The sequence below is a fragment of the Mucilaginibacter sp. P2_A5 genome (assembly GCF_056404995.1).
The window spans coordinates 1-57671 of record NZ_JBFUCY010000037.1 but is presented as its reverse complement, the minus strand read 5'-3'; the positions used below and the strand labels follow the sequence as shown (position 1 = coordinate 57671).

40 protein-coding genes (1 of these 40 running past the window's edge) are annotated in these 57671 nt (G+C 43.8%); 33 read left to right on the top strand and 7 right to left on the bottom strand.

Features of this window, described 5'->3' with window-relative positions; translation table 11 throughout:
* From AC1DXF_RS25195 to AC1DXF_RS25180, 4 genes are all read left to right on the top strand, one after another.
* Window positions 1-2080, top strand: the 3' portion of a protein-coding gene (locus tag AC1DXF_RS25195; RefSeq protein ID WP_477451464.1) for a sigma 54-interacting transcriptional regulator. 548 nt of this gene lie to the left of the window's left edge; the window shows 2080 of its 2628 coding nt (coding positions 549-2628); its start codon lies beyond the left edge, outside the window; it ends in the stop codon at window positions 2078-2080.
* Between the two features lie 502 nt (window positions 2081-2582).
* Entirely contained in the window at window positions 2583-3338 is a 756-nt protein-coding gene (locus AC1DXF_RS25190) for an SDR family oxidoreductase (RefSeq protein WP_477451463.1), read from the top strand.
* A 278-nt stretch (window positions 3339-3616) separates the two neighbouring features.
* Complete coding sequence (locus AC1DXF_RS25185) at window positions 3617-3814, top strand: hypothetical protein (RefSeq protein ID WP_477451462.1); 198 nt, start codon at window positions 3617-3619, stop codon at window positions 3812-3814.
* A gap of 49 nt (window positions 3815-3863) precedes the next feature.
* Window positions 3864-4862, top strand: a complete 999-nt coding sequence (locus tag AC1DXF_RS25180; RefSeq protein WP_477451461.1) for a hypothetical protein — start codon at window positions 3864-3866, stop codon at window positions 4860-4862.
* 127 nt (window positions 4863-4989) lie between these two features.
* Here AC1DXF_RS25180 and AC1DXF_RS25175 read toward each other — a convergent pair whose 3' ends face one another.
* Entirely contained in the window at window positions 4990-5550 is a 561-nt protein-coding gene (locus AC1DXF_RS25175) for a hypothetical protein (protein ID WP_477451460.1), read from the bottom strand.
* Between the two features lie 217 nt (window positions 5551-5767).
* Window positions 5768-8443, bottom strand: a complete 2676-nt coding sequence (locus AC1DXF_RS25170) for a DUF7133 domain-containing protein (RefSeq protein ID WP_477451459.1) — start codon at window positions 8441-8443, stop codon at window positions 5768-5770.
* A 222-nt stretch (window positions 8444-8665) separates the two neighbouring features.
* On the opposite strand from AC1DXF_RS25170, the gene AC1DXF_RS25165 reads away from it, so the two are divergent.
* Window positions 8666-8998: an RNA recognition motif domain-containing protein gene (locus AC1DXF_RS25165; RefSeq protein WP_477451458.1), complete on the top strand. Its 333-nt coding sequence runs from the start codon at window positions 8666-8668 to the stop codon at window positions 8996-8998.
* A 211-nt stretch (window positions 8999-9209) separates the two neighbouring features.
* Window positions 9210-10019 (top strand): patatin-like phospholipase family protein, encoded by an 810-nt coding sequence (locus AC1DXF_RS25160; protein WP_477451457.1) that lies wholly within the window; start codon window positions 9210-9212, stop codon window positions 10017-10019.
* An 816-nt stretch (window positions 10020-10835) separates the two neighbouring features.
* On the opposite strand, the gene AC1DXF_RS25155 is transcribed toward AC1DXF_RS25160, so the two are convergent.
* Both AC1DXF_RS25155 and AC1DXF_RS25150 read right to left on the bottom strand, forming a co-directional pair.
* Window positions 10836-12155, bottom strand: a complete 1320-nt coding sequence (locus tag AC1DXF_RS25155) for an SGNH/GDSL hydrolase family protein (RefSeq protein WP_477451456.1) — start codon at window positions 12153-12155, stop codon at window positions 10836-10838.
* Between the two features lie 19 nt (window positions 12156-12174).
* The gene (locus AC1DXF_RS25150) at window positions 12175-13398 is read right to left on the bottom strand and encodes an OmpP1/FadL family transporter (RefSeq protein WP_477451455.1); all 1224 of its coding nucleotides are present in this window, start codon (window positions 13396-13398) and stop codon (window positions 12175-12177) included.
* A 233-nt stretch (window positions 13399-13631) separates the two neighbouring features.
* Here AC1DXF_RS25150 and AC1DXF_RS25145 point away from each other — a divergent pair, with 233 nt between their 5' ends.
* The 15 genes from AC1DXF_RS25145 (at window position 13632) to AC1DXF_RS25075 (ending at window position 32812) form a co-directional block, all read left to right on the top strand.
* Window positions 13632-14519 carry a helix-turn-helix domain-containing protein gene (locus AC1DXF_RS25145; RefSeq protein WP_477451454.1) on the top strand — a complete coding sequence of 296 codons (888 nt, stop codon included), beginning with the start codon at window positions 13632-13634 and terminating at the stop codon, window positions 14517-14519.
* Between the two features lie 399 nt (window positions 14520-14918).
* Window positions 14919-16715 carry an acyl-CoA dehydrogenase family protein gene (locus AC1DXF_RS25140; protein ID WP_477451453.1) on the top strand — a complete coding sequence of 599 codons (1797 nt, stop codon included), beginning with the start codon at window positions 14919-14921 and terminating at the stop codon, window positions 16713-16715.
* 366 nt (window positions 16716-17081) lie between these two features.
* A complete protein-coding gene (locus tag AC1DXF_RS25135; RefSeq protein ID WP_477451452.1) occupies window positions 17082-17825 on the top strand; it encodes an electron transfer flavoprotein subunit beta/FixA family protein in 744 nt (247 codons plus the stop codon).
* Between the two features lie 63 nt (window positions 17826-17888).
* Window positions 17889-18866: an electron transfer flavoprotein subunit alpha/FixB family protein gene (locus AC1DXF_RS25130; protein ID WP_477451451.1), complete on the top strand. Its 978-nt coding sequence runs from the start codon at window positions 17889-17891 to the stop codon at window positions 18864-18866.
* Window positions 18867-18878: 12 nt separating this feature from the next.
* Window positions 18879-19331: an acyl-CoA thioesterase gene (locus AC1DXF_RS25125; RefSeq protein WP_477451450.1), complete on the top strand. Its 453-nt coding sequence runs from the start codon at window positions 18879-18881 to the stop codon at window positions 19329-19331.
* Window positions 19332-19338: 7 nt separating this feature from the next.
* Window positions 19339-19602: an acyl-CoA-binding protein gene (locus AC1DXF_RS25120; RefSeq protein ID WP_477451449.1), complete on the top strand. Its 264-nt coding sequence runs from the start codon at window positions 19339-19341 to the stop codon at window positions 19600-19602.
* Between the two features lie 909 nt (window positions 19603-20511).
* Window positions 20512-20964, top strand: coding sequence for a DUF2147 domain-containing protein (locus AC1DXF_RS25115; RefSeq protein WP_477364013.1), 453 nt, complete (start codon window positions 20512-20514; stop codon window positions 20962-20964).
* Between the two features lie 29 nt (window positions 20965-20993).
* Window positions 20994-23375, top strand: coding sequence for a 3-hydroxyacyl-CoA dehydrogenase/enoyl-CoA hydratase family protein (locus AC1DXF_RS25110; RefSeq protein ID WP_477451448.1), 2382 nt, complete (start codon window positions 20994-20996; stop codon window positions 23373-23375).
* A gap of 28 nt (window positions 23376-23403) precedes the next feature.
* Window positions 23404-24579, top strand: a complete 1176-nt coding sequence (locus AC1DXF_RS25105) for an acetyl-CoA C-acyltransferase (protein WP_477451447.1) — start codon at window positions 23404-23406, stop codon at window positions 24577-24579.
* 32 nt (window positions 24580-24611) lie between these two features.
* Complete coding sequence (locus tag AC1DXF_RS25100; protein WP_477451446.1) at window positions 24612-26426, top strand: AMP-dependent synthetase/ligase; 1815 nt, start codon at window positions 24612-24614, stop codon at window positions 26424-26426.
* 8 nt (window positions 26427-26434) lie between these two features.
* On the top strand, window positions 26435-27211 hold the full coding sequence (locus AC1DXF_RS25095; RefSeq protein WP_477451445.1) for an enoyl-CoA hydratase/isomerase family protein: 777 nt from the start codon (window positions 26435-26437) through the stop codon (window positions 27209-27211).
* A gap of 6 nt (window positions 27212-27217) precedes the next feature.
* Window positions 27218-28129: an SDR family oxidoreductase gene (locus tag AC1DXF_RS25090; RefSeq protein WP_477451482.1), complete on the top strand. Its 912-nt coding sequence runs from the start codon at window positions 27218-27220 to the stop codon at window positions 28127-28129.
* Window positions 28130-28559: 430 nt separating this feature from the next.
* A complete protein-coding gene (locus AC1DXF_RS25085; RefSeq protein ID WP_477451444.1) occupies window positions 28560-29765 on the top strand; it encodes an alginate lyase family protein in 1206 nt (401 codons plus the stop codon).
* A gap of 35 nt (window positions 29766-29800) precedes the next feature.
* Complete coding sequence (locus AC1DXF_RS25080; protein WP_477451443.1) at window positions 29801-32233, top strand: glycoside hydrolase family 2 TIM barrel-domain containing protein; 2433 nt, start codon at window positions 29801-29803, stop codon at window positions 32231-32233.
* A 216-nt stretch (window positions 32234-32449) separates the two neighbouring features.
* Entirely contained in the window at window positions 32450-32812 is a 363-nt protein-coding gene (locus AC1DXF_RS25075; protein WP_477451442.1) for a cupin domain-containing protein, read from the top strand.
* A gap of 72 nt (window positions 32813-32884) precedes the next feature.
* Here AC1DXF_RS25075 and fbp read toward each other — a convergent pair whose 3' ends face one another.
* A complete protein-coding gene (gene fbp / locus AC1DXF_RS25070) occupies window positions 32885-33931 on the bottom strand; it encodes a class 1 fructose-bisphosphatase (protein ID WP_477451441.1) in 1047 nt (348 codons plus the stop codon).
* A gap of 30 nt (window positions 33932-33961) precedes the next feature.
* The gene (ppsA, locus tag AC1DXF_RS25065) at window positions 33962-36454 is read right to left on the bottom strand and encodes a phosphoenolpyruvate synthase (protein WP_477451440.1); all 2493 of its coding nucleotides are present in this window, start codon (window positions 36452-36454) and stop codon (window positions 33962-33964) included.
* Window positions 36455-36578: 124 nt separating this feature from the next.
* Here ppsA and AC1DXF_RS25060 point away from each other — a divergent pair, with 124 nt between their 5' ends.
* From AC1DXF_RS25060 to AC1DXF_RS25005, 12 genes are all read left to right on the top strand, one after another.
* Window positions 36579-37496 (top strand): AraC family transcriptional regulator, encoded by a 918-nt coding sequence (locus AC1DXF_RS25060; RefSeq protein WP_477451439.1) that lies wholly within the window; start codon window positions 36579-36581, stop codon window positions 37494-37496.
* 443 nt (window positions 37497-37939) lie between these two features.
* Complete coding sequence (locus tag AC1DXF_RS25055) at window positions 37940-39835, top strand: alpha-L-fucosidase (protein WP_477451438.1); 1896 nt, start codon at window positions 37940-37942, stop codon at window positions 39833-39835.
* Complete coding sequence (locus AC1DXF_RS25050) at window positions 39835-41031, top strand: glycoside hydrolase family 88 protein (protein ID WP_477451481.1); 1197 nt, start codon at window positions 39835-39837, stop codon at window positions 41029-41031. Before AC1DXF_RS25055 ends, AC1DXF_RS25050 begins: the two co-directional genes overlap by 1 nt.
* A 129-nt stretch (window positions 41032-41160) precedes the next feature.
* Complete coding sequence (locus AC1DXF_RS25045) at window positions 41161-41772, top strand: RNA polymerase sigma-70 factor (protein ID WP_477451437.1); 612 nt, start codon at window positions 41161-41163, stop codon at window positions 41770-41772.
* 78 nt (window positions 41773-41850) lie between these two features.
* Complete coding sequence (locus AC1DXF_RS25040; protein ID WP_477451436.1) at window positions 41851-42876, top strand: FecR family protein; 1026 nt, start codon at window positions 41851-41853, stop codon at window positions 42874-42876.
* Between the two features lie 264 nt (window positions 42877-43140).
* Entirely contained in the window at window positions 43141-46551 is a 3411-nt protein-coding gene (locus tag AC1DXF_RS25035) for a TonB-dependent receptor (RefSeq protein ID WP_477451435.1), read from the top strand.
* A 21-nt stretch (window positions 46552-46572) separates the two neighbouring features.
* Window positions 46573-48336 (top strand): RagB/SusD family nutrient uptake outer membrane protein, encoded by a 1764-nt coding sequence (locus tag AC1DXF_RS25030; protein WP_477451434.1) that lies wholly within the window; start codon window positions 46573-46575, stop codon window positions 48334-48336.
* A gap of 43 nt (window positions 48337-48379) precedes the next feature.
* A complete protein-coding gene (locus AC1DXF_RS25025; protein WP_477451433.1) occupies window positions 48380-49348 on the top strand; it encodes a BT_3987 domain-containing protein in 969 nt (322 codons plus the stop codon).
* A 133-nt stretch (window positions 49349-49481) separates the two neighbouring features.
* Complete coding sequence (locus AC1DXF_RS25020) at window positions 49482-51101, top strand: GxGYxYP domain-containing protein (protein ID WP_477451432.1); 1620 nt, start codon at window positions 49482-49484, stop codon at window positions 51099-51101.
* A gap of 134 nt (window positions 51102-51235) precedes the next feature.
* Window positions 51236-54421, top strand: coding sequence for a beta-galactosidase, LacZ type (gene lacZ / locus AC1DXF_RS25015; protein ID WP_477451431.1), 3186 nt, complete (start codon window positions 51236-51238; stop codon window positions 54419-54421).
* Between the two features lie 41 nt (window positions 54422-54462).
* The gene (locus AC1DXF_RS25010; protein WP_477451430.1) at window positions 54463-55935 is read left to right on the top strand and encodes an alpha-L-fucosidase; all 1473 of its coding nucleotides are present in this window, start codon (window positions 54463-54465) and stop codon (window positions 55933-55935) included.
* A 296-nt stretch (window positions 55936-56231) separates the two neighbouring features.
* The gene (locus AC1DXF_RS25005) at window positions 56232-56897 is read left to right on the top strand and encodes a porin family protein (protein ID WP_477451429.1); all 666 of its coding nucleotides are present in this window, start codon (window positions 56232-56234) and stop codon (window positions 56895-56897) included.
* A 507-nt stretch (window positions 56898-57404) separates the two neighbouring features.
* Here AC1DXF_RS25005 and AC1DXF_RS25000 read toward each other — a convergent pair.
* A partial coding sequence (locus tag AC1DXF_RS25000; protein ID WP_477451428.1) for a hypothetical protein occupies window positions 57405-57671 on the bottom strand: 267 nt, incomplete at its 5' end.

Below are 57671 nucleotides of genomic sequence, written 5' to 3'. Positions count from 1 at the left end.
GAGCGCTGTATCCAATATTATCAAAAATGAAGAGCTGCTTGGTAAGGAAAAAGAAAAATCATTTCTTCTTGATTTTAGCAGCGATATCGTAACCGTAAGAACGAAAGAAGAGCTTGCCCGCGCCGTCCGTACCGCATTAGGCAAGTTAAATCCACCGGGAGGCTTTGTCATTCGCCGGATCAATGAAGATCAGACGACAATGAGCCCTTACGTGTACGATCTTCAAAAGGCACAAGATCCCAAAATAGTGAGTGCGCTTGAGAAAGCCAGGTACCCCATTAATGACGGACTTCAAAATCGTGTATTAAACAGCCCAATTCCTTTATTATTTAACATAGACAGGGAAATACAACGCGGAATCACCTCAGCTTATTTACAATATTGGAAGGAGATGGGGTTTAAAGACATTGTAGGTATCCGGTTACGTAACGGGGAAACGAACCTTGGAATGTTGTTCCTCGACATCGGGGAGATCAATGTTCAACTGTTGCAAGGTATTTGCGCGCAAATATCCATCGCTATGGCTAATATTCTGGCACATGAGCAAATCAACAAAAAACAGGAAGAGCAGGCTTTTCTGCTGAATTTCAGTAACGATATTACACAGTCGAGAACGAAGCTGGATCTGCAGAATGCTATTTTCAGGGTGTTGGATAAAACAATGCATACAAAGCTTGCTATGCTGCGGGTGATAGATGATGACGGCTTTCACCTAAGCCCATTTATGTTCGACGATACGTTGTTTGATAAAGCCCAAACCTATTACGGCAAAAGCCTGGCCAATCGGGTCACCATTGAAGAAACATACACGGCGCAGGTGCTTGCAAGTAAGGATGGATTGGTGTTTAATGTGGAAGAAGAATTAAAAACCGGTAATACATACGCAAAACTGTGGCAAACAACCGGCCTGAGAAATATGTACGCCCTGCCATTACGCGTGGGCGACAAAAACATAGGCACCATATGGCTGCTGGCAAACCGGCTAAGCCCGCTGCTGCTGAAAGGGATATGTGCCCAAATAGCTGTTGCTGTCGCTAATATACAAGCTAATGAAAAATTGCTGGCCTACAAAAAGCAACTGGAAGTAGAAAATGATTATCTGAAAGAACAGATTAAAACCATTTACAACTTCTCGGAAATAATTGGCAGTGGCGACCAGATGCAAAAAGTATATCGCTTGATGTCATTGGTGGCCGATTCCAATACTACTGTGATGGTATCTGGCGAAACAGGAACGGGAAAGGAATTGATTGGAAGAGCCATTCACAACGCATCGCCACGCCGCGACAAGCTGATGGTAAAGGTCAATTGCGCCGCGTTGCCGGCAAATCTTATTGAGAGCGAATTGTTTGGTCATGAAAAGGGCGCCTTTACCGGGGCCATTGACCGGCGCATAGGTAAATTTGAGTTAGCCAATAACAGCACATTATTCCTTGATGAAATTGGCGAACTGCCGCTTGAAGCACAGGCTAAATTGCTGCGTGTAATACAAGAGCGTGAACTGGAACGAATTGGAGGTAAACAAACCATAAAGATAGATGTAAGGCTGATTGCCGCAACCAACCGCAACCTGGAAGAAGAGGTAAAGGCTGGCCGTTTTCGCTCAGATTTGTATTTTCGGCTAAATGTATTTCCCATCAACCTGCCCCCACTCCGTGACAGGCCGGAGGATATAGAAGCCCTTACTCATTTTTTTGTACAAAAGCACAGCAGAAATACCGGCCGCAAGATCAGGAAAATTGCACCAAAAGTAATACAGCAGTTACGCAGCTACACCTGGCCGGGAAATGTGCGGGAGTTGGAGCATTTACTGGAACGCAGTATATTATTAACGACTGATGGCATATTGCAAGATGTATATATCCCTAGGAATATGAATATAGAAAAGCAAGACGAGGTGCATCTCTTAAACAGGTCACTGGAGGAAGTTGAACGTAGTTATATTATTGAAGCCTTGAAACGATGTGACGGCAAAATTTCAGGTGCAGGCGGCGCCGCTGAAATTTTGAAAATCCCCGGCAATACTTTACACTCCAAAATGAAAAAGTTAGGTATCAGCAAGAGCGATTATTTTGCCTGATAAATTCATAGGAGCTGTTTAAAAATAAAAAACAGGCCGTCATTGCGAGTACCCATCAGCATGATCCTGAAAAAAATGAGATGAGGGGTTGGCTTTAGAGCATCACAACAGCCATGTCATTGCGAGCGCAGCGCGGCAATCGCGAACTGTGCTAGTCCGCCCTGTATAGTTCGCGATTGCTTCGTTCCTCGCAATGACATAGATTGAATTTTAAAAAAATATTGATAGTCAATAGCTTACAAACACGTCATTATAAGGTACGAAGCAATGACGCGTGGATATGTGCTTCATTGGAGGTATAAAAACATTCGTAAATCAAATTTAGACACCTTCTTAAAATCCCCGGATTCCTTCCCTTTATATAGTGAAACATATCGTAATTTCACTGAATATAGTGAAAAATACGATACTTATTGTTATTTATATTGTTGATTATCAATGATTTGCATTATCTGGCATCGGCTTTGCCTTTTGCATAACAAATCATTAAAAAATCAACATTATGAAAATCGTAGTCATTGGAGGCACTGGCCTCATCGGATCCAAAGTAGTAACAAAACTTCGCCAACAGGGGCACCAGGTTATCGCTGCCTCTCCTGACACAGGTATCAACACCATCACAGGAGCAGGACTGGCTGAGGCCATGAACAATACCGACGTGGTTGTAGACCTGGCAAATTCTCCGTCTTTTGAAGACAAGGCTGTCCTGGAATTCTTTCAGACTGCCGGCCGCAATTTACTGGCCGCAGAAATCAATGCCGGTGTAAAACATCATGTGGCGCTTTCCATTGTTGGGGTCGACATCATGCAAAACATTGGTTACATGCGGGCCAAAAAAGCTCAGGAAGACCTTATCAAGCAATCGGGAGTGCCTTACACTATTATCCGGAGCACCCAGTTTTTAGAGTTCCTGGCAGGTATCGCCAACCAGGCTACTAATGGAAACGAAGTACATCTTTCCGATGTTCTGTTCCAACCTATCGCTGCAGAAGATGTAGCCTCCTTTGTAGCTAAATACGCCCTGGCAGCCCCCATTAATGGCGAAACGGAAATAGCCGGTCCCGAACGCTTTGCCTTGTATGAAATAGTGGCCCGGTATCTGCAGTATACAAAAGATCCGCGCCAGGTGTTATCTGACGGCGAACCATCGTATTTTGGCGGGGAAATCAGCCATACAGCATTGGTGCCGGCCGGGCAGGCAGAGCTGGGAGCCATTAACTTTGAAAAATGGTGGAGCTACCAGTTGCAAAAGGCTTGATGGTAGCGATCTGCCACCTGTTGAAACGAAGATGACGGGTGGCAGCTTGCCGGGGCGGTTGTAACGGGAATGCACTTTCCACCAGTTCGTGCACCAGGATATCCCTACGCCGGCGTATTATCCTTACGAAAACCGGTCAACAACACGGCAAGTCAGCAGGTAGCAGATCCAACTTCCACCGATTTTTTTTGACAATAAATTGTCATACAGTTGGTCCGGGTGAACGGACCAGCTGTTACTGAAAGAAAAATAAATTATTCATTAATAATGTAAACATCATGAATCCCTTCTTTTTATATCTAGTTGGTGAAAATCTGAAAGATCGATCAGATGAACACACCATTGCTATTAACGAGCCTCCGTACAGTATGAACGAAGGCGGTGAGTTTTTAGACGACGCTATCCGTATGAAAGATATGCCATTATTCTATAGCGAAAAAAGCGTTGCTGCCAGAAGCACCTGGAACTTATTGTAACAACCCAGGCAAATATTCAACCCCATTATTATCCATAAAAAATTGAGCCATGCAAGTTTATAATATCGAAATCAAAAATGTGCTTCCCATATTAACGGATCTGGTCGAATCTATCAGGAACTTTAATGATTGTCAAAATATTTACCTGAGCCGCACATATGATAGCAGCACACCCGAGCCGGGAATCCTTAAAAAGGCATTTGGAATTAAAGAAGCCAAACTGCCCGAATTTTTAACCAATTTAGGTGTCCGTAGTCTAACTTTAAGTTCTCCGTACGCTGAAGATGCACTTTCCAGGTGCGCCTTTGATGTAGGGGACGGCGGCAACAAAAGCAACAGATGGTCTGAAATAAAAAGCGAAAAACTAATTGCTGATCTTTCAGACCTGTTTCAGGCTTGTCGCACTATCGCGTTTGACGACTGGGCAAATGTGGCAAACTCTTCGGATTTATGGGATGGTCTGCTCTCTGATGTTATTCGGCCTTTACAGAAAACAGATTTAGAGTTTATTTTTTATCTTGGAGATCCTGCTAAAAAGTTATTTTTCCAGGTGGATGAGATCCTCGACATCATAAGTGCATTTTCAAAACATGGCCGGGTGACATTTTGCCTGGACGAAAGTGAGGCTGTTAAATTATGGATGGTTCTGAATGGCGAACGCCCAGACTATACATTAAACGCTTTTGCACTAAGCGATTTAAAAAGGAAATACTTTTCCATATTTAAGACGATGACGGTGGACCAGTTATTAATTTATTCTGCAAATGATGCCCTGGTATATTCCGAAGATCAGCAATTCGTATTAACGCGAAAGGTAGTAGATTATAACATTGAGATTGCCAAGGATGCAAGAGACAATTTCATTGCCGGCTTTACTATAGGTTTAATATTGCAGCTTGACATCAGGTATTGTATCGCTTTGGGATTAATTGTTTTTGGCTCACGTGGAGAAAACAATTCGAGTCCTGATAAAGATGACCTGCTTGCTTACCTTGAAAAGTGGATTATTGATCTTAATAAGGATGATGTTATAAGTCTTTATCAATAATAATGAACACAGATAATAGCCTGGTGTCGTGTCAACGATAAATTGACAAATATTCTTCAGTCGAAAGTCTTAAGTTCTAAGTCAAAAGAGAAAAAAATAACTTTGGACTTACGACTTAGTACATTGCCTACGCTTTTAACTGGGCTTCAATATTCATCAGCAACTTATAAAAGGCATGGTATATTTTTCGTAATTCGGCAGGCTTATTTATGGCTTCATCAATGTTCAGTTCCAGGTAAGCATGTTCTTTGTCCTTCTCATTGGTATGGATATGAATCCCGCAATCAAAGCTTTCAAGCGTCGAAAAAACTTTTCGTATATCGGCATCCTCAAAAACATGCCGCACCTTTTCCTTGTCATCGGTTTTAATAATGAGGTGTTTATCCAGGCTGGGATAGCCAATCTCTACATCCTGCATGCCAAAAAATTTGCCAACCTGGTCAATAAAACTTTGATCATGTATGGCGAATTTGAAGGTATTTTTATGCGACAGAACCGAACACAACTGCGTTAACGCCGAGCCGCTTTCAAAGCCTCCGCCAAGGTCGATGCCAATATATAGTTCGATCTGCTTTTTTCCCTGTTTCAATAACAGGTTATAATCTAATCTGTCTTCCTGGAGCAGGGCTTCTACACCGGCCCACAACTGCTCTTCAGTATTGCCCGAAACAATCTTTATGTCTTCCATAAATTTTATAACGGATTAAGCCTGCTTATGTTTAACTAATTGACCAGCATACGCTTAAACTATATACAAAAGTCATTACATTTTGCCCCGGACATTAGTGATTCCGGAAATTATACAAAAAAGCCCTTCATAAAAATGAAAGGCTTTTTCGCGTTAAAACGGTGCTGTATACCACCATCACACCACACTATTAATACGACACAACCGCCAACAGGACTTAGTTTTTTTGTTGTGACAGAAAAGTGACCAGGGAGGCAAACTCCTCATAAGATAAAGCATTGGCCAAACCGGTTGGCATCATGGATGTTTTCAATTCTTTTCGGCTCAATATGTCGGCGGTGTTAATTGTAAAAACCTCACCGATAATATTCCTCATCACTATTTTCCGGGCCGATTCTTCGGTTATGAAGCCCATATAGCTTTTGTTTCCTTTTGCAGATATCATGACAGTAGCAAAGCCCTGTGATATGGATGCATTTGGTTTAAGAACAGATTCTGCAATTTGTTGCCGTGTCATGATGGAGCCTATCTGTCCCATAAACGGGCCTTTCGGTTTTTCGGCCCTGGTTAAACTGTGGCATGCTATACAGCCCTGGCGGGCAAAAAGAACCTTTCCCTTAAAAGGGTCGCCTTTTATTTTCGCAAGCATCAGCATGATGTCCTCGATAGAGGATTTTCCGATCTGACCTTTCTTGCTAGCGATTTTCGCAAGATCTACCTTTACTTCTTTCGTGGCTACACTTTTTTCTTCGCCGCCAAACGCCGCAATCCCCATTTGATGACGGGCATTTAAATCCGCAAAAAACTGTTTTCCTTTCGGGGTCGATTTTGTCCATTCGGCTTTTAAAAACCGCTCAATCCGGGCAGAACCATCCCAGGTAACGCCTTTATAAATGGGCCCATGCGAATCCGGTCTTGTGCCCCACCACCAGGAAGCGTCATAATCAGCTTCTTTTTTGTACAACCGGGACAGGGTTACCAGTATTTGTTTTTTTATTTTTTCGTTTTTAATTGTCGAATAAGAAGCTATTAAACCGTCAACTGCTTTGATATCATACATGTATCTTAAAGCCCAGAGCGCAAGGGTAGAATGCTCGGTTCCGATGTCCCTTACGCAATCGTCAACCGCGTTTAAGCTAACAAGGGCCTTTACCGCCAAATGGGCCGGAATAATTGCAGAATTAGGTTTGGCATGTGGGCCTTCTTCATTTTTGCCCGGTGCCGCAAAGCTGGCGGGTACAGGCGTTACTAATAAAGGCTGTGCGGCGGCAGGGTTGCCCATGCGGCCCAGTCCAACAATAGCCGCTGCCTCAACGCGTTCAGACGGATCTTTCAGGCCTGCTAAAAAAGGCGCCAAAAGTACTTGTTTTATGCCTTGCTTCCTGTCGGCCATGGCCCTCAATGCAAATTCTCTTAAATCGGCATCGCCCGATAATTGTACCAAAGTCGTTATCCCTTTTTCGCGGGTTGCCTGCGCGTAAGTGAACAAACCCGCTACACGGGCATATAATGGAAGGGTTTTATCGGTAGCAATGGCCAGCGATAGTTTCCCGGCTTCATCAACGGGCCGGGTGATTAATTCCTGCGAGGCATTTAACCGCGTTACGGCGCTTGCCGATTTCAGGTAAGCAGCTAAATCGCTTGTTGAGGCTGCTTTAAGGTCGGGAAAAGCCTTGTAGCTCCAATTACTGGGTACCGCCCTTATTACATAGCCTTTGGCCGGATCGCCGGAATAACCCGCACCATCCCATGCCGAGAGATAAAGCCGTCCCGAACCATCTACATCAAGGTCGGTAATTTGCGGCAATGCTATAAATTCTTCTTCTTTTTGCTGAAAACTCGCGCCATCGGCTGTTACACGGTTGATATACAATTCGCTCCGTCCCCAGTCGGCAGTCATGGGTACATGGTTGTATTTTTCGGGCCAGGTTGGCTCGTCCATAAATAAAGAACCGGTGCCCGATCCGCCACCCAAATCAACCAGGGCAGGCAATATCTCATCGGTAAAATGCTGGAACAATACCGGGTAGCCATATTCGGCCGATTGAATGTGGTGAGAAAAACGGATATTCCATCCGCCGCCATCGTTGGTGTTATCCCTTGTAAAAATGTTCATGTAAGGGTCAATGGCCACATCATAAATGTTGCGGGTGCCGTGGGTGTATATTTCCATCTCCGTGCCATCTGGCCGCACCCGTACGATGCCCCCGCCCAGCATGGTCAGTTTTTTGCCGCTTCGGTCAATGGCGTCATGAAAGCCAAAATCGCCAACGGCAATATAAATCCATCCGTCAATGCCCATCCGTATACCATTAGTGGCGTGGTCTGTGCCACGTTCGGCCAGCATATGTGCATTGCTTATATGCTCTATAAGCGGTTTAGGCGGCCCGTCGGCAATGCCATCTCTGTCCTTATCTTCAAAAACTTCCAGGTTCATGCCGGCTGCTTTGCGTGTTTCTTTACTAAAAACGGTGTGCATCACAAAAACCTGGTCGCCCATTACCAGTATCCCCCGCGGATCGTCCACGTAGGCAAAATCGGTATGCTTATCCGGCTTACCGTCGTTGTCGGTATCAACCAATCGCAGAATTTTTCCTTTGCCGGGTGATTTGCCTAATGAACCCATCATGTCAATGCCGACAAATACCTCGCCGGTAGGCGCTGCGGCAATACAGGCCGGGCTTGGCGTAAGATCGGGCCCGGTAAAGGTATTTACCGTTAAACCCACTGGCCAATGCAATGAATCAGGGTGTTGGCCACTATGGGCTGGTTTTTGATAGGCTGACGCATGCTGCGGTTGCCCCGAGTCTTTTTGTGATATGGTGCCCGTTAAAAAGCCGAACAAACTTAAAAAGGCGACAAGAAATAACAGGCTGAAAGATACTTTTAACATAGGTATACAAATGGTTTGAGATAAGCAGGGTATTCAAAGGATAAAGCTATGTTTTTAGTTGAAAAATAGCTGTAATTATTTTTAATTTGTTTGAGTAGTTGGCTTAATCATATTAAGCGGAAAACTGCCGGGGCAATATAACAACCTGGGCCAACGATAAGGCTTTAAATAAATTTACGAAAGAAGCCCTACTTTTATTTTTTATCAATTACCTTTAACCGTATGGCTAAATTATTTGTGGTCGGCTTTTCACGCGAAATGGACGAAATCAGTTTATTGGAACTCTTTGCAACTCACTGTACAGTAGGAACGCTTACGATTGTCCGCGACCAGGATACCAATGAAAGTAAATGTTTTGGATTTGTTACGGTGCTTGATCCCGCCGGCGCCAAAAGGGCAATTGACGCGCTGGACGGTATCAATATAGATGGCCGGACGATAAGTGTGCGGTTTACCGGGAACGAAACGCCACAAAAACAGGAACCCGTAAGGCCGTTTTCCAGGAAACCAGACCAAGGCTTAAAAACTCAACGGGCAAAAAGGCCCAGGCGTTAGCCAATAACAATTCCTAAAACTACATCACCCGAAACTTCTCAAAATCTTGTTTTTGTGGATTTGCTTATAGCGTCAGGTATCCTGTTGTTGAGTTTAAAACATATTAAAATATGATTTGACGAAATTTTTAGCCTTATTTTGGATAAAGTAAGATGTGTATCCCTGCCTCAAATAACTTTGGCACTGATGATGGCACGCAAAAAAATATACAATGAATTCAGGTAACGATCAAAGTAGGGCTAAAAAGATAGGACTGGCACTTTCAGGTGGCGGTGTAAGAGGCGTGTCTCATTTAGGCGTAATGCAGGCGCTAACAGATTATGGTATTAAATTTTCGCATATATCGGGCACAAGTGCAGGGGCAATAGCGGCAGCTTTTTTTGCAGAAGGGTATGCCCCGAAAGAAGTATTGCAGATGATTAAAGATAATAGCCTGCTTAAGCTGTTGCGCCCGTCTTTTGGCGGCGATGGTTTGATCTCGATATTAAAAGCCAGGTTTTTAATATCAAAGTATATCCCGCATAATTCTTTCGAAAATCTCAAAACGCGTATCACTGTTTCTGCCGTCGACCTGGGAGAAGCAAAGCTGGTTTACTTTACCGATGGGGAGCTGGACATGGCGGTTTTAGCTTCCTGCTGCTTACCAGGAATTTTTAAGCCTATTACAATTAACAACCGGATGTATATAGATGGCGGAATTTTGAATAATTTTCCTGTTGAACCATTAGTGGGCAATTGCGACCTGATCATTGGTTCATCATGTAATCATTTACCGGTGGTTACCTCCATCAAATCATTTGGTAACCTGGTCGACAGGGCCGCTATGATAGCCATCAACTCCGGGATTAATACCCATAAAATGTTGTGCGATATAGTTATTGAGCCGCACGATTTGGGCGGCTACGGTATTTTTGATACCGATGCGGTAGACGAAATTTTCATGATAGGCTACGAAGAAGGTTTAAAAACCATCAACGGCAACGAAAAGATGAAAGAACTTATCCAGGTACAAAAAAAGTAAAAATAGGCTACCTCAAAACATGATAAGCTACCAATCGCGTTTGACCTTTTTTGCGTCAATATGATAGCTTTTTAAGGCTGAGAAAGGTAGCCCCTACGGGGCATAAAAGAAATTTATACAAATATTGCTACAAACAGGTAGCCTCTACGAGGCAAAACTCCCACTCACAAAGGTGATAGTCTGCCTCGTAGAGGCTACCTGTTTGTAGCAAAAAAAACAAAAAAATATTTTGCCTCGTAGAGGCTACCCATCTTCCGATATGTAAACCTTTAAAGGCKATTTTCCATGATAAGCAATTGGGATTAATCAAAACACCTTTCAGATCTTCCGRAGAAATTTAAACAAAATATTGCTACAAACAGGTGGCCACTACGAGGCAAAACTCCCACTCACTAAGGTGATAGGCTGCCTCGTAGAGGCTACCTGTTTGTAGCAAAAAAAACAAAAAAATATTTTGCCTCGTAGAGGCTACCCATCGTCTGATATGCAAACTCTTAAAGGCTATTTTCCATGATAAGCAATTGGGATTAATCAAAACACCTTTCAGATCTTCCGRAGAAATTTAAACAAAATATTGCTACAAACAGGTGGCCWCTACGAGGCAAAACTCCCACTCACTAAGATGATAGTCTGCCTCGTAGAGGCTACCTGTTTGTAGCAAAAAAACAAAAACATATTTTGCCTCGTAGGGGCTACCCATCTTCCGATATGTAAACCTTTAAAGACGATTTTCCATGATAAGCAATTGGGATTAATCAAAACACCTTTCGGATGTTCTGCCATTTGCAAACTGAAAACCGCCAAATGCAAACCGCATCAAGGGAACTTAACCCCGTTATAATCTGATATGTTTACCCGCGGGATAGACGAATTGTATTTATCATTGATGGCTTTAATAAATTCATCGGCCACTATAGCATAACCGCGCGGTGTAAGGTGCACCCCATCCAACGAGAACAGGCCACCGCTGATATAATTGGAACTAACACTTACGCCATCTACAACCAGGCCGTTCAGTTTTATATTCCGCAGAAAAGTGTATGCATCAAAAATAGCCAGTCCTTTTGCTGCCGCTATCGTTTTTATGGTATTGTTGTATGATGTTACATAATCTTCGGTAAGGGCAATCTCTTTTTCATCAAGCACATATTGGTTGTCTATGGGGGTATAAGGGGTTAAACCATAAGGCAGGTTACCATAAGGTGTTGTAACCAGCTGGCCAATTTTGCTTGTAGGGAAGGTAAGCACAATAAGGTCATTGGTTGTTGCTGCGCGCGGCGCATAGCTACTGCCCGAAACCAGCGCTTTGATATACAGGGCCTGGACTGCCGGATTCGCTTTTTGAACGCTGGCCAGTATTGCCGATACGGTGATGGTATTAAAATAAGGGATCGAAGTTACATCGGGTATGGTGGCCACTACGCCTTTTTGGCCCTTGGAGGTAAGGGTGTTTATCAATACATTATACAAATAGGCAAAAGTGTTTTTATCTGTCAGTACATCGCCGGCACCGCCTGATGTGGCATAACTTAAAGCATCATTGTTCCCCAGCCAGTTTGAGAAAAAGGTGAATGGTTTTGCCATCACAAAATCGAGATAAGTGGTGGAGTTTGTTGGCGAATTTCCGGGCAGCAGGCGTTCAAAATATCCGTTGAGGTTACCATAAGGTGCATAAGTAATATGCATCAGCTTAATACCCGGTACACCATAGTTATTAATATCGCCCGAATATTTGGTATACAAGGTAACATTTCCGAAACCGGGAATAGCTACCTGACCCCGGATGCCCAGGTTTGTGGTAACCGCAGTAGTTATTGGGTTACCATTGGCATTAAACCCGGTTAACGATAAATAGCCCGATCCGTTGGCCTGCGCGGTGCTGAATAATGGTTGGGTAAACGTTCCACCACCCACTGCCTGCATTTGTTTACCGATAATGCTGGGGTAGGATACCTGTTGCCCGGCCAGGTATAAGCCGCCATCGGCATAGCCTGCTGTAAGCGAATTGCCCACCGATATGTACCTCGAGAAATCGGCCGAGCCCGCAACCGGTTTTGGTGTATGAATCTCGGGCTTGCAGGCACCTAATAAAAGTAACCCTGCAATAATATAAATATGCTGTCTAAGTGTTTTCATGTATTAATTTCTTTAAGGATTACCAGTGATAAGCCAATGAGATACCAGGGATATAAACCTCGGTTTTAAATGTTCCCGATAGTTGCGATTCGATATTAGTCTGCGTGCGCTGCATCAGGTGTTCATATTCAAAGGAAATGTCGATATCAAAGTGTTTGGCCAATGTATAGCCTAAACCTAAAGTGCCGTAAACCCGGTTAGCGTCCGGCGCTTCGGGAGTTACATAGCCATCTGCAACGGCGGTGCTGGCATAGCCGCCGCCAAAACGCAGGGCAAGCTTATCGGTAGCTTTGTATTGAGCGCCCCCGCGTAAACTAACCGCCTGCTGGTAATTCCTGGCCGAATGTGTGTCCTGTAAAGCCGAAGTATTGGACTTATAATCAAATGATAATGTTTTATAGGAATCCCAGTTAACCAGGTTAACATCCAGCGCCAGGATCCATTTGCTGCAAGGGTAAAAACCGAAGCCGATAGAGTTAGTAGCCGGCAATGGGATGGTAGAAGTAAACGTATTTGGCTGCGGAAAACTGCTTTGTATTGATGTCGGTACTTTAAAAATGGCATTACCATTAGAAATAGTAGTATTTACCTGCGAACGGTGGGTTATCCCTACGGTGATACCCGATTCTGTTTTGATGTAGATACCGGCGTTCCATCCGTAGCCTTTGCCGTTGCCTTTCAATTCGGCCTGGCCCGGCTGGCCCGAGCTGTTTGCCAGGGGGATAGCCCGTTTCAGATCGACGCTGGCGTGGTTATAAACAAAGCCGCCGCCGATACTCAGGAAGTCGGCAAGCTTAATGCTTAGCGTAGGCTGAAAATAAATAGCCTTTAAATCAAGGCTTTCCAGTACATATTTGCCTTGCCAGGTATTGCCCCAATCGGTTAAACCGCCGAAGGGCGTGTAAACCCCTAGCCCTAATTTCCAAAATGATGATTTAGGGCCCCATACAGCGTAAAATTCGAACGGTGTGGCGGCCTTATTGGCAGTCCGGTTTTGCACCGATGTTCCCGTTGGGTTAAAAGCCGATTTAAAAAATAATGGGCTTATGCCGCCCTGTATGTAGTTTTCGGGTAGCATGGCTACCGCGCCGGGATTAAAAAATACGGAAGCACCATCCTGCAGGGTACCCACCCCGGTATGGCCCATACCTATTTGCTTTTGTCCCTCCAGGTTTACCTGGAAACCCTGGGAAAAAGCCATTAGCGGTGCTATAAAAAGCATCAAGAGTAAAACTTTTCTCATAAAATATAATTGGTTTAACAACAGGCAATTGCATGTGGATTGCAATTTGCAACTATCGGGAATAAAATTAGTTTGGATTGAAAAGAAAAAAAGGGCTATAATGCGGAGATATTAGTCAAAAAGTCGGATAACGCCTATATTTAAGTTAGGGGGCAAAAAATACGTTAAAACTTTCGCCGTTTTGAGGCCTTTTTTAAAAAATAGAAGAATTTAATAATTATAATTAAACATACATGAGTAATAAGGTTGGACAATTAAGCTTATCAAAATTTGCCGATCTATATGCCGACAAGCTGGCCGGCGCTGATTTTTTTGTTGTAGATGAAAAACAGTTATTGAGTTTAAGCGAATACCCTTACCGTTCGGATGGATATATTATAGGCATCTGTACAAGGGGCACAGCCAAGGTAGAAGTAAACTTACAGATATATGATGCCCGGCCCGATGCCATGCTTTTGGCAACCCCATTTCATGTTTTAAGGATTTATAACAGTAGCGATGATTTTTTGTGCCGATTTGTTGTTTTTAGTAAAGCTTTTTTAACAGAAAATAGCGTCAATAGCCATTTCCTGGAATCATTCAGTTATTTTAACAGTGCATCTATCCCGGTAATTTACCCGGATAATGCAGATGCCAGGATGATACTGGAAATTTATTTATTAATACAAAAAAAGTTAGACCGGGAAGACCATCCCTACAATGTAGAAATTTCCCGGAGTACTTTGATGACACTGCTTTACGAAATACAAGCTATTTATGAAAAGCAGCACACTATTATTAAAGGTAAGCAAACCCGGAAACAGGAGCTGAACGTACATTTCCAGGACCTGGTTTTTCATCACTATAAAGAACATCGTAACGTGCAGTATTATGCCGATGCGCTCTACGTTTCCCCCAAACATTTAACAGAAACTGTTAAAGAAGTTACCGGCAGAACGGCCGGCGAATGGATAGACGACGCGGTGATACTGGAAGCCAAAGTATTACTAAGAAACCACGATGTAAGCATAGCCCGGGTAGCCGAGGATATCCATTTTCCCGATCAATCCTCCTTCGGTAAATATTTCAAAAAACATGCAGGCATGTCGCCGTCCGATTATAGGGCGGTATCGGCTCATTGAGTTGGTGATTGGTTGATTAAGTTGATTAAGTTGGATTCAGTTGATTGGGTTGGGTGCAAATCAAAATCCAAATAATCTGATAAATCTGTTTAATCCGAGTTCAGACATGAAACTGTTGCGCAACACTCACAATCAACCCAATCCAACTTAATCAACTCAATCCAACCCCATCAACCACTCACCCCCACCCCAATCCGACTTTTTGACTAATATCTCCGCATTGCAGCCCTTTCTTTAGTTTATCATCGCTGCTAATTTTACTCCTGATTATAAAACCAATTGCTGCCCTTTAAACCGGGGCGCTTGTTACATGCTGATATTTACTTATACAATATAGGTGATTAACATAATCGGTTAAATTTTAAAAGGCGACAAAACACAACCATTAAATACTTATTTATGAATGCCACTGAACCAATGAAAGCCATAAAAGGAGGGGAGTTTCTGATCAGGGAAACTGCTGCCGACAGCATTTTTATTCCCGAAGAATGGAATGAAGAGCAGTTAATGATTGCCGAAACATGTACCAATTTTCTTGCCCAGCAGGTAACGCCCAACCTGCAGCGTATTGACGAGCAGGAGGAAGGCCTGATGCGTCATTTAATGGACGAGGCCGGCGCACTTGGGTTATTAGGCATATCGGTACCCGAAGAATACGGCGGCTTTGGTAAAGATTTTAAAACATCTATGCTGGTTACCGAAAAACTGGGGGCCGGGCATTCGTTTTCCGTAGCGTTTTCGGCACATACAGGTATAGGTACTATGCCTATATTGTATTATGGCACCGAAGCGCAAAAACAAAAGTATGTTCCCAAACTGGCAAGCGGAGAGTGGAAAGGCGCTTATTGCCTAACCGAACCTGCCGCAGGTTCTGATGCCAATTCGGGTAAAACAAGGGCAAGACTGTCTGCCGATGGTAAACATTACCTCATCACAGGTCAAAAAATGTGGATCACCAATGCGGGCTTCGCCGATGTATTTACTGTTTTTGCCAAAATAGATGATGATGAAAACCTGAGCGCCTTTATTGTCGAAAAAGATTTTGAAGGTCTTTCGCTGAATACCGAAGAGCACAAAATGGGTATCAAAGGGAGCTCGACCCGCCAGGTGTTTTTTAACGATTGCAAGGTACCGGTAGAAAACCTGCTTTCCGAACGCCAGAATGGGTTCAAGATAGCGGTTAATATATTAAACCTTGGCCGTATTAAATTAGGAGGCGGAACGGTGGGAGCAAGCAAGGATGTAATTACCGCATCCGTGCGTTACGCCAATGAACGCGAACAGTTTGGCCGCCAGATTTCAAAGTACGGGGCCATAAGATACAAACTGGCCCAACAGGCTATCCGCACTTATGCTTCAGAATCGGCCGTTTACAGGGCCTGTCAGAATATGGAGGAAGCTACCGAAATGTTAATGGCATCCGGGCTTGATGAAACCAAAGCCAAATTAAAAGGTACTGAGCAATATGCTATAGAAGCGGCAATCCTTAAAGTTCACGCATCCGAAGTTTTGGATTATGTAACCGACGAAGGCGTACAGATTTACGGCGGGATGGGATATAGCGCCGAGGCGCCGATGGATAGATCATATCGTGATTCAAGGATCAACCGGATCTTTGAGGGAACTAACGAAATTAACCGCTTGTTAACGGTTGATATGATGCTCAAACGCGCAATGAAAGGCGAGCTTGACCTGATGGGCCCCGCCCAAAAAGTAGCAGGCGAACTGGTAAGTATCCCCGATTTTAGTGCAGCCGAAGAGGATGGCCTGTTCACTAAGGAAAAGAAATACATAGCCAATTTTAAAAAGGCCATACTGATGGTCGCCGGTGCAGCAGTGCAAAAGCTGATGACACAACTGGGTAAAGAGCAGGAAGTACTGATGAACCTGGCCGACATGCTGATAGAACTTTATGTGAGCGAATCTTTGCAATTGCGGGTAGAAAAGCTGGTAGGTTTAAGGGGAGAAGAAGCTTGCAAAGAACAGCTGGATATCATGCGCGTATATATTAATGATGCTGCAGAACATTTGGCAAAAGCCGGCAGGGAGGCATTAAACTCTTTTGCCGAAGGCGATGAAAGAAGAATGATGCTGATGGGGCTTAAACGCTTCACCAAAACTGAAGATTTTAATACCACCCAGGCACGCAGGAATGTTGCCGCAAAACTGATAGCCGAAAATAAATATTGTTTTTAAGCCGGCGAGAAGACTTACGAAGTTTTAAAAACTTCGTAAGTCTGGGATAGCGAAATTCTGGTGGTGACAATAACGCCTATCGCATGGCGGCGAATACTCACCCGGCTACGCTGCGCTGGCCACCCTCTCTTCACCTGCGGTGTAAAGAGGGGCTTGAACGCTGAATATCAATATATTAAATAAGAATTAAAATAATAAATTTTCAAGCCCCTCTTTCCGGCGAAGCCGAAGAGAGGGTGGCGGGCGTAGCCTCGCCGGGTGAGTCGTAACCAGCGTTCAACCGAATGTTCGTCTAATACGAAAGTGCCTCAATAACAACCCGCCCGTCGTTTCAATAACATCAACCTAAAAAATAAAAATCTAATAATGAAAGTATTAGTTTGTATAAGCCAGGTACCGGATACCAGTACTAAAATTGTATTAAAAAACAATAATACCGCCATCAGCAGCGATGGTGTTACCTATGTAATTAACCCGTACGACGAATGGTATGCCCTCATCCGGGCAATTGAATTAAAAGAAACCGGTATAGCTACCCAGGTTCACCTCATCACCGTAGGTAAAGCTGATGCGGAGCCGGTGATCAGGAAAGCGCTGGCATTGGGTGGTGATGAAGCCGTCCGCATTGATGCCGATAGCAATGATCCTTATGAAACCGCCGGTTATATAGCGGGGTATGCTGCCGGGGGCGGTTATGATCTTATTTTATGCGGCAAAGAATCTATCGATTACAATAATGGTACTACAGGCGCCATGCTGGCCGGATTGCTGGATATCAATTACATTGGTTTTGCAACGGGTATACAAGTGGAAGGTAATACGGCAGTGGTAACCCGTGAAATAGAAGGCGGCGAGGAAACTGACGCCTGTAACTTACCCGTGGTAATATCCTGCCAAAAAGGTGTTGCCGAGGCGCGCATACCCAATATGCGTGGTATAATGGCTGCGCGTACACGCCCGTTAAAGGTTGTTGTGCCTACAAAAATAGCGCCGCTCACCCAAATATTAGCTTATGAATTACCACCGGCCAAAGCCGGGATTAAACTAGTAAGCCCCAATAATATGGACGAATTGGTAGCATTGCTGCATACCGAGGCCAAAGTAATCTGATAGCTGAATTTCATTGTCCGGTTACCTGTACCGGGCATTTCTCAAACCAAAAAACTTAAAAAAATGTCTGTAATTGTATTGATAGAACATACCGGGGGAACGATTAAAAAGAAAAATTTCGAGGCGCTACACTATGCCGCGCAAATAGCTAAGCAAACGGGAACCACGGTAACTGCCCTTGTTTTAGGCACCGTTGCTGCTGTCGAGATGGAGAGCCTTGGCGAATATGGCGCTCAAAAAGTATTACATATTGCTGATAGCCGTTTAGACGAACTACATGCGCGGGCTTATGCCGGTGCATTGATAGCCGCAGCGCAAAAGGAAGAGAGTAAAATAATTGTAACGCTTCATGATATCGGCGGCAGGATGGTTGCCCCACGGGTGGCCGTGAAATTAGGGGCCGGTCTGGTGGCGGGTGCATTGTCGTACCCGGATACCGAAAAAGGATTTGTGATTAAAAAAGCCGTATTCTCGGGCAAGGCTTTCGCCTATGTGAATATTTTAAGCGATGTAAAAGTAATTATGCTGATGCCGAATACTTTTCCGGCGGTTAAAATTGAAGGAAAAGCAGTTATAGAGCAATTGGATGTAAGCTTTGGCGAAGAAGATTTTGGCGTAAAAGTGAAAGCTGTAAATAAAGTGACCGGCGAGGTGGCGCTTGCTGATGCCGAACTGGTTGTCTCCGGCGGGCGCGGCATGAAAGGCCCCGAAAACTGGGGCATATTGGAAGAACTGGCCAAAGAACTAGGCGCTGCCACAGCCTGCTCGCGCCCGGTGGCCGATTCGCACTGGCGGCCACATCACGAGCATGTTGGCCAAACAGGCGGTACGGTACGCCCTAATCTTTATATAGCAGTGGGTATATCGGGTGCCATACAACACCTGGCGGGCGTTAACGGTTCAAAAACCATTGTAGTGATTAACAAAGATCCCGAGGCTCCTTTTTTTAAAGCTGCCAATTACGGTGTTGTGGGGGATGCAATGGAGATTTTACCAAGGCTGACAGCAGCCGTCAGGAAGTTTAAGCAACAGCACAAATAAAACAATAAGGTTATGGAATTTTTTTATGAAGGCCAGGTGTTATGGTCGCAAATAGATTCAAACCAGCACATGCGGCATTCCGCTTATGCCGATTTTGCAGCGCAGGCACGTATAACCATGCTGGAAAACCTGGGTTTAAAACTCCCCAAACTTTACGAATATAAAATAGGGCCAGTATTGTTCAGGGAAGAATTGATTTACTTGCGCGAGATTGGAATTAACGACCTGATCAGGGTAAGCTGCGAACTTGTAAGCTCGCGGCCCGACGGCTCCCGCTGGGCGATAAGGCACGAGTTGTACCGGGGCGATGGCGTTAAAGCCGCTATAGTAAATGCCGAAGGCGCCTGGATAGATATGGAAAAACGCAGGCTTGCCATATTACCCGCAGAACTAAGCCAAATGTTTATGAATGCACCCCGGAGTAGTGATTATGTGGAAGAACGTAATACCGCCAGCAACCAATAATTTTACCATGACTGATTTAAAAGACGCCTTTGAAAAAGCGGTTGCCGAAAGCAAACAACTGCCATCAAAACCGGATAACGAAACATTGCTAAGCTTATACAGCCTATACAAACAGGCAACCGAAGGCGATATTGATACCCAAAAAACTCCGGGTATGTTTGATTTTGTGGCTAAAGCAAAATATGATGCCTGGCTAAAACTGGAGGGTATGGCCACCAATGTTGCGATGCAGCTATATATTAATTTAATAACAACCCTGAAAGGCGGATAGTCTTGAGTCGGAAGTTTTAGGTTCTAAGATGCTATCTGAATATAAAAACAGACTGTTATTGCTTCGTACCATCCATCATGCATTGAAACATTCGCTTAAACGCTGGCTACGACTCACCCGGTCGAGGCTACGCCCGACCACCCTCTCTTCACCTGCGGTGGAAAGAGGGTTTTTGTGTTTAATTATTTAATAATCAAGTATTTATTAAATGTAAATTTCCAAAACCCTCTTTGCGGCGCAGCCGGAGAGAGGGTGGTCGGGCGTAGCCTCGACCGGGTGAGTCGTAGCCGCCATGCGATATACGTCATGCTCCTTTTATTAGAAGTATAAAAAACATTGGTAAACCAAATTTAGACGACCTCTAAGAATCTGTCTAAAAACGGAAATTATTCATTGCCGTTGACTTCAGTCAACGGTAAAAAAATTATAATTGCTGGCTTTAGCCAAATTATTCAAGCGGACTTTGGCTAAAGCCACTCGCCTTTCAGCCATTATTCCGTTGACTAAAGTCAACGGCAATGATTTTTAAGTGATACATAAATAATCTAAATCAAATTTAGACGACCTCTAACTCAAAAATGACAATTCAGGCGTAGGACTAAGAACTTCCGACTTAATATTATTTAATAGCGCAATTATCAAACAAAAGAGGCTAACTTTAATTTCCGAAATATTGACAAATGTTTCCGTCGTTTAGACCTTTGTTAAGCGCCGCATAAGCTGATATTTGTTATTATAAACCATCCCGTTAATTAGCGGGGCTAAATTATTTTAATCATTTTATAATTCTACCTGTTTCTTTTTGAAGAGACGGCTTCTTATGCCGGGATTGCTATTTTGTAAATCTTAAAAGCATGGATATGCCGCAAAAAAAGAGATGGTTTTTTTGTAAAAATAATACCTGAAGCAATGTCTGTATCAAAAAAACAACCTATCCGTTTTGCACTAATCCTGCTAACTCTGCTATCGGTAAGCGTATGCGTAAAAGCACAGGCAGACAGAATTGAGGGCATGTGGTATAACGATGTAAAAAGCGCTAAAATCCAGATCACCAAAGAAAGTAACGGTAAGTTTTATGGTAAGGTGGTATGGCTTAAAGAACCGCTTAAAAACGGTAAACCAAAAGTTGACGAAATGAATGTTGACGAAAAATTGCGCACAAGGCCCCGGTTGGGCTTACCTGTATTGGCCGATTTTGAAAAAGATGGTGACGACAAGTATACAGGCGGTACCATTTACGATCCGCTAAACGGTAAAACTTACTCCTGCAAAATAACCTATAAAGGTAAAACCTTAGATATCCGCGGCTATATCGGCATTTCGCTGTTTGGGCGTACAACTACCTGGTCGCGGGCCGAATAAATTAAAAATTTAATAAACAAGCTTTACTGATGGATGCTAAACGAATCATAAAAAAAGTTGCAGTACTGGGGTCGGGAGTGATGGGCAGCCGTATAGCCTGCCATTTCGCAAATATCGGCGTACAGGTGCTGTTGCTTGATATTGTACCCAAGGATGCCCCGCCGGACGATAAAAAAGCCCGGAATAAAATTGTTAATGATGCGCTGGATTTTGCGTTAAAATCCAATCCATCACCCATTTACCTTAAATCATTTGCCAAACGCATCACTACCGGGAATTTTACCGACGATATGCCCAAAATTGCCGATTGCGATTGGATTATTGAAGTAGTGGTTGAACGCCTTGATATTAAACGTGAGGTATTTGAAACGGTAGAAAAATACAGGAAATCCGGCACGCTTATTACCTCAAACACATCCGGCATCCCCATACATTTAATGGCCGAAGGCAGGAGCGATGATTTCAAAAAACATTTTTGCGGCAGCCATTTTTTTAACCCGCCCCGGTATTTAAAATTATTGGAGATCATCCCCATAAAAGAAACATTGGGTAGCGTGGTTGACTTTTTGATGGATTATGGCGGCAAGTACCTTGGCAAAACCACCGTTTTGGCTAAAGATACCCCTGCATTTATAGGCAACCGCATAGGGGTGTTCAGCATCATGAGTGTGTTGCAATACGTAGAGAAAACCGGCATGACGGTTGAAGAGGTTGATAAGCTAACCGGGCCGGTAATCGGTCATCCAAAATCAGCAACGTTCCGCACCAATGATGTGGTGGGCTTAGATACCATGGTACACGTTGCCAACGGCCTTTATCAAAACGCACCAGATGATGAAGCACGCGAATTATTTAAAGTGCCATCATTTGTAGATGGCATGGTAAAAAATAACTGGCTGGGCAGTAAAACAGGCCAGGGTTTTTATAAAAAGGAAAAAGTTGATGGCGTAAACCAGTTTTACGCGCTCGATTTAAAAACGCTGGAATATAAGCCTTCTCAGAAAGTGAAATTCGCCTCGCTGGAAACTACTAAGGCGGTTGACAGTCTTCCGGCCCGCCTCAAAATATTAATAGCTGCAAAAGATAAAGCCGGTGATTTTTACCGGGCAACGTTTTATGAGTTATTTGCTTACGCCAGTAATCGTATTCCCGAAATAGCCGACGAGCTTTATAAAATAGATGCAGCCACAAAGGCCGGCTTTGGCCGGGAAATGGGCCCTTTTGAAAAATGGGACGCGCTGGGTGTCGAAGATACCGTGAAAGCCATGGAAGCAGCTGGCAACAAACCTGCTCGATGGGTATACGATATGCTGGCTGCTGGTGCAAAAAGCTTCTACAAAATTGAGAACGGCAAACGCTTGTATTACGATATTCCGGCTAAAGACTATAAAACCATTCCGGGAACCGAAGGACTTATTTTGCTGGATACCATCCGCGCTACAAATACCGTATGGAAAAACAGCGGAACTACGATTACCGATATTGGCGATGGTATACTAAACCTGGAGTTTCATACTAAAATGAATACCATAGGCGGCGAGGTAATTGAAGGCATTAACAAAGCCATTACACTTGCCGAAACCAGCTATAAAGGCCTGGTAATATCAAACGAGGGAGCCAATTTTAGCGCCGGGGCAAATGTAGGTATGATATTTATGATGGCGGTTGAACAGGAGTTTGACGAGCTGAACGCAGTAGTAAAGGCCTTTCAAAATACGATGATGCGGATCCGTTATTCGGCTATCCCGGTTGTGATAGCGCCCCACCAGATGGCTTTGGGTGGTGGCTGCGAAATGTGTTTGCATGCCGACAAAGTAGTAGCGCATGCCGAATTGTATATGGGTTTGGTTGAGTTTGGCGTTGGTTTGATACCCGGTGGCGGCGGAACAAAAGAATTTGCCCTGCGGCTTTCAGACGAGTTACAGGAAGGCGATGTTGAGCTGAATAATTTCCGCGATAGGTTTTTGACCATTGGCCAGGCAAAAGTATCCACATCGGCCTATGAGGCTTTTGAGTTTGGGTACCTTAAAAAGGGTAGGGATGTGGTAGTGGTATCGCGCGACAGGCTACTTGCCGAAGCAAAACAACAATGCCTGCAAATGGCCAACGAGGGATATGTGCAGCCTATTCCGCGCAGCGATATCAGGGTATTGGGCAAGCAGGCCCTTGGCCTTGGGTATGTGGGCGCCAATACCATGTACAGCGGCAACTACATTAGCGAACATGACGTAAAAATATCCCAGAAGCTGGCCTATGTGCTTTCGGGAGGTGATCTGTCTCAACCCTCGATAGTAAGCGAAGAGTATTTGCTTGGCCTGGAGCGTGAAGCCTTTATTTCGCTTTGCGCCGAAAAGAAAACGCTTGAGCGGATACAATCTATTTTAACAGGCGGAAAAGTGTTAAGGAACTAAGTTTTAATAAGTATAAAATCTCGATAAAATGAACGCATACATAGTGGCAGCCAGCCGCAGCGCTGTTGGAAAAGCTACCCGGGGTGGATTTAGGTTTACCCGGCCGGACACGCTTGCCGCAGATGTTATCAGGCAGTTAATGGCATCGGTGCCTAATGTTGATAAGGAGCAGATTGACGATGTGATTGTGGGCAACGCTACGCCCGAGGCCGAACAGGGCTTAAATGTAGCCAGGCTTATCTCGTTAATGGCATTGGATACCGATAAAGTACCCGGCATGACGGTAAATCGCTACTGTTCATCCGGCCTGGAAACTATCGCGATAGCTTCGGCAAAAATACACAGCGGCATTGCCGATTGCATTATTGCAGGTGGTGTAGAAAGCATGAGCCTGATCCCGATGGGGGGCTGGCGCATTGTGCCAAATGCCGACGTTGCCCTGGCGCATCCTGATTATTACTGGGGTATGGGCCTTACAGCCGAGGCCGTGGCAAAAGAATATCATGTTAGCCGCCAGGAGCAGGATCAGTTTGCTTACAACTCCCATCAAAAAGCCATCAATGCCATCAAATCGGGCAAATTTAAAGATGAAATAGCCCCGGTAAATATAGTAGAAACCTATATTGACGAAAGCGGGAAGAAAAAGAAAAGGGAGTTTAAGGTAGATGTTGATGAAGGGCCGCGTGCCGATACATCCATTGATGCATTGGCCAAGCTAAAACCGGTATTTGATGCAAAAGGGATGGTAACAGCCGGCAACTCATCGCAAACGAGCGATGGCGCAGCCTTTGTAATGGTGGTGAGCGAACGTTTTTTAAAAGCGAATAATCTTAAGCCAATTGCAAGGCTGGTTAATTATGCTGTTGCAGGTGTACCGCCACGTATTATGGGGATAGGGCCATTGGTGGCTATACCCAAAGTATTAAAAATGGCCGGGATGAAACAGCAGGATATTGATTTAATAGAATTGAATGAGGCATTTGCATCACAGTCATTAGCTATTATTAAAGGGCTGGAGCTTGATCCCGACATCGTTAATGTAAATGGCGGTGCTATAGCATTGGGTCATCCGCTTGGCTGCACAGGGGCCAAGCTTTCGGTTCAGCTTTTTAATGAATTAAAAAGGCGTGAAAAAAAATATGGTATAGTTACCATGTGTGTAGGCACCGGGCAAGGCGCAGCGGGTGTATTTGAATTACTGTAAAGGGCAACCTTTATTTAAATAATTGTTGCAATATGGAAAACGCGACAAGACTATTTGATTGCATGGACACCCAGGCCAAGGCGCCAAGGGCAAATTTCCTGAATGCAAAAGAGAACGGTGCCTGGAGGGCATACAGCACCAAAGAGGCGCACGATATGATTTACCAGTTATCCGGTGCTTTATTGGAACTGGGCGTTTCGGCCGGTGATGGCACTACCGAAGGGCGCGATAAAATAGGGCTGATCAGCAACGGCAGGCCAGAATGGGTGATAACCGACCTGGCGGTGCAGCAAACAGGTGCCATACTGGTGCCGCTATACCCCAATACAGGTACCAAAGAAATTGAGCAGATTTTAAATGAAGCCGAAGTTAAATACGTATTCATAAGCAGTAAAGATTTATGCGATAAAGTGCAAGAGGTACGTTTGAATATCCCCTCATTAAAAGCCATTTTTACTTTCGATGATATAGATGGCTGTACGCATTGGAGTGTATTGTTTAAGCCCTTAAAGGAAGGCCAGCTGCAAAAAATAAAAGAAATAAGCGACGGGATTACCGAAAATGACATCGCTACCATCATTTATACTTCGGGTACTACCGGCCGGCCCAAGGGAGTAATGCTTACCCATAAAAATATCATGAGCAATGCGGCAGCCTCCGGTGATGTGCTTGCCCAGATACCATTGAAAGAAAAATGCGTTTTGAGCTTTTTGCCTCTCAACCACATTTTCGAAAAGATGTGTACCTATGTTTATCTCTTTAATGGTTTTTCTATTTACTACGCCGAGAATATGGATACCATTGGCGCAAATTTGAAAGAGGTAAAGCCCTCTCTTTTTACAGCCGTTCCGCGTTTGCTCGAAAAAGTGTTTGAAAAAATTATGGTCGAGGGCCAGAAACTAACCGGTGTTAAAAGGAAGATCTTTTTTTGGGCGGTAAAAGTGGCCGAAGCGTATGAAATTAATAACAGCAGCCTGGGGTACAAAATTAAACTTGCCATAGCCGATAAACTGGTGTTCAGCAAGTGGCGTAACGCTATCGGGGGCAATATAAAATCAATAGTGGTTGGTAGTTCGGCCTGTCCTATTAAGCTCGAGAGGATTTTCACCGCAGCCGGCATCGTTATTTTGGAAGGTTATGGGCTTACAGAAACTTCGCCCGTAATTGCCGTTAACCGTTATGAAAAAAGCGGTAGAAAATTTGGTACAGTAGGTCCTTTGTTAAATGGCGTGCAGGCTAAAATAGCAGCCGACGGCGAAATCCTTTGCAAAGGGCCCAACGTAATGGCCGGATATTATAAAAATCCGGAGCTTACGGCCGAAGTGATACAAGATGGCTGGTTTCATACCGGCGATATTGGCGAATTGGATAAAGATTCATTCCTGAAGATAACTGATCGCAAAAAAGAGATCTTTAAAACATCCGGCGGCAAATACGTGGCCCCGCTGCCCATCGAAAATAAGATGAAAGAAAATTATTTTATTGAACAGATGATGGTATGCGGTTCGGAGAGGAAGTTTGTTTCGGCGCTGATTGTACCCTCTTATACGCATTTAAAACCCTGGTGCAAGCAACACGAAATCTCGTTTTCATCCAACAAGGAACTAATTAAAGATGCCAGGGTGATTGAATTGTACCAATCAATTATCAATACATACAATCCCGAATTTAACCATGTTGAACAGGTAAAGAAAATAACCTTGCTTCCGGATGAATGGTCGATAGATAGCGGTGAGCTTACACCAACGGGGAAAATGAAACGGAAGGTGATAGCCGAAAAGTACAAAACCCAGATAGATAAAATGTATCTGAGCGAAGTGAGTGATAACCCAACCCTTGTAAATTGATTAACGCGATGAGCACATTTCAAACAACCATACAAGATAAACTTGTTGTAATTACACTTGACAGGGGACGTTCAAATCCTATCAATCATCAGATGGTTAAAGAACTGACTGATTGTATACACAAACTCGAGAATGATGATAATGTGGGCGGCGTGATTTTAACCGGTAAAGAAGGTTTTTTCTCATCAGGGGTTGATCTGATAGAGGCTTATGATTACGACCAGGAACAAAGCCGCGGATTTTGGATCGACTTTTTAGTTTTGCAAAATACGCTAACAGCTTTCAGGAAACCAATGGTTGCTGCCATAAGTGGCCATAGCCCTGCCGGTGGTTGCATATTAGCCATTTGCTGCGATTACCGGGTGATGGCTGCCGGGAAATTTGTCATCGGGTTAAATGAAATTCCTGTGGGTATTATTGTCCCGGATAGTGTTTTTAATTTGTATTCATTCTGGCTCGGTCGGCGCAAAGCCTATCAATATTTACTGGAGGGCAAATTGCTCCAGGTAGATGAAGCACTGGAAGCGGGTTTGATTGATGAAATTAGTGCACCGGATAGCTTAATGAACGCTGCAATAAAGAAAATAACTGCTTATATGAAACTGAACCCCGTTACCTGGAGTGAAAGTAAGTTGAATTTGCGTAAGCAGTTGATTAGTAAATTAAAGACCGATCAAACCCGTACTTTAAATAAGATGCTGGAGCAATGGTGGGCGCCTGCAACCAGGCAAGGCCTGCAAATGATGATCCAGAATTTAAAAGCAAAAAGTACAACCACAAATTAATTGATGATGACAGATCCTTCAACTCCCGATAATGCTAAAGGCCCCAGTCCGGCAATTGCCGGTGGCATGTTAAGGGACGATGCCCTGAAAGGTAAAACCGTCATTGTAACCGGTGGCGGTACCGGTTTGGGTAAGGCCATGGGCACTTACTTTTTGCAACTGGGCGCCAACCTGGTTATCACCAGCCGCAAACTGGATGTGCTGCAGCAAACGGCTGCCGAAATGGAATCTGCAACCGGTGGCAAGGTACTACCAATAGCCTGCGATGTACGAAAATATGATGAAGTTGAAAAGATGCTGCAACAGGCAATTGAAACTTTTGGCAGGGTAGATGTATTATTGAACAATGCGGCCGGTAATTTTATTTCGCCAACAGAACGCTTGTCGGCAAATGCGTTCTCGGCCATAATCGATATTGTGTTAAAGGGCTCGGCCAATTGTTCACTGGCTTTGGGCAAATATTGGATCAGCGAAAAAATACCAGGTAACATACTGAATATTATTACCACTTATGCCTTTACAGGTTCGGCCTACGTGGTACCCTCGGCCTGTGCCAAGGGCGGCGTGCTGGCCATGACCAGGTCTTTAGCGGTTGAGTGGGGCCGTCATGGCATCAGGACAAACGCCATAGCGCCCGGCCCGTTTCCGACCAAAGGGGCCTGGGAGCGATTGCTTCCAGGGGACATGGCGCAAAAATTTGATTTTAAAAATAGGGTGCCCCTTAAACGAGTTGGTGAGCACCAGGAGCTGGCCAACCTGGCCGCTTTCCTGGTGTCTGATTTTTCGGGTTATATCAATGGCGAGGTAATTACCATAGATGGCGGCGAGTGGCTGCAGGGCGCCGGCCAGTTCAGCGCACTTGAAATGATCCCTCCCGAAATGTGGGACGATATTGAGAAATCTACCCGCTCGGCATAGTTACCCTATCGGTAACACTAATAATTTAAGCAAAGCCTGGTTTGCTTAACCAGCAGCGCCACACGTCCTACGAAATCGCTTTTAACAGGAGGCACCTACGGAGCCCGGTTTTTGGATTTTCTTCCAACTCCAGCGGAGTTACGTGTTTATAGCGAAAAAATAGCTTGTTTTTGGCTCCGTAGGAGCCTCCTGTTTTTTCTTAATTTCAAAAGGGATGCGCCACCTGTGCATATATAATGTCCGTAACATGATAGCGCGTTCTTGAAAAACCAGGGCCTCCTAACTAAATTTCAGGCAAACAGCTTATTATAAAACGTATCTCCAACGTTTTCGTAAATAAATACTCCCCAACTAAATTTTTGAATGGTTTTTATGCGGATGTTTGATTTAATCCCATTCGCCAATAAACTGAAGAACTTAATTTATCGATATGCCCAAGAAACTGCCTCTCAAGCAATACCTTATTGTTTTTTTTATGGCCGCCGGTTTTAATGCATCAGCACAAAGCAAAAAAACAAGTGGATTCCTGCTACAGAACGAACAGCAATTATCCGTCTTTAAGAAACAATACCAGGCCGGCGATACAGCTATCAGCAACCAAATTAAATCGCTGTTAGCAGATGCTGATAAAGAGTTAGCGGCGGGCCCGTATTCGGTAACTTTCCATAAAACCAGGGTGGCGCCAAGCGGTAACCCGCATGATTATGTTAGCCAGGCCCCTTACTGGTGGGCCGATCCGTCGAAGCCCGATGGTAAACCTTACATCCGTAAAGATGGCGAACGTAACCCTGAGATATACCTGCTGCATGACGATTCGCAACTAAATGACTTATGCCGGGCTGTTAAAAAACTGGGGTTTGCCTACTATTTTACGGGCGATGAGCAGTATGCCCAAAAAGCAGCGGGATTAATGCGTACCTGGTTTATTGATACAGCCACAAAAATGGCTCCCAATTTTAACTACGCCCAATATATTCCGGGCATTAATGACGGCCGTGGGATAGGTATAATTGAAAGCCGCGCGCTGGCGATTATTCCGGATGCCCTTGCCATGATGCAGGGTAGCAAAAGCATAACAACTGACCTCCAAACAGGGGTAAAGCAGTGGTTTGCCGGGTATTTGGAGTGGCTGCAAAAAAGCAAAAACGGGAATGAAGAAAGACAGGCACGCAATAACCACGGCACTTTTTACGATGTTCAGGTGGTTGATTTTGCTCTTTTCACCGGAAACGACAAACTGGCAAAAGAAGTTCTCCAAACCCGCACTATCGCCAGGATAGATACCCAATTTGCAGCTGATGGCCGGCAGCCATTGGAACTGGAGCGTACACGGTCATGGAATTATTCGAACATGAACCTGACCGGCTGGAGCATGCTGGCTACACTTGCCGACCGAGTGGATATTAATTTATGGCATACTGAAAAGCAGGGGAGGGGGATAAAAAAATGCATCGAATGGATAATGCCGTACTTATTGAAACAAAAAGATTGGCCGTACAAACAAATAGAACCTATTAGTTACGGCGAGACTTTAACCATTTGCAGCCTTGCTGAGGAAAAATACCCGGGGATTGATTTTAAAAAGGTTTTTAAAATGTATCCGCGCCCGAAACCATGGGGAGACGAGCATCATTAAAATTTAAATAGTAGCGCTTTCAGTAATACATGAGGATGAAAAGAACTATACTGTTTGTTGGCATTTTATTGATAAACCTGGTTGCAAACGCCCAGCAAAAAATAAGGCTGAATAATAATTGGGAATTTTTAAAGCAGGACCTTGGCAGCATATGGGAAACCGTACGACCGCTGACCAAAGATGGGCCGGACAATTATCCCCTATGGCAAAAAGTAACTTTGCCACACTGTTTTAACGCCCGCGATGCCGTTGATCCAATCGGAAATTATTACCAGGGGCCCAGCTGGTACCGCACGCGGTTAAATATTAACAATCCATATAAAAACGGGCGCACACTGTTGTTTTTTGAAGGAGCAGGCCAAAAGACCGATGTGTATGTTTACACCACCAAAGTGGCGGCACATGCAGGTGGTTACGATGAGTGGTTTGTTGATATTACACAAGCGGTTGACGATTTTAAAAAGACCGATACCTTCAGCAAACAATTTAAAGGAACTATACCCATCGAAATACGTTGCGATAACTCGCGCGATGTGGAAAGTATACCCTCACAGCTATCTGATTTTGATGTTTTTGGTGGTATTTACCGATATCTCGATTTGGTTTATCAGCCCGCTCTCGGCATCGATAACTTATTTGCAAGCGCAGTATTAGATAAACAATATAAAACCGGTACTATTGATGTTCAGGCTACATTTTACAATCCCGATCATGTAAAAAAAGCAATCGGGAATATTAAAATAACTGATGCATCCGGCAAAACGGTTGCAGAAACCGTTTACAACATTGATGTTGATAATGCCGGTGCTGTTCCTGTTGGCAAACTCAAAGTTAATAATCCGCATCTATGGTCGCCCAATGATCCTTATTTGTATGAGGTCACGATAGATGCTGGTGGCTATACGCGAAAGGAAAAGGTAGGTTTCCGTGATTTCTTATTTGCCGATAATGGCCCGTTTTACTTAAATGGCAAACGGCTGTTACTTCGCGGAACGCATAGGCATGAGGATCAATCGGGAGTGGCAGCTGCCATGACCGATAGCATGATGTACCAGGAAATGCGGATGATAAAAGAAATGGGTGCCAATTTTATTCGGCTTGGACATTATCAGCAATCGCGGATTATTTTAAATTTATGCGACAGCCTGGGTTTATTGGTATGGGAAGAAGAACCCTGGTGCCGTGGCGGATTGGGCGGAGATAAATATAAAGAACAGGCCCGCCGCATGCTAACCAACATGATCCATCAGCATTACAACCACCCCTCGATAATTTTATGGGGCCTGGGCAACGAAAATGATTGGCCCGGCGACTTCCCGGAGTTTGATAAGGCTAAAATAAGGGCATTCATGAGCGAACAAAATGATTTGGCGCATAAGCTTGACCCGTCCCGCAAAACCGTCATTCGCCGCTGCGATTTTTGCAAGTACATTCCGGATATTTACTCGCCCACCATATGGGCCGGCTGGTATAAGGGAAAATATACAGAATACAGGAAATATAGCGAAGATGAGTTTAAGAATGTTAAGCATTTTTTCCATGCAGAATGGGGCGGCGACAGCCACTCTGGCCGCAATTCCGAGCTTGCAGACAAGGCTTTGGAAAATATCAGGAATAGTGCCGGATCAATTGATACTACGCTCTTCAATAAATCTGCCGAGCTTTTAAAAAACGGCGACTGGAGCGAGAATGCCACCTGTAACCTTTTCGACTGGACTTTGAAAGAACAGGAAACCATGCCCTGGCTAAGCGGATCGGCGTTTTGGGCTTTTAAAGATTTCTCGACACCAATAAGGTTTGATAACCCGCTGCCTTATATGAACCAAAAAGGCGTGGTTGAAAATGATTTGACAAAAAAGGAGGTTTATTACCTGGTTCAGTCCTATTGGGCGGATAAACCTATGGCGCATATCTACGGGCATAACTGGCCGGTTAGGTGGGGTGATGTTGGTGAATTAAAAATGGTTAAGGCCTATTCAAACTGCAACCAGGCCGAACTATTTGTAAATGGCAAAAGTTATGGCATTAAAAAACGTAACAGCCAGGATTTTCCCGCAGCCGGGTTAAGGTGGATGGTTCAATTTAAAAAAGGCAGAAATGAGCTGGTCCTAAAAGCCAGCAAGGGACGTGTTACCGTTACTGATGCCGTATCACCAATATATCAAACCGAAAAATGGGGCAAGCCAGCTAAACTGAAGCTGGAAAAAATTGCCGAAGGAAATGGTTCGGTTACCGTACAGGCAACGTTATTGGATAGCCAGGGCGTATTATGTTTAGATGCAGTTAACTGGGTCAGTTTTTCGTCAACCGGCGATGGCACGTTGCTGGACGACCTGGGTACTTCAAAAGGATCGACAAAATTGCAGGCTATTAATGGCCGCGCTGTTATCAGCATAAAAACCAATAAGGGTAATAGTGTTGTTAGTGTACAATCGCCGGGCCTGCAAACTGTATTTTTGAGCCTTTAAATAACAGCACACATGGTGTGTGGTTAAAATTCGTTTAATGGATGCTCCCGGCCGTTTTACTCCTGACAAACCAGGATGATTACCTATAAACAGTTTCTTTAATTTTTGGTGCCTAACTAAATCGTTTGCGTAGAAATATTGGCGTTTATGTGCGAAGTTTAGAGGATTTGAGTGTAATATTGATTTTTACAGCTATCTGCCGCTAAAATATTTACCATGATACAAAGTAATCTCTTTCAATATAATGAAGCAACCGATTGGAAAACCGTTGGGGATGGCGTACAACGGCAGGTGTTTGGTTACGACGACAAAGTTATGCTGGTTAAGGTAAAGTTTGAAAAAGGCGGCTGTGGAGTGTTACACAATCATGCGCATTCGCAGGTTAGCTATGTGGAGAGCGGCGTATTTGAGATGACCATAGATGGCACAAAAAAAACAATACGCAAGGGCGATGGTTATTACATCCCTCCGTATTCTGTACACGGTTGTGTCTGCCTCGAGGCCGGGATGCTTATTGACGCCTTTGGCCCATGCAGGTGGGAATTTGTTGACCATGACCATCGGCGCTACACAATATAAATAACTTATAGCAGTATTTACGGCATTAAAACAAGGTAGGGGCCGATGCCCCCTTAACCCAATTTGTAGTTTTTAAACATCAAGCGCGAAGCCATTGAGTACTTCACGTGCTTCCTTGTGAAATACCCGCATAAATTGCTCGGCCTTTTCAACCATTAATCGCGACCCGATAAAGATGGGAGAGCGCTGATGTAATTCATAAACATCCAGGTCGAGTATGCGGTTTGTTCCGTCAGATGCTTTTCCGCCAGCCTGCTCCATAATGAATGCCATCGGGTTACACTCGTATACCAAGCGCAATTTTCCTTTGGGAGATGCCGATGTATAAGGATAAATGAATATACCGCCTTTGATCAGATTGCGGTGCAGGTCGGCCACCATCGAGCCCGTATAGCGGGATGTATATGGCCGGCTGGTGTTTTTATCCTCTTCCTGGCAGTATTTGATGTACTTTTTAACCCCCTGCGGAAAGTGGATGTAATTACCTTCATTTATCGAATAAATGGTCCCGGCTTCCGGGATTGTTAAATTTGGATGCGACAGGCAAAACTCCCCGATAGAAGGGTCGAGGGTAAACCCGTTAACCCCTTTTCCGGTTGTATATACCAGCATGGTAGATGAACCGTATATAATATAACCGGCGGCCACCTGGCTGGTACCTTTTTGTAAAATATCTTCTACCGTTGCCGCCCCGGAAACCGAAGTCCTGCGGTAAATTGAAAATATGGTTCCAATACCAACATTCACATCAATGTTAGAAGAGCCATCCAGGGGATCTATAGCGACAACATATTTGGCGTTTTTTGAAATTTCCGAATCGATATTAATGTGTTCGTCATTTTCTTCAGATACTATCATACAACATTCGCCCCCGCTTCTTAGCGCGGCTATAAATTGTTCATTGGCATAAACATCCAGTTTTTTCTGGCTCTCACCCTGCACATTCACCGTACCCGAATCGCCAAGTATGGAAGCAAGCCCGGCTTTATTAATTTCGCGGTTCACAATTTTTGCAGCAATGGCAAGGTCTCTTAATAATCTCGATAATTCACCTTTTGCATAAGGGAAATCTTTTTGTTTTTCAATAATAAACTGGCCTAAGGTCTTAATTTCGTTCATGGTAAATGGAATAATGGTAGTGTTTGAAAATTAAAATAAACTATTTGCTGTTATATCCTGTACTTCAATGAGTTGTTGCGGTAAAGTGATCTGTTTAAGCTTTATTTCTTGCTCAATCTGGCCGATGGCTTTAACTGTTTTCATAAAGGAATCTGGCGTTACCGAAATAGAATCAATACCTTCTTCAACCAAAAACTGGGCAAAGTCCGAAAAATCGGATGGCCCTTGCCCGCAAATGCCCACTTTTACGTTCAGCTTTTTAGCAATGCGAATCAAATGTGATATCATCATTTTTACAGCCTCATTCCGCTCGTTATATAAGCTTGCTACTAATGATGAATCCCTGTCGAGCCCTAAAACGAGTTGCGTCAAGTCATTTGAGCCAATTGAAAACCCATCAATATGCCGGGCAAATTGCGCGGCCAGTATCACGTTAGACGGAACTTCGGCCATCAAATAAACCTCCAGCTTGTTTTCGCCCCGTTTTAAGCCAAACTCGTCCATCGTATTATAAACCATTAACAGTTCATCAACCGTGCGGCAAAAGGGAATCATTACTACCACATTGTCAAGCCCCATTACCTCTCTTACCTTTTTAATGGCTTTACACTCCATCCCAAAGGCCTGTTTGTAGGCCGTAGAATAGTATCGCGATGCCCCTCTCCAGCCAATCATTGGGTTTTCTTCAACGGGCTCAAAATATTTGCCTCCCGGCATATTGAAATACTCGTTGGTTTTAAAATCCGAAAACCGTACGATAACTTTATTGGGGTAAAACGCTGCTGCAATTTTGGCAATTCCATAGGATAGTTTTTCGATAAAGAAATCCTCGCCGCTTGCATATCCTTTTGTTATCCCGGCAATGTGCTCAGTTAGTGCTGCATCGTTCAATTCGGCATGTTTAAGCAGGGCGAGCGGATGAACTTTGATATAATTGTTAATGATAAATTCTTCCCTGGCAAGGCCCACCCCTTTATGCGGGTAGCAGGCGTATTGAAAAGCCATCTCGGGTGAAGCCACGTTCATCATTACCGGGGTTGTTATTTCCGGCAAGTCAGCCAGGTTTTGTTCGATTTTTTTAAACGAGATTAAGCCCTCATAAACGATACCGGCTTCACCTTCGGCGCATGATGCTGTAATTAGCTGCCCTGTTTTCAATATATCGGTTGCATTTTCGCAACCTACTATTGCCGGTACGCCCAGCTCGCGCGCTACAATTGCAGCATGGCATGTTCTGCCGCCTTTATTGGTAATAATAGCGGCGGCCTTTTTCATTACAGGTTCCCAATCGGGGTCGGTCATGTCGGTAACCATAATATCTCCCGGCTGAAAATTAATCTCGTGGATATTTTGCTTTTCAAGGCCGTTAAGTAAATGCACCCGGCCCGAAGCTATTTTATCACCAACGGCAATACCTTTGAGTAATACTTTTTCATGGCGCATTTCATCATCTATTTTAAATTCAATAACAATGCCCGCGGTTTTTCTTGAATGGATGGTTTCTGGCCTGGCCTGCACAATAAAAAGCTCTCCGGAGTTTCCGTCAACAGCCCACTCCACATCCATTGGGCACCACCGCCCTTTAAGCGCCGAATAATAATCTTCAATAATCAATACCCATTTGCCCAACTGTAAAATCTGGTCGTCGGTGAGGCAAAATTGTATACTGTCATCAGTTGGCGTTTCTATCACCCGTACTCTTTCCTTCGCAGTATCGCCATAAACCATTTTTTGATGCTTTGTGCCTAACTTTTTTTCGATAATTGCGCGGAAACCCTCTTTTAATAAAGGCTTGAACACAATATATTCATCAGGGTTTATTGAGCCCTGCACTATCATCTCGCCAAGGCCATATGATCCGTTAATTACCACGGCATCCTTAAACCCGCTTTCGGTATCCAACGAAAAAGCTACACCCGAAACACCAAGGTCGGAACGGACCATTTTTTGAACGCATACAGAGAGGCCAATCTGAAAATGATCGTATCCGAACGCCTTTCTGTAGCTGATTGCCCTATCGGTAAACAAGGAGGCAAAACAATTTTTCACAGCCACCAGCAGGCTTTCTGCTCCGCTGATATTTAAAAAAGTATCCTGCTGACCGGCAAAGGAAGCGTCAGGAAGGTCTTCGGCAGTAGCAGACGACCGAACGGCTACGTCGACATCGTTTTGATTGTATTGCTCACTTAGTGTTCTGTATCCTTCAATTATCTGCGATTCAAGAACAGGCGGAAAATCGCCGCTGCATATAAGGGTACGAATACTGGCGCCGCATTGCATCAACGCTTCCAGGTCGTCTGTGTTTGTTTCATCAACAATCTGCTTTATAATTTCATCAAGCTTATTTGATGAAATAAAATGATAGTAAGCAGCCGCTGTAATAATAAATCCATCGGGAATATTAATGCCAAAGCCACAAAGGTTTTGCAGCATTTCGCCAAGCGAGGCATTTTTGCCACCTACAATATCAATATCATGAATTGATGCTTCGGCTAGTTTGAGGATAAATTTTTCTGTTTTCATAAACAATTGCGTTTGCTCAAAATTATCCTGCAAAAATTTAGCTTAATTTGTAAATGTTAATCATAATTGATACTATATTAACCAATAATTGGTGTTGTTAAGTAAAAATGGTTAGAACTGTATAATGGAAACGCATTTTTATTCATTGTTTAAGCAACAAAAGAATTCGTTAAGCATAACGGAGGCTAACAGGTATCATGCCTTGAATGATTTTCATTACCATGTAGAAACCGAACTTATTTATATTATTGAGGGTGAAGGGACGCTATTGCTTGGCGATAAGTTAATACGGGTATCGGGAGATACGTTAATATTAATTGGCAAAAACACACCGCACATGTTTAAGTTTGACACCTTCACTTACCAGGATGATTTGATGCAACGGGGGAAAATTCCGTTACAGGTGCAGTTACTAACACTGCATTTTGACCCCAATATTTGGGGCGATGCTTTTATGAAACTCCCAGAAAACGAAACAATGAGCAACCTCTTTACTGAAGCTGCAAAAGGATTGCATATTGAAGGCGGGGAGAAAAAAAGTGTTATTGAATTAATGTCGAAGTTATTGAGTGCCCCGGCATATGATCATTTTTCAATTCTAATGAACCTTTTCAACACGATAGCCCTGGGGAAAGAACACCAATTCCTGGCAGAAACTCCTGACGCGGAAACTTTAAACAAAACTGACGAGAAGCGGCTGTCTAAGGTATATATCTACACGTTAAACAATTTTACAAGGGCAGTTAAGCTAAAGGATGTTGCAGATATTGTTTACATGTGCCCTAACGCTTTTTGTCGTTATTTTAAATTACGCACCAATAAAAGTTATTTTGAATTTTTAATTGAAATCAGGATTGATTACGCGTGCAGGTTATTGCGCGAAAAGGATTATAGCACAGCTGTAATCTGTTATAATTCGGGCTTTGGCAACATTTCAAATTTCAACCGGCACTTTAAAGCGCTTACCGGAAAAACCCCTTTAGAATACCGCAAAAATCCGGGTAGCTCATTGGCTGCATTCCCTTTTGCCAAAATCAATTGATGGTCCTTTATTGGCCTTACATTACAAATCCCGGTCGGGTAAAAAGCGGGGAACGAATTTGCACAAACACCTACCGTAATTAACCAATCTGTTTTTGTTCACCTGCTTATTGGTTCCCAACTAAATCGTTGGAGTGAAAATATTAAGGCTCATTTGTAAAGCGTGGCATAATTGAGTGTATCTTGAGTTTTACAACTAAAGCAACATTTGAAAAATGTGTATCTGATAACACGTAGAAAAATATTTACAAATCAATCTGGTACCATGAAGCCCGGTGCATGTATTATTATAAAGTAGTAGTTATCCGGATACTGCTTATACCAATGAAAACTAATAAATAAACCAGGCGACCATATTACTATCGCTCAAAACAAAAAAAGGTTATGCCCAGCTTTAATCTTTTGCTGGTAAGGCGTATCGTGAAGAGGTTACAACAAATATCAATGATGATCAGAAAATTTGCGATAGCTGTATACTTGCTTGCCACAATATTAAATACAAGCCTCGCCTTTGCCCAGGATAAAGGCGATGAGGATAAAACGATGGCAAATGAGGCCAGGGATCGCGACAAAAAAGCCATTGACAATGCTGTAAATGGTTGGTGGACTGCAAGCATGAAAACGCACGATACCCGGGTAGCCTGGTGGCGCGATGCCCGGTTTGGTATGTTTATTCACTGGGGTATTTATTCATTACCCGGCGGTGAATGGAAGGGCAAACGCGTAGATGGCTATGCCGAGCACCTGATGCGTAAACAAAAGATTCCCCGCGCCGAATATCTTGAATTGGCCCATCAATTTAACCCGGTAAAGTTTGATGCCGATAAATGGGTTAAAACAGCCAGGCGGGCCGGGATGCGCTATTTAATTATCACCGCTAAACATCACGACGGCTTCGCGATGTACAACTCCAAAGTGTCTGACTATAATATTGTAAAACAAACGGCCTGGAAACACGACCCAATGGCCGACCTTTCTGCTGCATGTAAAAAATACGGACTGAAGTTTGGCTTTTATTATTCGCATGCCTTTGACTGGGAACATCCGGATGCGCCGGGCAATGATTGGGATTATAAAAATCCCGGCGGCGACCTGAATTTGCACGGCGGGCGCGACTGGTATGATCTGCACCCCGAATTGTTGCCTAAAGCGGTAAAGTACGTTGATGAAAAAGCGATTCCGCAAATTAAGGAACTGCTAACCACTTATCACCCGGATATCCTGTGGTTTGATACACCTCAAAAACTCCCCCTGTCCGAAAATATCCGCATCCTGCAAGCCATCCGCGAAACCGACCCTAACGTTGTGGTGAACGGCAGGCTGGCGCGAGCCGGTAACGGCCTTAATCTGGGTGATTACAAAAACACATCCGACCGCCCCGCCGAATTTTTTCCGGTCGACGGCGATTGGGAAGCTATCCCCACTACAAATGAATCATATGGGTACTCAAAATTTGATAAGAGCCATAAGCCGGTCGGCTTTTTTATCCAACTACTGGCCAAAGCCGCTTCGCGGGGCGGTAATTTGCTGATGAATATCGGCCCCATGGGCGATGGCGAATACGCCCCCGAGGATGTAGCTATTTTAAACGGAATAGCCGCGTGGATGGATAAAAATTCGGAAAGTATTTATCAAACCAGCAAAACACCTTTGCCTTTTCAAAGCTGGGGTGTATCTACCCGTAAGGGAAATCTTTTATTCCTTCATGTATTTAAATGGCCGGCCGATGGTAAAATCATAGTCGGCGGCTTAAAAAGCGATATTAATAAGGCTTATTTATTGGCCGATCCGTCAAAAAAAGCCTTGTCGTTTCAACGCATTAATCCCCTGGATATCGGTATCGGCGTTCCGTTAAAGGCCCCCGACACCGCAAACACCGTTATTGTATTGGCAACAAAGGATAACATTGAAACGGACGTTGTAAGACTACTGTCGGACAATGGTACCGCAAATCGTTTGCTGGCTTTTGACGCTGAATTAACCGGCAAAGGCTTTGGTTTCGGCGATGGTAAGGCAGGCAAATATTACCTGGATGGCTGGAGTAAAATGGACCAGTCAATTAAATGGAATTTCAGGCTTTTAAAATCCGCTACTTATAAAATTATGATTAAATACCTGGCTGACAGCAGTGATATGGGTACGTTCAAATGCATAATAAACGATATGGTTAAACAGGGCGAAGTCTTATCGTCTGAAAAGGATCAAATAAAAACTTCGTCCCTGGGCGAGATAACCCTGCCGGTGGGCGTGCATACACTACAGATTATCCCAACCGCAATAACCAAAAGCAGCCTGATGAAAATTTTAGAAATTCAATTAACGCCTATAATAAATAAATGATGAATAATAAACATACAATAGCATGCCTTTTATGTGCGTTTTTGCAATTAAATGCATTTGCTCAGAAAAACGTGTCAAAAGGTTTTGCTTTGACCCAAAAGCAAACAGATGTTATGCTATCGGCAATTGATCAGGCCAAAAGTTCTGGCGGCACCGGGGTAACGCCACGTTCTTTATCTGCTAACGGCGATTTAGCATTAGTGCCTTCTAAAGATTGGTGCAGCGGTTTTTTCCCCGGCGAACTTTGGTTCCTATACCAATATACGGGGCAGGAGAAATGGTTAAAACTGGCCAAAACATTCACAGCGTTTATTGAAGACCAGAAAACTAACGGCGGTACCCATGATATGGGTTTTAAAATTTATACCAGCGTGGGTAACGGTTATCGCCTCACTAAAGATCCGCACTACCGGGATGTAATTATTGAAGGCGCAAAAACGCTTTCAACCCGGTTTAATCCAAAAGTGGGTTGTATTAAATCATGGGATAACAGGATATGGAAGTTCCCGGTAATTATTGATAACATGATGAACCTGGAACTCCTTTTTGAAGCCACAAAGCTTTCGGGCGATTCATCGTTTTATAAAATTGCGGTCACTCATGCCAATACTACAATGAAAAATCATTTCAGGGCAAACTACAGTTCATATCATGTGGTAAGTTATGACCCCGAAACAGGCGAAGTACTTAAAAAACAAACTCACCAGGGCTATGCCGACGAGTCGGCGTGGTCACGCGGGCAAAGCTGGGCACTGTACGGCTATACGATGTGCTATCGCGAAACCAAGGATAAAGCTTACCTGCGCCAGGCAGAAAATGTTGCCAAATTTATTTTAGACAATCCGACCTTGCCCCAGGACCTTGTGCCTTACTGGGACTACAATGCCCCTAACATACCGAACGAACAGCGCGATGCTTCGGCAGCCGCGGTAATGGCTTCGGCATTGTATGAGCTGAGCACTTATAGTACCAACGGAAAATTGTACCGTGGCAAAGCCGATTTAATAATTAAAAACTTAACCAATGATTACACAGCCGCGCCCGGTACAAGCAAAGGTTTTATTTTGCTGCACAGCACAGGTTCAAGGCCAGCTAACACCGAAGTTGATGTGCCCTTAAGCTATGCCGATTATTATTACCTGGAAGCCCTGTTAAGACAAAAGCACCTGGCCGACAAAAAGCCTGTGGTAGATTGATTTTAATTAATCACGACGGGCAAATACAGGTTTAACAATTAGCTAAAACGGTAAAATAACCAGCGGGAATTTTTTGTTTGGGTTTTTGTTTATTTATATTTGAGCACCCATTATTAGTATAATAAACCATTGCTCAATCAAACTGAAAATATTTTCCCGTTGGATAACCCGGGCAAAGCTGATATTCAAAGCCGGCTTACCAGTGGCGATCAGGAAGCTTTTCAGGAATTTTTTGAGGCGAATCATCGTAAAGTCTTCAATTATATATTTCGGGTTGTTAAGTCAAGGGAAGTTAGCGAGGAACTGATGCTTGATATTTTTGTAAAGGTGTGGTCGGCTAAAGAAATGATGGTCGACGTCAAAAATATTGATGCTTTTTTGTACCGGATGGCGTTAAACAAAGCCTTAGACTTTTTAAAAACAGCCGCCCGTGAAAGTAAGCTTAAAACTTTACTGCTAAACCATATTCAATCGCAGGCCGAGACATATGCTGACGAAAGTTATAGCGTTAAAGAATTTGAGAGCCAGCTAAAAGGGTTTATCAATCAATTGCCACCTCAGCAGCAACTCATCCTGAATTTAAGTCGCGAAGAAGGTTTATCGCACCAACAAATAGCCGAGCAGTTATTGATCTCAAAAAATACGGTAAAAAATCACCTGGTTACGGCCTTAAAAACTTTGCGCAGGCATATAAAAGGCATTCATATATTGATTTGCTTATCTATTTTTCATTTTTTATAATTTTTCTACGTTCCAACTAGTCCTATCTCTCTTGTTTGTCGTCAATACAATAAACCGATTAAACAAAGGCAGTTCTATATGTCATCAAATTCGCTTTTCAGGCTTAAATTTCTTTTCAATAAGTATTTAACAAATACTTGTACAGCAGAGGAATTTGAAGAATTGTTTTTGCTAATTAACACCGAGGAAAACAGCAGGCAGGTTGAAACCATTCTTCAATCGTTATGGGAAGACACCGGCCCGGTAAACACCCAGGATCAATCGGGTGATGATTCAAAGCAACTGTTTGCCCGGTTACTTAAGATGGTAGAGGATAAGCCGGATTACCAGCGGCATTTTCAAAAGCCAAACCATTTAAGGCGCTGGGCCGTGGCGGCATCCCTGCTGATGCTGTTAGGGGCCGGATGGTATACATTAAAAAAACGCGCTCCCCAAAATGCACCGCAACTTGCCAGCAATGCAGTTGTTAAAAAGAGAAATACTACCATTTTACTGCCTGATGGAAGTAAGGTAGTACTTAATAAAGACAGCCACTTAAATTATCCCACGAAATTTAACGGTAAAAACAGGGAGGTATACTTAACCGGCGAGGGGTACTTTGATATAGCCCATGATGCGGCCCATCCGTTTCTTGTACACGCACGCAATTTAACTACCAGGGTACTCGGAACAGCTTTTAACATTAAGGCATATCCCGGCGATAAGTTGGTTGAGGTAACTGTTACCCGTGGCAAAGTGCTGGTTTCTGACGATAAGAAAAGCCTGGCCATACTGCTTCCCAATCAGTACATCAGCTACAACGAAAATAATAGTATTTATAAAAAAGATATCACCAACTCAAAGCTGGCAGTATTGTGGAAAGAGGATGACCTGGTGATGGATAACATCAGCATAAAAGACGCTGCAGCCATTTTATCCAAGCGTTATGGGGTAAAGCTAATTATGGCGAATACCAAAATTCAAAATTGCAGGTTTACTGCCTCGTTTTTAAATACCACCGGGCTTGATCAAATGCTTAACGTTTTATGCAGGCTTAATAACATTAAATTTATTACAAGTGATGATGGAAAAGAAATAACACTCCTTGGCGAGGGGTGTAACTGATTAATATAAACCGATTATTTAACCAAACTAAAAATTATGAAAAAAAAGGTACCTATCCCATATAACCCATAGCTATACGCTGATACAAAAAATGCCCCAAGCTACCGACTCTCACATCATCAGCTATAGGGCATAGTGAGTTTTAACCATTTTTTAAACGATTAATAACTAATGCAAGTTATGAAAAAAAACTTTGCGTTTTCTCTCCTGTGCGAAACGAAAGATTATAAAGCGCATCCATTCATAAATCATGTCAGGTATTTTATGAAATTAAGTTTTTTTGTCCTGTTGCTGGTCCTTACATCTTTTCAGCTATTGCTGGCAAATGATGGCCATGGGCAATCAATCAACAGTGTAAAGGTTCATATAGAACTGAAAAATGAAACACTTTTTTCGGCATTAAAAAAAATTGAATCTAAAGTCAATTTTAGGTTTGCTTTTAAAGAGCAGGACATCCGTAACGAAAACGATGTAAACCTTGTGTCCTCTACCAAAAGCCTGGAGGAAATTTTACAAACTATATTAGATAACCGGGGCTTAATTTATAAGCAGATAGGCACCAGTATTATTATTTACAAGCCCGATGTTGTGGCGCCGGTAGCTTTGCCCGAAAATAGTAAACCGGACGAGAAAACATCGCCGGCAAAAATTCCGCTTTCGGGAAAAGTAACCGATAGCAAAGGTGATCCTTTGATAGGCGTAACCATAATGGAAAAGGGAACCACGAATGGAACGGTTAGCGATAAAGATGGTAAGTTTTCTATCAATGTAGAAAATGAAAATTCTATTTTGCTGTTCAGGTATATAGGATATACCGACCTGGAAGTAAAGCCTGGTACAGATCGTTCCCTGGTTGTTACGCTAAAAGAAAGCGAACGCTCATTGAACGAAGTAGTAGTTGTAGGTTACGGTACGCAAAAAAAAGCCAATACCACGGCAGCCATTTCAACCCTGAAGGGACAGGATATAGCCCAAAAACCTGTAGCCAGCTTAAGCAATAGTTTAACAGGCCGTGTTGCCGGCGTTATTATTACCCAGGGCAATGGCGAGCCGGGGCAGGATGGCGCAAGTATTCATATCAGGGGTATTGGTACCACCGGTAATAATTCGCCATTAATTGTGGTTGATGGGGTTTACCGCAGTTTTGAATCGCTTGATCCAAATTCGATAGAATCATTTAGTGTTTTAAAGGATGCCGCGGCGGTTGCGCCTTACGGTTTAGCGGGTGCAAATGGCGTAATACTTATTACCACAAAAAAGGGTAAATCGGGTAAGCCAACACTAACTTATAACAGCTACGTGGGCCTCCAAAATCCAACCAGGATTACTTCCATGGTCAATTCGTACCAGTACGCGCTGATGCAAAATGAGGCCGCGCTGAATGAAAAAAGTGCTACCACGCCTTATTCGCAGGCCGATTTAGCCGGTTATTTAAAAACTGTTAATAAACAAGCTGGTGCCGATATTGATAAGTATCCGAGCAGCAATGGTTTAAAAGATCTTATTTTAAACAACAGGATCTTAACCTCGCATAACCTTCAACTTTCCGGCGGTACCGATAAAGTGCACTATTACGCAGGCCTGGGTTATATTTACCAGCAGGGGCAATGGTCGTCAACAAACCTGAACAGGTACAACCTAATTGCTAAAATTGACGCCCAGGCTACCAATACAACCAATGTTTCGGTAAGCATAAACAGCTATGTAAAAGATTTGAAATACCCGGGTACCTCTGCCGGAAGTATCATGTATCAGGCTTTTCGTACACCGCCAACTTACGCCATTAAGTACTCAAACGGCTTGTATGGTGGTTACCAAAACCGAAGTTTATTGGGCGAAGTGTATGATACAGGTTATGACAAGGAAGAATCCACCCAATCGTATACTACCTTAACCATCGATCAAAAATTGCCGTTAAAGGGTTTAAGCCTTAAAGGATCGGTAAGTTATGACCCTTATTCCGATTATGAGAAAAACTGGCAAACGCCGGCCACTTATTACTCGGTAAACACAAGTACCACGCCTTACGTTTTTTCAAAAGCGCAGGATGGGCAATCGAACCCGCTATTGATCATCCAAAATAATTTTAGCTCGTCTTTAACTTACCAGGGATATCTTAATTACCATAATAAATTTGGTAAAAGCGATATTGCCTTCCAGGGTGTTGCCGAATACAGAACTGTAAACAGCCGCTCACAAAGGGATGAAAGAGATAATTACAACCTGGACATTGACGAGTTGGATGCGGGCAGCGCAATCAGTACCGATGCTAAAAACAGCGGTTCATCGGGTCAGCAAAAACAGGTAGGTTATGTTTACCATGCCACTTACAACTACGATGGAAAATATGTTGCCGAAGCTATAGGCCGTTATGATGGTCATTATTATTTTGCTCCCGGACATCGTTACGGTTTCTTCCCAACCTTTGGTTTATCGTGGAACCTATCCGAAGAAAACTTTATCAAAAACCGCTACAACTGGATCGACTTTTTGAAGTTGCGTGCATCATATGGCCAGTCGGGTAACCTGGCAGGCGGGCCTTTTCAATATTTAAGCGCTTACCAGTTGGGCCAGGGGGCCGTTTTCACTTCATCAGGCACGCCAAAAGCAACACAAGGGGTTTATGAAAGCGGGCAGCCTAACCCCAACATAACCTGGGAGCGGCAAAAACAACTGGATGTAGGTATAGAAGGGTCGTTGTGGCAAGGCAAGCTTACGTTTGATATAGATTACTTCCACCAAAAGCGTAACAATATGCTGGTAACCAGGCAAATTACAGCTCCCTCGGAGTATGGTATCAGCCTGTCGCAGGAAAATTATGGTATTATGAGCAACCAGGGCGTTGATTTAACGCTGGGTACTGCGCAAACATTGGCAAATGGCATGCGTATAGGCGTTAAAGCCATATTAAGTTATGCCAAGAATAAATTGCTGCGGGTTGATGAACTGGCCTCATCCTATAATAATTTAAATACCCGCCAAACGGGCAGGCCTTTAGGTACGCCATTTGGCTATGTAGCGCTCGGTTACTTTACGCCGAATGATTTTAACGCCGATGGATCATTAAAAACAGGCATCCCAACACAACCCTGGGGCGCTGTACATCCTGGCGATATCAGGTATGCCGATTTAAACAACGACGGAAAGATAACTACCAATAACAGCGACCAAAAAGTAATAGGCAATCCTTCAACGCCTGCAATACAATTTAGCCTGGCCCCCAATTTTTCGTGGAAGGGTTTCGATGTCGATCTGCTGTTCCAGGGTGCCACCAAAAGCAGTATACAGGTAGGTGGTACTATAGCTTATCCGTTTGATATTGCATCGTCGGCAACAACACTGCAGTTTAATGATCACTGGACGCCGGCCAATACCAACGCGCTTTATCCCCGTTTAACAAGCGCACCTGTGCCTAATAATCAACAGTACTCATCGTGGTTTATGCGTAACGATACTTACGTGAGGCTTAAAAGCGCCGAGATTGGATATACAATTCCTGTAAAAATACTACAGAAAATTAAGATACAGTCGGTGAGGCTTTATGTAGCAGGGCAAAACTTATGGACCTGGACACCTTATATGAAAGAAGTGATGGACCCCGAAGCACAGTCGACCAATGGGCAGTATTATTTCCAGCAACAGGTAATATCGTTTGGAACTAACATAACATTTTAATTAACGACTAATCATAAAGAAATGAATCATATAAAGAAATTTTATGGCTTAGCCTTCATCGTTATGCTCCTGGCCGTTTTGGCAGGATGTAAAAAAGACCTGCTGAATGTTACTCCTAAAAACCAGTTATCAGATGCTACGGTTTTTGGCACCGAAAGTAATGCGGATATATTTTTAAATAACGTTTATACCGATTTACCGCATTTGAATAATGAAACCGAACTGCTTGATCAGTTTAGCGATAACTCATACGTAGGCGCCGAGTGGTTTGATGCCCGGCAGATGATTTACACAGGCGCAATAGCACCCAATAGTATGCCGGTAGGCCCCTGGGGTATGTGGCGATGGGCAAGGGGAACAAACTCCAATAACGATGGTGCAGGTAATTACGAATTTATAAGGGCCTGTAACCTGTTTATCCAAAAAGTTACAGCCTCAAATTTTTCGGCAGATTTTAAAAAGGAAAAACTGGCCGAAGCCCGTTTTTTAAGGGCGTTTTTTTACCAGTACCTGTACATAGCCTACGGCGGTGTGCCAATTATTACTGATGTGCTTAACAATACCACCCAGGGCGATGAAATTTACAGGCCCAGGAACACATCGGCCGAAACGGTTAAATTTATTACAGACGAGCTGACCGCCGCCGCTGCCGATTTACCGCTTACTGCCGATCAGTATGGCCGGGCTACAAAAGGCGCCGCGCTTACCCTAAAAGCATGGGTACAGCTATATGCCGCAAGCCCGCTTCATAATTCGGGCGCCACAGATGCCGTTGGCGATGCCAGCAAGTGGGCACAGGCCGCCGCTACCTACAAGCAGGTAATGGATTTAGGCGTTTATAATTTACTGAACGATTTTGGCGCCATTTGGTTGCCTGCCAGCAATAACAGCTCCGAATCTATTTTCGCGATGCAGATGACCAGCGCGCAAAATGGGGGTGGGAGGCGCGAAGGCCTTTATGGCCCGGTGGTTGTACACGGTGCGGTAGAAACCTGGGGCAATTTTGAACCCACGCAGGAATTGGTAGATGATTTTGCGATGGACAACGGGAAGGCCATAAGCGAGTCTGGTTCTGGCTACAATCCTCAAAAACCGTATGTGAACCGCGAAAAACGCTTTTATCAAAGTATAATTTATGACGGGGCTCCCTGGCAGGGCGATACTATTTATACAAGAGTAGGTATTGGCAGCCCCAACGAGATCGACCTTAACTCAACCCGGGGAGATATTACAAACACAGGCTACTACGCCCGTAAAACGCTCGACGAAAGTATAAAAGGCAACGATAACCTGAATTGCAGCTGCGGGTTACAGAATTATATGTTTTTCCGCTATGCCGAAGTACTGCTTGGCTATGCCGAAGCACAAAATGAAGCCGTTGGCCCGGATGCATCGGTATTGGATGCTGTTAACAAAGTACGTACCCGTGGTGGCAACCTGCCAACTGTACAGGCCACTTATGGCGGTGTAAGCCAGCAGCAAATGAGACAGATCATCCATCGCGAACGCAGGGTTGAATTTGCTTTTGAAGATAAGCGCTGGTGGGATGTATTACGCTGGAAAATAGCTTCTAAAGTTTTAAACGGACCTACGCATGGTATGCTGATCACCAAGAAAAACGGTGTTTGGAATTATGACCCTACAGCAGTGGTGGTTAATAAACAGTGGAACGATAAAATGTACTTTATGCCGGTGCCACAGGTTGCTATTGATAAAAACCCGAAGATGAAGGCCCAGAATGGCGGCCCCGATAATTGGGTTAGCGGGCAAAATCCGGGTTATTAAAAATATCGACACTAAAAATTAAACAATCTTTAAAACGTGGATTATGAAAAAATTAATCAACTACTATATATATACCGGGCTGTTTGTGGGGCTGCTTGTTGCAGGTTGTAAAAAAGATAAAACAACCTCAACCACGGTGTACATGCCTACTGGTAAGGCAATAGTTAACCAAACATTTGATATAGCCGATACCATTATGTATTCGGCAAGCCTGGTTGGGGCCGATTATCCAACGGTTACAACCTCGGCAGCCAACAGCATTAATGTAACTTTTAAGGCCGATCCATCATTAATAGCTGCATTTAATACGGCCAACCATACCAATTACAGCGCTTTGCCAACCGGTAATTTCAGCTATGAAACTACCGCAACCATCGCCAAAGGGCAATCATCAACGCCACAATTAAAGCTTATTATTAAAAACGGCGATAAATTAAGCGCCTTTTCGAGCTTTCTTTTGCCCATCCGTATCGACCAGGCAAGCGGCGGTAGTATTAATGATGTGCAAAAAGTAACTTATTTTGTGGTTACCCGGTCGCCATCATTGGCAAACTTAACACCCTTCGATAGGTCAAAATGGAAGATAGCCGGCTTTTCGACCCAGGAACCTGCCGAAGGCGGCGGAAACGGGCTGGGTATAGACGCTATTGATGATAATATGGATTCTTTCTGGCAATCCAAATGGTCGGGCGGTGAACCGGGGCCTCCGCATTATATCACTATAGATATGGGCGAGACAAAAGAAATTCACGCTATTTCGGTAGTCGATAGGGATTTCAGCGGCGATTGGGCTACGTACGGTCACGGTCAGCCCAAAGCTATGACGGTTTCAATAAGTACAGACGGCAGCAATTGGACGGATAACGGAACATTTCAGGTTCCGATTGTTGAACCGCAGGCCGAGATCCGGTTTTTCCTGCCCCAGTTCCTGTCGGTACGTTATTTCAGGATAACGGTTACGGATGTATGGGCCACCAACAGTACCAACATAGCCGAAATTTACGCCTTATAACAATGAACCCGGCAACATGCACCGGCCCGTTTAAACGGGCTGGTGCTGGCCGTGGTTTGTTTGCAAATGCTCAAGTGTCTAAACAAAAAAGCATCAACCAATCCTTGATGCCTCACACCTATAAAACATACCGATGAAAATAAAAAACGCTATTCCGTTTGCAATAATCATAGCGACGGTATTTATTCAATCGTGTGGTAAAAGTAACGATAAAGCCACAACCCCGCCGGTGACACCGCCCATATTGGCCGGCTATGGAAGTGATACCTTAAAAAGCGGGCAATCAATTAAAACAGGCATCTTTCATCAAAAGGGAACAAAACTGCAATCGCTGGATATTATTTCTGGTGGCAGTCTCTCGGCCGAACAAAAAGTTTTGGTGGCTACTTTGCAGGGACTGGTAGCCAAAACATCGTCAGAGCAGATCTATATTGACGAAGGCGGCCCGTCAACCGACTGGACGTCTTATTTGAAAAGTAAGTACAGCATTACGCTAAACAATTACACATCGTGGACAGCCCTGCTAAGTCATTTTAAGAAAAAGGTTGCCGGTTACGTCCTTTATAACAGGGCAAGCAATGCGCGGTCGCTTACTGCTGCAAATTCTTTATGCGGGCCTATGAACGCAATTGCCGTAGATGCGTCGCTTGAGCCGGATGTGCGCTCTTTGGGCATTACCAGGATTAAGGCAGATGTACAAACCCACGACGAAAAATGGGTTTACACCAACTATCAAACCTTGTTTAACAAGCAGTTGGCTGCCGAACAAAATCCGACGATAAACCACCACCTGCGAGATTATATTACCCTTGGCAATGCTTTTACTTTTTATGATGGCAATACATCATGGCGAAACCAGGTGTTAAGCGCGCTTAGCAATGAAGCATTTTGCATGGGGTACGGCCAGGACGAATTTACGATGGTTAGCAATGCGGCCAAACAAGGTGTGCCTATGCTACCCTCTGATCTGGCTGCAAATTTGGCCCCCTTAAGCAGTATTTATGATACCTCAGGATTAAAGCAAAAAACCTTTATCACGCCCCTGACCGAAGAAAACGTTCATTACGTTACTTTTTTGGTGAGTGATGGCGATAATCTTTCGGTAGATACCTGGACATTGAATAATTACTTCAAAAATTCAGTTAGAGGTACTTTTAATATGGGTTACACCATCAGCCCATCGCTGGCCGATCTGGCGCCGTCGGTACTAAGCTGGTTTTATGCCAACGCCGCTAACGGAGCGGGTAAGGATTTTTTTGTTGCCGGCCCAAGTGGCAGCGGCTATACTTATCCCAGCCAGATGCCAGCTGCCCGGCTGGACAGCTATTTAACCCGGTTGAATACATTCATGGGGGCTTCGGGCTTAAACATCTGTAATATATTAGATCAGAATTTAAGCAGCCATATGGATGTTTGGAACAAATATCTGGCACAGCCTAATATAGACGCGCTTATTTATACCGGCTATGGCGAAGCGCCAACGGGTACCATTCTTTTTTCGGCAAATCATAAACCGATTATAGCCCAGCGCGATAACCTTTGGCAGGGCCTGGAAGAAGAATCCACGGTGATCAGCAATATCAATTCGCGCCCGGCCAATCCGCATAGCGCCGATGGCTATTCGCTTGTTTTTGTGCACATCTGGACAAAAGACCTATCGAACATAAAAACTGTAATACAAGGACTAAACCCAAATGTAAGGGTAGTTACACCTGATGCATTTGTGAAACTGGTTAAAGCAAATCTTAAATAACAGGACTGATGGCGAAATCAACATTTATTTTCAAATCAATTGCGAATTACACGCTATAACAGTGTCCTGATATCAAAGAAATAGCAAGGTGGGCTTTAATAGCCATTCAACTAATTATCAATATTTTATTTCTAATGGATTTTAAAAAATTACTAACGTTTTGTTTCGTGTTAACCGGTTTAAACCTGGCTTATAGCCAAACCCCCGATTGGGAGAATGAGCAGGTATTTGGCATTAACAAGGAGGCTACCCATGTAACCTATATACCCTATGCCAGTACCGAACAAGCTTTAAAAGACGTTGCCGAAGCATCGCCGTATTATTTTACCCTGGATGGGCAATGGAAATTCAACTGGGTAAAGCAACCTTCGGAAAGGCCGGTCAACTTTTATCAGCAGGAATTTGACGATGCCGCCTGGAAAACCATACCGGTACCTTGCAATATGGAAATGCAGGGCTACGGAACGTCAATTTATACCAATATTACCTATCCCTTTAAAACAAACCCGCCAAAAGTAATGAACCCTGCGCCGGCGGATTGGACAGTAAGCAGGGAGCCAAACCCGGTAGGTTCATACCGGCGCGTTTTTGATATACCGGGTAACTGGGATGGCAAACAGGTATTTGTGCATTTTAATGGTGTGCAAAGCGCCTTTTACATCTGGGTTAACGGGCAAAAAGTAGGCTATAGCCAAAACAGCATGAGCCCTGCCGAATTTGATATCACCAAATTTGTAAAACCAGGCAAAAATCTGATCGCAGTTGAGGTGTATAAGTATAGCGATGGCAGCTACCTCGAAGATCAGGATATGTTCCGCTTTAGCGGCATTTTCAGGAGTGTATTTGTATACGCCACGCCAAAACTGCACCTGCGCGATTACTTTATGCAATCGGATTTATCGAACGATTTCACGTCGGCGAAGTTCTCTGTAAAGGCAGCCTTCCGCAATTATGGAAAAAACGCGGCAGGAGGCACCCTGAACGTGGCTGTTTACCAGCCCGATGGCACATTGTTAAACAGTAAGGTATTTATTACACAGGACATAGCGTTAATTAGTGGTAAGTCAGAAAAAAGCTACCAACTGGAAGGTAATATCAGTCATCCGTTATTGTGGTCGGCTGAGGAACCAAACCTGTATAAAGTAGTATTTACGCTGAATGATAAAAAAGGCGCCGTACTGGAAGTACTGGCATCTGAATTTGGTTTCCGTAAAGTGGAAATAAAAGATAGCCGCCTGTTTGTAAATGGTAAAGCCATATTGCTTAAAGGCGTAAACCGCCATGAGGTACACCCTAAATATGGTAAAACCATGCCAATGGCTACCATGATCCGCGATATTGAACTCATGAAGCAATATAATATTAACACAGTACGTACCTGCCATTACCCCAACGACCCCGCCTGGTACAAGCTGTGCGATGAATATGGCTTATATGTGATTGATGAAGCCAACCTGGAAACTCATGGTATGGAAGATAAGCTGACTAAAGATCCCAAATGGAAACCGGCTTATGTTGACCGGGAAGTGCGCCTTGTGGAACGGGATAAAAATCATCCGTCAGTAATTATCTGGTCGATGGGAAATGAATCATGGGGAGGAGAAAACTTTGTGGCAGGTAAAGCGGCCATCCTGAACCTTGATCAATCGCGTTGCATTCACTACGAAGGACAGAATGATGTGGCTGATATTGAGTCGAGCATGTACCCTTCGATAGCTGATTTGACCAAAGAAGGGGAGAAGCAATCGGCGAAACCATTTTTTATGTGCGAATACGCGCATGCGATGGGTAATGCCATCGGCGATTTGAAAGAATACTGGGACGCCATAGAATCGCACAAGCGATTAATAGGTGGCTGCATTTGGGAATGGGTAGACCAGGGTGTGAACAAAGCCATCCCCGGCGACACAACCGGCAAAACTTTTTTTGCCTATGGCGGCGATTTTGGCGATAAACCCAATGACGGTACATTCAGTATTAAAGGGCTAATAACATCCGACAGGCAGATAAAGCCCGAAATTGAAGAGGTAAAAAAAGTGTATCAATACGTAGCTATTAAAGCCGAAGACCTGCTGCAGGGTAAGGTAAGTATCACCAATAAATACGCCTTTATCAATCTCAACAAGTTCGATCTTACCTGGGCTTTGGCTGCCGATGGCAAAGTTATTCAAACAGGTACCTTACAAGCTTTAAACCTTCCGGGCGGGGAAACGGCCGTTATCAATATCCCATACCAAAAACCGGTGCTGCTTGCAGGCGCGCAATATTGGCTGACGGTATCTTTTAAGCTTCGCGAAGATAATTTATGGGCCAAACAGGGGCATGTGGTAGCCTGGCAGCAAATGGCCGTGCCTTTTGAGCAAACAGCAACGCCGGTAATAAACGCGGCTACGCTTCCGGGGCTGAAAGTAACAGATGGTGCTCAAAAATTAAATATCACAGGCAAGGCGTTTACATTGGCATTTGATAAACAATCGGGGACTATTTCATCCCTGGCTTATGCAGGTAAAATCATTATCGGTAACGCTCAAAACGGCCCAATGTTTAACCTTTATCGTGCCCGGATGGATAATGATCGTACGCAGGAACGAGGTCCTTACATTGAATGGACGAAGGCCGGCTACGATAGTTTACAATACCAGCTGAAAAGTTTTGAAGTAAATAAAGCGAATAGTAAATATGTGCAGGTTACCACCGTTACCGATGCCGCAACACGTTCGGGGTTTAAGATAACTACCACCATTGTTTATAAGGTGTATGGCAATGGGTTTATCAATGTGGATGCACAGTTCAGCCCCGGCAAAAACGACCTGGATATACCACGCCTGGGCCTGCGGCTATTTTTAAATGAAGGACTGGAACATGTAGAATGGTATGGCCGCGGACCGCATGAAAATTATTCAGACCGCAGGGAGTCGGCTGATTTTGGGCAATACCAAAAAACCGTAAACGAAATGCTGGAACCGTACGAACGGCCGCAGGGAATGGGTAACCGCGAAGATGCGCGCTGGTTAAAAGTTACGGATATTGAAAATACAGGCGTGATGATAGTTGCAAATGGTAAGCTAAACTTTACTGCACTGCACTACACCGACCAGGATTTAGCAAAGGCCGATCACCTGTATCAACTAAAACCGCGTAAAGAAACCGTTTTAAGCCTTGATTATAAACAACTGGGCATAGGTAATGCCAGCTGCGGGCCTATATCGCTGCCTCAATATTATATTCCGGCCAGCCCGGCAGGTATTTCTTTTAGTATCAGGCCGTATGCAACTATGGATGGTGCCGCAGATGAATATGCCAGGTATATGGTAAAGTGATAATCCGAAACAAAGTATTCAATTCTTAACTATCAACCCATATGGATTTTAAACAAATTATTAAACTGATAAAAACACAGCTCAGCTTAATTGCTATAGCTTGGGTTTTAATGCCATTTGCAGTTAACGCGCAAACGGCCCCCACGCCTGTTGGACCAGTACCCAACGCCAGGCAAATTGAATGGTATCATCGCGAAATAATAGCTTTCTTTCATTTCGGGATGAATACTTTTGCCAATGTTAATGAAGGTGATGGCACAGCAAGCCCTCAATTATTTAATCCTACGGCATTGGATTGTAATCAGTGGGCAGGGGTACTTAAAAGCGCAGGAATTACAACGGCTATTTTTGTGGCCAAACATGCCGATGGTTTTTGTAACTGGCCAACCGCGCATACCAACTATTCGGTAAAAAACAGCCCATGGAAAAATGGTAAAGGCGACGTTGTAAAAGAATTTACCGATGCCTGCAAGACAGCCGGGATAAAAGCAGCCATTTACCTGGGGCCGCATGACAGGCACGACTCCCGGTACGGAACACCCGATTACAGCGATTATTATGCGGGCCAGTTATCTGAGCTGTTAAGAAACTACGGCCCCATATGGGAAATATGGTGGGATGGTGCCGGTGCTGATCAGATTACCACGGCGTTTTACGATCGCTGGGCAGATACTGTGCGTAAATTACAGCCCAATTGTGTTGTTTTCGGAACAAAGAACTCGTACAAGTATGCCGATTGCCGTTGGATGGGCAATGAATCGGGAATATCCGGCGATCCCTGCTGGTCAACCATCAACCCGGTTTCTATACGCGAGGAAGCCGCGCACATTACACAATTAAACCACGGCGAGCTTGACGGCACGGCCTATGTGCCTGCCGAAGTGGATGTATCCATCCGCCCAAGCTGGTTTTATCACCAGGAAGAAGATGCCCATGTCAAAACTGTTGCTGGTTTGTGGGATCTTTATTTCAGTTCCGTAGGTCATAATAGTGTGTTGTTATTAAATTTTCCACCCGATAAACGGGGGCTGGTTTCTTCTATTGATTCTGTAAGAGCCGCTGGTTTACACGGCTTGATCAATAGTACGTTTAAAAAAAATCTTGCTGCTGGTGCCGCCATCACATCACTTCATCCCCGGGGTGGAAAATATAAACCGGCTAATATGGTAGATAACAGCGACAGTACCTACTATGCAACAAGCGACAATGCAACTACCGATACCATAACCTTTAACCTTGGCAAAAAGAAAACATTTGATGTATTAATGTTGCAGGAGGTTATTGAATTGGGCCATCGCACAACCGGCTGGTCTGTAGATTATTCGTCTAATGGAAAAGATTGGACTCCTATTCCTGAAGCAACCGGCAAACAGGCTGTAGGTTATAAATGGCTGATTAAATTTAAGCCGGTAACGGCATCAAGAATTAGGCTGCGGGTTACATCGGGTAAAGCTTGTTTAGCCATTCATACTTTTGGTGTTTTTAAACAGCCTTCGTTAAATTATCAACTTTAGGTTTTAAGTTCTTGATGTAGATTGGTCGGCTGTTTCAAAATAAGGCGGCAATGTGCTTTAAATCTGTACTGCAATCCACTCAAAAGGGACGAACTCGTTAAAAAACGCTCGTCCCTTTTTTATTGCACGTGCCTTCCGCTATGTTATAACTGCTGCGTTGTCCTACTCCTTGTCCTGCCAAAAAATATAACAGCGCTTTTAACTGAACCTATTATATCCCGCCTCCGGCTCAACTTTGCCCGCTTCGTCCACATTTTGCTGTAATGCCGCCCCTTTACTGCTCACCTTTGATCTAAATGAAGCAGCCAGCCAGCAGGCGGCGCTCAAAAAAAGTCAAAACAAAGGAACAATTTATGAAAAAGCTATTATCAATGTTAGTCATTTTGGTTGCGATATCAACCAAAGGGTTCAGTCAAACAACTCCCGAGAATCAGAGTTTCGGTCAAAAACTAATGAAGAAATTAGAATTCGGTATCACCGCCGGAGGGAACTATAGTAATTTTACCGGCGCCACTTTTGCCACAGACCCACTCCCTGGCTTCCACGCCGGATTTATTGTAGCCTATAAGTTTACTGACAACTTTATGGTACAGGAAGAGTTTTTATACTCCCTGCAAGGCGCCAAGGTTAAGGCCGGAATACTGGGTACGCAGGATATAAAACTTTCGTATGCTTCTGTTCCAATTCTTTTCAAATACCGTACCGATGGTGGTTTTTTTGTTGAAGCAGGCCCGCAGGCAAGTTTTAAAGTAAAAGAAGATCTTGGCGGTATAACCGACTCGAAATTTGCTAAAAAGATTGATTTTGGTATGGCTGGTGGCCTTGGCTATCAATCTAAAATTGGTTTGGGCATTGGTGCAAGGTATGTTTATGGTATGCAAAAGGTACAGGAAACACCTTCTCCAATCTTAGGCGACTTCAAGAATAACAGTATCCAGGCCAGTGTTTTCTACGTTTTTTAACAGAATCTACCTTAAAATCAATATATGTAATAATGAATGTCCCGGTTGCAGAGCGCATCGGGGCTTTTTTTGTTATTCCAAAATCCTGGCAAAGATTTAGTCGCCCGAAGTAAAACGAATTTCTAACGGCCAACGATAATGGAGCGTGTGCCTGAATTAAGGTAGTCCGCTGCATTTTCCCCATTAATCCGCTAATAATAGCTATCCGTTTTATTTTTTTCGTCTGATAATTAGCACCTTACTTATTTAGGTTAAGCAAATATTAAAAACAGTTTGCAAGATTGTTAAAAGCGTGTACCTTTGCAGCCCGCAAATAAGGAAGCGGGATTGTTCTTAGAAAGGTTACTGAAGGGTTTTTTGAAGCAGGAATAGGGGAGAGAGAAGAAAAAACAAGGGTTCAAAAAAACTTCAGATAAATTTTCGGAAAGCCAGAAAGTTTACTACTTTTGCACCCCGCCACGGAGGGAGAAAAGAGAAAGAGTAGGCGGCCAAAACGGAAGAGATTCTTTAGAAATCGAGAGATAAAAAAAAGAAAAAATAAGTTTTGGAAAAGTAAAAAGGTTTTCTACCTTTGCAGACCCAAACGGAGGGTTGCTTTAAGGAGCAAAAGAAGTAAGAAGCTAAAGCGATTTTAGCGGATAAAAATGAAAAGTTAGGTGGATGCAAATCCAACAAAACATATAGCGGATTCGGATGATGAAGCGAGAAAGTTCTTTTAAGAAATAGAAAATCATGTAGAGTAACACGGGAGCAGAAAGCGGAAGGCGTAAAGCC

What these genes read in the sequence shown, in the direction of transcription:
- AC1DXF_RS25145 (WP_477451454.1), top strand. Translation starts at nt 13,632, where the DNA reads ATGAGTAATAAGGTTGGACAATTAAGCTTATCAAAATTTGCCGATCTA.
- AC1DXF_RS25160 (WP_477451457.1), top strand. Translation starts at nt 9,210, where the DNA reads ATGAATTCAGGTAACGATCAAAGTAGGGCTAAAAAGATAGGACTGGCA.
- AC1DXF_RS25170 (WP_477451459.1), bottom strand. Translation starts at nt 8,443, where the DNA reads ATGTTAAAAGTATCTTTCAGCCTGTTATTTCTTGTCGCCTTTTTAAGT.
- AC1DXF_RS25165 (WP_477451458.1), top strand. Translation starts at nt 8,666, where the DNA reads ATGGCTAAATTATTTGTGGTCGGCTTTTCACGCGAAATGGACGAAATC.
- lacZ (WP_477451431.1), top strand. Translation starts at nt 51,236, where the DNA reads ATGGATTTTAAAAAATTACTAACGTTTTGTTTCGTGTTAACCGGTTTA.
- AC1DXF_RS25090 (WP_477451482.1), top strand. Translation starts at nt 27,218, where the DNA reads ATGACAGATCCTTCAACTCCCGATAATGCTAAAGGCCCCAGTCCGGCA.
- AC1DXF_RS25150 (WP_477451455.1), bottom strand. Translation starts at nt 13,398, where the DNA reads ATGAGAAAAGTTTTACTCTTGATGCTTTTTATAGCACCGCTAATGGCT.
- AC1DXF_RS25035 (WP_477451435.1), top strand. Translation starts at nt 43,141, where the DNA reads ATGAAATTAAGTTTTTTTGTCCTGTTGCTGGTCCTTACATCTTTTCAG.
- AC1DXF_RS25130 (WP_477451451.1), top strand. Translation starts at nt 17,889, where the DNA reads ATGTCTGTAATTGTATTGATAGAACATACCGGGGGAACGATTAAAAAG.
- AC1DXF_RS25175 (WP_477451460.1), bottom strand. Translation starts at nt 5,550, where the DNA reads ATGGAAGACATAAAGATTGTTTCGGGCAATACTGAAGAGCAGTTGTGG.
- AC1DXF_RS25105 (WP_477451447.1), top strand. Translation starts at nt 23,404, where the DNA reads ATGAACGCATACATAGTGGCAGCCAGCCGCAGCGCTGTTGGAAAAGCT.
- AC1DXF_RS25185 (WP_477451462.1), top strand. Translation starts at nt 3,617, where the DNA reads ATGAATCCCTTCTTTTTATATCTAGTTGGTGAAAATCTGAAAGATCGA.
- AC1DXF_RS25055 (WP_477451438.1), top strand. Translation starts at nt 37,940, where the DNA reads ATGATGATCAGAAAATTTGCGATAGCTGTATACTTGCTTGCCACAATA.
- AC1DXF_RS25020 (WP_477451432.1), top strand. Translation starts at nt 49,482, where the DNA reads ATGAAAATAAAAAACGCTATTCCGTTTGCAATAATCATAGCGACGGTA.
- AC1DXF_RS25095 (WP_477451445.1), top strand. Translation starts at nt 26,435, where the DNA reads ATGAGCACATTTCAAACAACCATACAAGATAAACTTGTTGTAATTACA.
- AC1DXF_RS25110 (WP_477451448.1), top strand. Translation starts at nt 20,994, where the DNA reads ATGGATGCTAAACGAATCATAAAAAAAGTTGCAGTACTGGGGTCGGGA.
- AC1DXF_RS25135 (WP_477451452.1), top strand. Translation starts at nt 17,082, where the DNA reads ATGAAAGTATTAGTTTGTATAAGCCAGGTACCGGATACCAGTACTAAA.
- AC1DXF_RS25085 (WP_477451444.1), top strand. Translation starts at nt 28,560, where the DNA reads ATGCCCAAGAAACTGCCTCTCAAGCAATACCTTATTGTTTTTTTTATG.
- AC1DXF_RS25140 (WP_477451453.1), top strand. Translation starts at nt 14,919, where the DNA reads ATGAATGCCACTGAACCAATGAAAGCCATAAAAGGAGGGGAGTTTCTG.
- AC1DXF_RS25155 (WP_477451456.1), bottom strand. Translation starts at nt 12,155, where the DNA reads ATGAAAACACTTAGACAGCATATTTATATTATTGCAGGGTTACTTTTA.
- AC1DXF_RS25120 (WP_477451449.1), top strand. Translation starts at nt 19,339, where the DNA reads ATGACTGATTTAAAAGACGCCTTTGAAAAAGCGGTTGCCGAAAGCAAA.
- AC1DXF_RS25100 (WP_477451446.1), top strand. Translation starts at nt 24,612, where the DNA reads ATGGAAAACGCGACAAGACTATTTGATTGCATGGACACCCAGGCCAAG.
- AC1DXF_RS25080 (WP_477451443.1), top strand. Translation starts at nt 29,801, where the DNA reads ATGAAAAGAACTATACTGTTTGTTGGCATTTTATTGATAAACCTGGTT.
- AC1DXF_RS25010 (WP_477451430.1), top strand. Translation starts at nt 54,463, where the DNA reads ATGGATTTTAAACAAATTATTAAACTGATAAAAACACAGCTCAGCTTA.
- AC1DXF_RS25025 (WP_477451433.1), top strand. Translation starts at nt 48,380, where the DNA reads ATGAAAAAATTAATCAACTACTATATATATACCGGGCTGTTTGTGGGG.
- fbp (WP_477451441.1), bottom strand. Translation starts at nt 33,931, where the DNA reads ATGAACGAAATTAAGACCTTAGGCCAGTTTATTATTGAAAAACAAAAA.
- AC1DXF_RS25005 (WP_477451429.1), top strand. Translation starts at nt 56,232, where the DNA reads ATGAAGCAGCCAGCCAGCAGGCGGCGCTCAAAAAAAGTCAAAACAAAG.
- AC1DXF_RS25075 (WP_477451442.1), top strand. Translation starts at nt 32,450, where the DNA reads ATGATACAAAGTAATCTCTTTCAATATAATGAAGCAACCGATTGGAAA.
- AC1DXF_RS25050 (WP_477451481.1), top strand. Translation starts at nt 39,835, where the DNA reads ATGAATAATAAACATACAATAGCATGCCTTTTATGTGCGTTTTTGCAA.
- AC1DXF_RS25190 (WP_477451463.1), top strand. Translation starts at nt 2,583, where the DNA reads ATGAAAATCGTAGTCATTGGAGGCACTGGCCTCATCGGATCCAAAGTA.
- AC1DXF_RS25180 (WP_477451461.1), top strand. Translation starts at nt 3,864, where the DNA reads ATGCAAGTTTATAATATCGAAATCAAAAATGTGCTTCCCATATTAACG.
- AC1DXF_RS25125 (WP_477451450.1), top strand. Translation starts at nt 18,879, where the DNA reads ATGGAATTTTTTTATGAAGGCCAGGTGTTATGGTCGCAAATAGATTCA.
- ppsA (WP_477451440.1), bottom strand. Translation starts at nt 36,454, where the DNA reads ATGAAAACAGAAAAATTTATCCTCAAACTAGCCGAAGCATCAATTCAT.
- AC1DXF_RS25030 (WP_477451434.1), top strand. Translation starts at nt 46,573, where the DNA reads ATGAATCATATAAAGAAATTTTATGGCTTAGCCTTCATCGTTATGCTC.
- AC1DXF_RS25040 (WP_477451436.1), top strand. Translation starts at nt 41,851, where the DNA reads ATGTCATCAAATTCGCTTTTCAGGCTTAAATTTCTTTTCAATAAGTAT.
- AC1DXF_RS25060 (WP_477451439.1), top strand. Translation starts at nt 36,579, where the DNA reads ATGGAAACGCATTTTTATTCATTGTTTAAGCAACAAAAGAATTCGTTA.
- AC1DXF_RS25115 (WP_477364013.1), top strand. Translation starts at nt 20,512, where the DNA reads ATGTCTGTATCAAAAAAACAACCTATCCGTTTTGCACTAATCCTGCTA.